This window comes from Thiomicrorhabdus cannonii (assembly GCF_013391695.1).
Taxonomy (GTDB): domain Bacteria; phylum Pseudomonadota; class Gammaproteobacteria; order Thiomicrospirales; family Thiomicrospiraceae; genus Thiomicrorhabdus; species Thiomicrorhabdus cannonii.
Genome location: NZ_JACBGH010000001.1, coordinates 288,159 through 345,829 on the forward strand (window position 1 = coordinate 288,159; position 57,671 = coordinate 345,829).

The window sequence follows — 57,671 nt, forward strand, 5'->3', positions numbered from 1 at the left end:
GTGAAGTTCGGTCGCGATATTAAGTGCTCGCTTAAGCGCCTGGTGGCGGATGGGCGCATAGTGGACACTTAAATAGGCTTGCAACGCCGTTTCTTGTGCACCCTGCAGATCATTTTTCAGTGCCAGCACAAACTCGTTCAGATCCGTCGCTCCCTCCTGCTCATCCAGAGACTTGAGATGATCGATGGTATGCTCGATTTCAACCAGATCTTTGTTCTCATAGGCTTCAAGCGCGCGATTGAAAAGACCGGGAAGATCGCGGCTTTTTTGTTGTAAATTGGCCAGCTGAGTAGTCTGGGAAGTATTAACCAACTCGTCAAACAAAGCAGTTTGGGCTTCCAGAAGCGAATTTTGCGCTTCAGAAACAGGCGAGTGCCAGGCCTTCCAAAGATAGGCACGACCGGGCTGCTCCATGCGCTGCCATTGTTCGATGCACGCCGCCAGGTTCTCGCCCTTAAGCTCATTGATGCGCAGCTCGACCATCGACTGGGTGGTCATCAGCTCTTTATGAAACAGTTCGGCCGCCTGCATCACCGCGTTGAAAAAACCGTTCAACTGCTCTTGTATTTCATTTTGTTGCATGGCCTGTTCATCCACCAGGCTCTTGAAGTTGGTACTAAAATGCTTATGCTCATAATGAAACAGCATATCCCCATCTTCATCAATCGCTTTGGTGATACGCTTTTTGAGTTTGAGGAACTTCTGCACTACCCTGGCCTGTTCATTCCCCTGAGGGTCAAACATGTTACCCACCAGCGCAACCGCCTCCTTGGCATCACGCGCAATTTCATGAAAGCGCTTCGACTGTTTTTTCAACTCCGCCAACACCGTTTTGACTTTTTTGAGGCGCTGAACTGGCGATAAGCGCAACGCATCGATCATAGCGCCAATTTCAAACTGAATTGAACGTCCTTCCAGCGTTAAATCGGCCGGTGCGACATATTCCACTCCCTCGATTTTAGCGGAATACAGACCCAGGGTTAAAAACTGCAATCCCGGCTTTGCCTGCCGATAACGCGCCACCTGTGCTTCCAGCATCTCCCGCCCCAACGCATACATAGGCTGTGTCTGCGCCATTTCGCCGGCATTGTTTTCAACTTTCTGAATCTCATTGAAAACGAATTTACCGCCCGATTTAGCCTCATCCGATCCGGATTCAAATGCCTGCGTTCCTACAAAACACATATCCACACCGCTGAGAATAAAGGTGGAACACCCCAGTTCAAACGCCAGGTGCATAGCCGTATTGATAACGTTCGGCCCCGGAGAAGCAAAGTTTTCGGCCTCGTCATTATGCCATGGGGTTCTCTCGCCCAAATAAGCACTCACCCCAGGCCACTGGCCAAGAATTTTGGGATTGATGTGGTGACTGTGAGCCAGTAAGGCCGTATCGCTGAAATTAAAAATCCCCTTGGAGTTATCAAAACTCACATCATGAGGATCCACGGAAACAAAAATATCCGGACGAATCCCCTCTTTAACCAGACGGCGTGCAATGCGCGCCGCCGAAAAAATAAGAACACGCTGCTGATTGGCTTTAATCCACTCAATGGCACCATCCAATGTCGGGCCGCCGCCCAAAATTAGCGCCGTGGCACCTTCAAGACGGTTGCGCATGGTCACCATCGGCATGAGATTGTCAGCCAGATTATGCAATTGCGCATCAATGAATGGTTTGGCATTCAGCGAAATCAGCTCTTGCTTAATCAAGCGCGAATAAAGTGCTTCAACGTGCCTCCAAAGCGTATCGTAAGCAGTGCCATTCTTGGCTTCTTGTACGGCAAACGAGCGCATCAGGTGAATATTGCGGCGCACCAGATAAGGCATATACTCCACAGCAATCTGATTCAGATCAAACGTATCACTCACCACCACAATCTGCGATTCATCGTTCTGTGCAAGCTGGGTAAGCTTGTCTTGGATCGGTTCCAATGCCGCCGGATAATCAATCAACAGATAACGACTGTGCAACGGCAACTGAGGTTGTGCGAGCAGATATTCCAAAAACAGCCCAGAATCCGTGCCAACCACAATAAACAGGTGATCTTCTTCGCTCAGCAATTCCGGAAAAAACTGCCGATAAAGCACTTCAGACGAATGCCTGGCAAACGAGGTAGGCGTTATTTGAGGATAATAAACCTCTCCAAACTGATTGCGTTGCAACTCGCCAAATTGATTTTCCATGAGTATCCCTGTGTATTTTTTCATTTCTCCTTGAGCAGTTTGTGCAGCACTGCGGTACAAGGAGTACGTCTTTTATATTCTGCTTTTAAGATTTAGCCGCCATTTTCAAATAGGCTTCAACCTGAAAAATATCCGTCAAATCATCAACATCCACCCCGGCCACCGAGGTCATTTCAAACAAGTGTGTCTTACCCTCCACCACAAAATTGCCCTGCTGGCGCAACCAAGCGGGGGTCACAATATATAAAGCCCCGTTGATGGCAAAATAGTTGTTGCGGTAATCCTGGCGGCGGGACACATATTTCTCCGGCTTGGCCAGGAACTGCCAACTGCCGTCTGCGTCGACCTGCATACATTTAAACGGATGCTCAATCATCGGATGCACCCCCACCAATGATTCGCATCCCTCGCGCAGAAAAACCCCCACCGCCTGATCGATATCGTGCTCGGTACGCAACGGCGACGTGGGCTGCAGCAACACCAGCACATCCGGCAACTCGCCGCGCTCCTCCAGCCAATCAAGCGCATGCAACACCACATCAATAGTGGTGGCCTCGTCAGTGGCGAGTTCATGCGGACGCAGGTAACGCGTATCCACACCGTAACGCTCCGCAAATGCACGGATTTCGACATCTTCGGTGGACATCATCACCTGATTGATAAACCGGCTCTTCTGTGCCGCATCAAAGGTATATTGCAGCAACGGCTTGCCCATAATCGGATAAAGATTCTTCTTGGGTATGCCCTTGGAACCGCCCCTGGCCGGAATCAACCCCAGAACACGCCTCGCATTTGCTTCACTCATGCGCCCGCCCCCAATTTGGTGAAATGGACATCATAATCCACCTGAGCCTGCTCAAAATCCGGCATCTGGCCGATGTCCATCCAGTATTCCGTCAGCGGAAAACCGCCGACACCGCGCTGTTCCGCAAGCAAGTCTTCCATCAACGTCGGCATATCGTAAAACGCCTGCTGCGGCACCTTATCCAACGCACTGGGTGACAACGCATAAATGCCGGCATTGACAAAATAACGGTACACCGGTTTTTCCACAATCTGGGAAACCTTGGCACCATCCAGTTCAATCACGCCATACGGCACCTGCTGCGAATACTCGCGCACGCAGGCCGTCGCCTCGTTGCCATGTTCGGCATGAAAATCCAGCAAAGCACGCAAATCAATCTTAGTCAGCAGATCGCCATTCATCACAATGAAAGGTTCACGGAGCTCTTCGCGCATCAGACTCAATGCACCCGCTGTGCCCAGGCGTTCATTCTCCTCGACATAGTTGATCTGAATACCCCAGCGCTCGCCATTGCCGAAATAGGCTCGAATCTGCTCGCCCAGATAGTTGATGCAGAAATAAAATTCGGTAAACCCCTGCTCGGCGATGTGACTGACAATCGTATCCAGAATCGGACGGTTCCCGACTTTGAGCATCGGCTTGGGCACGGTTTCCGTCAATGGTCGCAAGCGCGTTCCCAATCCGCCGAGCATCAGCACCACCGCATTGCGGCACTTCTTTAACGCCTGCTTGCCGTAATACAGACCCACCATTTTTCCGGACGCATCCAGAATGGGCAGATGGCGCAGCGCTTTTTCCAGCAGAATCTTGCGCCAGGCGGTTTCGCTGTCACGTTTATGGCCAATCACCGGCGTGCGGTTCATGGCCAGCGCCACCGCACTATCCAAGGTTTCGCCGCGCAACAGGGCGCGGCGCACGTCACCGTCTGTCAGAGTGCCAAGCAAGGTGGCATCTTCCGCCACCACCAGCACAATCTGCAAGGAAGCCCGATCCAGTACCCCCAAGGCGGTACGGATATCATCATTCTGGTTTACGGCGACATCCCGCCAATCAAATAGCTGCATGCAAGTCTTCCACTAAAGTGTCTATGATTTTCTGTACGGCCAAACTCGGGTCAGGAAGATGTACTTTGGCCTGACGCCATAACACCTGCTGTATTTCGGGCTTAAGGCCCGCCTCGAATACCGGCAATATCTCTTCTTCTTTATCGACCGACAGCAACAAACCTTCACTCAACAAAGGCATTTGTGTCAGACCGCTGTAATCCTGCCACCAGGCGATCATATCGGCATCGAACCACAAATAGACGCTACTGTTAAACGGCTGCTCGGCCATCTCATTCAAATAGAGATTATCAAATCCGCAGGTGGAGAACACACTCACCACCAGATCCGCCACGCACAGACTCTGCACGATATCTGTTGCACTATCCCACTGCAGGCGGTCGCCGACGGCCTGCTCAAACAACTGCCAGGTCTTCGTACGCAGCTCTTCCGATTCTTTGGGATGCGGGCGGTAGATCAGTTTGAACTCCCGCCGCCATTCACGCAATTGGCGTGCCAACGCCTCCAAAGTGGCAAAATAGCCCTGCACCTCCAGAATCGGCTGGCCGTAAAATCCAACAATCACCGTCTCCCCAGAACTCAACAGGCCGGGGCGGTGCAATGCCCGCAAAGCCCCTGCATCATAGGCTTTGAAGTCGGCATGCTTGATCGAACCGATCGGCACCGAACGGATTTGCGGATAACGCTGTTCGGTAATGCGCACCGCCTCGTCATCCAATACAAACGCATGTTTAGGCACGACCCCTGACAATTGATTGACATCTCCCCAGAAACTCTGCAACGCATAGCTTTCGATGCCCAGCTGCTGTGCCACCGCCAAGGTCGCCTCATCCACCCCCAAATCCGGGCCGGAAATACCGCACAACACGGCATCGGCATCAAAAACCTCTAAAAACGTCCGTACTTTCGACTGTTTGTCGGCAAATGTCGCCTCTGGCAGAAATTCATGCAAATCGGGAAAAACGCCTCTCAGAATCTCACAGGCAGGCGCCTGGGCGAGTACGGCTATATCGAAACGGGGATGGGATTGCAGCTGGGGAATCAGGATTTGGAATGAGAGCGCGGTGGCGGGATCGCGGGCGGTAATGAGGAGTTTAATGCGCTTTCGGCAGCCTGACATAAGATACTTTGTAATAATGGACGCTGTTGGTCAGCTAGCTTATACAAAAACACAAACTTTTTCCACTCTGCAGATAAGGGTTTATGCGCAACTTGCGCCGCTTCGATCAATAGCAGCAGCGCGCGCACCGCCAAAGCCTGCAACAGTTCGGTCAGATGCTCGGGGTGATTGAAACGGCGGTGATGCGCCTCATAATAGGCCTGCAAAAAAGCCAACCCCAAGTCCAGATGCGCATCCTGCTCCAAATCGTGTGTGAACACAAAACGCTCCAAAACAAATGCCAGATCCTTCATCGGGTTAAACCAGGCGCTGAGGCTATCCTCCCAATCAAGGAAAACGCACTGTATCCTGTCACCCTCTGCGGCCATCCAGACATTGCCCAGATTCAGGTCGCCATGCACCATCTGCGCCTCCTCCACCAATACCTGCAAGGCGTCGGCCGGGTAAGTACGCAACACCGCCATAACCTCGTCGGGCAGTTCTATTGCCAAACCGCCTTTCTGCCACGCCAGCAACCGCGCCTGCAGATGCGCAAAACGCGCCATGCCTCTGGCTTTCACATCGCCGGCCTGCGGAAACGCCTGCAGCGCCAGATGCAGCCGCCCCAACGACCGGCCAAGACACTGCATCTCCTGACGATTTTGAGCACAAAACCGCCCCGGCAGATAATCCTGCACCAGCAGCGTTGCCGTGTCATCCAGCACAATCGATTCCTGCACAGGGCTGGTGGCGATACCGTGAACGTTGAGCCACTGCGCCACCTTGTCGGCGGCGAGGTGGCGCTCGGCCTGTGCCGGCGTGACCACCTTGAGAAACAGTTCGCCTTCGGCTTGCTTTAGGCGATAGTAACCAAACGGTAAAGGATGGGAGGTACGCAAGCGTGCCAGTCCGGCATAAGCGCCGAATCGGCGAGAAAGCGTCTTTAAAAAAACTGAACAGGCCGGGTCCTTGGCAAACGATTCTTCCACCGGCTGCCATAGCAAATCGGGCGGATGAACCCCCTCAAACGCTGGGGAACCGGGCAGCCAAAGCGCACTCATCGTCGTTTCGCCTACTCGTTGAACTGCACATAGGCCCAGTGAATGACCTCGCCGGCCTTGAGCGGACGGTTCAGACGGTGCCCCACCACCTCCGACCAGTATTCGGTTTTAATGCCTTTGGCCGGAAACGCAAAACTGACCGTATCGGTAGATAACACCTCGCCCGCCTGCAAATCGCGGCCGGCAATCAACCCCATGCGCGACACATACTTCTCGCGCCGGCGCGGCAGATGACGCAGGCCATCACCCAACGCATCGGCAATCATATGAATTTGGCGCAACACTGCACCCACCTGCGAAATCGGCATGGCATGGCCGCCGTCCTGCTCGTTGCCCATCGTATCCGGACAAACCCCTTTTTCCAGCACGCTCGCCCCCAATGCCGTCGCGGCCAACAACATCTCGTTACCGCCGTGATGGTCCGACAAACCGTAGGCCACTCCCAGGCTCTGCCCGAGCGTCTGCATAAACCGCAAATTCTGCTGATCCACCGGATTCGGCGGCCCTTTGGGGCTGTGCTCCACCAGAATCTCCCACGCACCCTGATCCTGCGCCCAATTGACAGCGCGCGCCGCTTCTTCCAGTGTGCTGTGGCCGGTATCGAAAATCATCGGCAAGCCGAGCGTGGCCACATGCTCAATCAACGGTTGATGGGTGATATTGGAGGAGGCAATCTTGATCGCCTTGCAGCCGATCTCCCTGGCGAAATCCGCCCCCTCAAAATCATAGACGGAAACAATCACATCCATGCCCTTGCGCTGCGCGTAACGGAACAGGGTTTCATAGGACGACAGCGGCACCACCTTGCGCTCAATCAGAGCACGGTAATTTTCCGCCACCACCTGCCCGTCGCGATGCCCCCAATATCGCTCTTCGCCGGAATGCTCGGCAGGCAGGCAGATGTCGGCGGTTTGCAGAATCTCGCCCTTGATGGTGGTGACCCCCGCCTCGGCCAACGCATCCACCAGCCTTTCCGCCTGCGCCATATCCTGGTTGAAATAAGTACCGATATCAGGCAAAAACAGCGGGCGTCCGGAAGCCTGAATCGATTGCCAATAGCCAAGTTGTTCACGCATTATCCACGCCCCCGGCCACCCGGCCTGTTGAGTTTTATTGAAGTTTAAATCTGCAAAAATGCTTCGATCAAGCGTAGACCGCCCGCACCCGATTTTTCCGGGTGAAACTGGCAGCCCACCAGATTATCGCGCTGCACCGCGGCAGTAATGGCATGGCCGCCAAAATCAAACACCGCCAGTTGATCCTGCGGTTCCGTCGTCTCGGCATAATAGGAATGCACGAAATAAAAGGCGTTTTCCTCTGCCACACCGGCCAGCAGCGTGTTTTGCCACGACACGCCCTGCGGGCGGATTTTAGCCCAGCCCATATGCGGTATCGTCATCTCCTCGCCGGTCATTGAAAAGTGCGGCAAAGGTTTAACCTGACCGGGTAGCAGCCCGAGTCCGGGCGTGAGCACAAACTCCTCACTCTGCTCAAACATCATCTGCATGCCCAGGCAAATCCCCATAAACGGCTTTTGCGGTGCGGCCTCCCGAATCGCTTCAACCAGATTTCTGGCCTGCAACTCCGCCATCGCTTGCGGAAACGCACCGACCCCCGGAAACACCAGACGATCGGCCGCCAGCACCTGCTCCGGCGTGGTGGCGATTTCAACCTGTGCGCCGAGATGCTCGAAAGCACGCTGCACATTCAGCAGGTTGCCGGCACCGTAATCAATCAGCGTGACCTTGCTCATGCAATCGCCTCCTGTGAGCGTACCGCCAGACCGCTCTGCCGGCAAACCTCTCGAATGCCCGCTACCGTATCGCGGCCGTAATGCAGAATATCGGCCATGGCGATGGCATCTGCACCGGCCTCAACCGCCTCGACGCCATGCAGCGCCTCGCCCATGCCGCCGGAAGCGATCACCGGTACATTCACCACGTCACTGACTGCTCGGATCAGCTCCAGATCGTAGCCTTTGCGACCGCCTTCGCGATCCACCGAGGTCAGCAGGATTTCACCCGCTCCCAAGGCCACGGCCTCTGCAACCCATTCGACCACATCGCGGCCGGTATGTTCGCGGCCGTTGTCGGTAAAGGCCAGCCATCTGCCGTCGGCCTGCTTGATCGCCTCGACCGACAGCACCACGCATTGCGAGCCGAAGGTATTGGCCATTTCGGTAATCAGCTGCGGGCGCGCCACCGCCGCCGTATTGATGGCCACCTTGTCGGCACCGGAACGCAGAATCTCGCGCGCATCCGCCACCGAGCGGATACCGCCGCCGACGGTGATCGGAATAAAAACCGACTTGACCGTTTCCTTGACGATCTCGGTCAAACTGTTGCGTCCGTAAAGCGAGGCCACCGCATCCATATACAACAACTCATCGGCGCCCTGCTCGTAATACTTGCGGGCATATTCGTTGGGATTGCCGATCTTGCGCAAGCCTTCCAGCTTGACGCCTTTAATCAGATTGGGGCCTTTAATATCAAGACGGGGAATGAGTCGAATCATCAATGCCCGTCCTGCCAAACCGTATGGCGCTGCACCCAGATGCCGTTCTCTTTTTTCCACAGGTGCGGCGAGCGGAAGGTATCGGTCAACGTATCGAAGTATTCACGGTCCATAATCGGCTGTTCGAACATTTTCGAGGCGATCGGGAACTCTTTCTCTGGGATGCTCAGGTATTGGAAAATCTCATCGGCAAAGCGTTCCGGAAACTCCATATCAAAACGTTTGACCAGCGCCACGCCCTCTTCGCGTTCGATATCGCCGGAACGGATTTCCTGCGCCGCATCGTAGGTGGCGCGGCCGATGCCGAACTTCACACCGGTGGTGTAGTAGTGGAAATCGTCGATTTTATCGTCAATCGAATTGTATTTGCTGTACGTGCCCGGGGTGCGTTCCGGCGAGGCTTCAAACCCGCCGTGTTCGTGCGCGTAGTAGTAGCAGCTCTGCGGATGCCATTTGAGGTAGTAGCCCAGATAATGCACTTCCACACCGGTGTCTTTCAATTTTTCCGGATCAGCCGGCATATAAGGATCCAAATCGGCTTTGGTCAGGCCGAAATCCTCTTTCAACGATTTGATGGAAACACCGCCGATATTGATCTCCGCCTCGTCGGTCATGGTGAAATACTGCCAGTCGCGCTGCGCCTTGTCAGTATCGCTTTTGGGGTTGCCGTATTCGGCTTCGTTCTCACCAAAGAACACCAGCGGAATATTCATCATGGCCGCCATTTTCGGCGCCAGCGCTTTCTGGCCGATCATAAACGCCTGGAACGGATGGAACAGTTTTTCCACCGACAGACGCGTCAGCAGACGGTGCACACGGCCATTCGGTGTCATCAACTGGTTGTCGAAACCGGCATGAATCCAGCGCTGGAAATTGCGCCAACCCCATTCGGTATAGATATGCGGCGCCCAGGTAACAGTAAACGGGTGCATGCCGTATTTCTCTTTGAGGATATGCGACGCATAGAAACTGTCCTTGCCGCCGGAACCCGGCAGCAGACAGTCGTAGGAGCCGTCTTTGGAGCGGTGTTTGTCGCACAACGCCTGCAACTCTTCCTCGCGCATGCCCCAGTCGATGGTGTGTTCTTTCTCTTCGGCGACACGGCAGGCGTCGCACACCCCCTCTTCATCAAAATGGATGGTGGCTTTTTTGGAGTCCTTGGTGTGCTTGTACTCCACCGCCGAGTTGGGGCGCTGATTGGAGATGGTGCATTTTTTGCAGAACTTGACCTCACGCGGCAGCCCGTATTTCACGTCCAGCTGATCTTCGGGCAATTCAAACAGACTTAAATCGACAGGTTTCGGCTTGGGAATTAGAAAGCTCATGGGTATCCTTTGTGTTCCAAATGGGGTGTTTATTGTTATTTTTTAATGTCCATGCGGTTTGCCGTTCATTCCATACTGAACAGGCCGGGTCTTTTGTTATAACGGCGGACAAACTTAATTCTTAAGACCCGCCGCAGCCTGAATTCACAGGCCAATCGTAAAACGGTTTATTGTGCAGCGCGGCAAAGTCGGTTTGCGCCAGAATCCGCACAATCGCCTGGGCGGTATCCCCCTGGCCGTAAACACTCGGTCGTGTCCGGCAAAGGGCGCGGTGTTTGGCACTCAACGCGGTTTCAAGTGCTTTGGAAATCGAATCAACGTCTTCTGCGCAATCGATAATCGAGGGCGCGCGCAAGCGCCCCTGCTGGCGCGGCCCGATATTGACCGTAGCCACGCCGAGCGCCGGCGCTTCGATAATGCCGCTGGAGGAATTGCCCACCACCGCGTCGCACACCGCCATCAAGCTCAGATAACGCAACGAGCCGAGAGAGGTAACAAATTTTACCTTGAGCGGCGTTCGCGCTGTCCACTCGGCAACCGCGGCGTTAATCCGCCCGCCCTCGGCATCGGCATTGGCACCGGTCCAGATGACTGTCGCCTCTTTAACCCCTTCCAAAGCCGCAAAAAGTGCTTCGACAGATTCCTTGCCTGAAGCATCTCCCCAAGTGACAGGATGATAGGTCACCAGAAACAGAGGTGAAGTCAACGCTATTTGGAGATCACGTTGTAATGCACCCAGGTCCAGTAAATCCAGTCGCTTAATCACATCCAACCCCGGCGCGCCGACCGTAAAAACGCGCTCCGGCAACTCCCCCATGTGAATCAAGCGCTGACGGTAAGGTTCTGCGGCGGCAAAATGCAACGCCGCCATTTTGGAAATCGCGTGGCGGATCGCCTCGTCCATCGCCCCTTCGGTGACCTCGCCGCCGTGGATGTGCGCCAGCGGAATATGCAACAGCAAGGCCGCCTGCGCGGCGGCCAGAATCTCGTAACGGTCGCCCAACACCAGCACCACATCGGGTTTTAAATCTGCGTAGGCCTCGGCAAATCCGGCCACACCGCGACTCACGGCGCGCGCCACAGCAAGATCATCGTCGCCATCGTCATTGTCGTCCAACAAGGGCACCTCGGCAGCAATCGCAAAGCCGTCCTGTTTAATCTGATGGATGGTCATGCCATGCTTGGCAGACAGATGCGCCGCACTGACGATCAGCTGCAGCCGCAAATCGGGATGCGCGTCAATCTCCTGCAACACGCCCCACAAGAGGCCGTATTCGGCACGCGTGCCGGTGACCACCGCAATCTTCTTAGGCATTCCCATCAATGCCCTCACCCATCGCATAATCGCGGCCTGCCGTTTGACCGAGCACGCTGTCCCACTGCTCGGCAAAACGCCCGCGGTCGCTGCGCTTCAATGTCAGATTATCTTCCGAAAAGCGCTCTCCGGCCGCAATGGCTCGTTTGGCGACGATGCGTTTGCGCGCCACCGTTTTATTCTGCACTTCCGAACTGGATGCAACTTTCTCACCACTGCCAAGCGCCAGTTCGATATGACGGATCGCCGTCACCATCGCCTTCAGCTCGGGTGGTTCCAAACTCGCCTTGTGGTCGGGACCGGGCAGGGTTTTGTCGAGCGTGAAATGCTTTTCGATCACGCTCGCCCCCAATGCCACGGCGGCAACCGGCACTTCAATGCCAAGAGAATGGTCCGACAGACCGACTGCGACTTCAAACGTTTGCGCCAGCGTCTGCATGGCGCGCAGATTAACATCTTCATAAGGGGTCGGATAAGCCGTATTGGCATGCAAAACCGTCAGATGACTTTTCGACAGACCGGCTTGCAACAGCGTTTTAATGGCCAGTTCCACCTCGTGCAGATTGCCCATGCCGGTGGAGAGAATCGTCGGCTGGTTGAAAGCGGCGATTTTGCGCAGGTACGGAATCGACAACAGTTCGCCGGAAGGGATTTTCCAACGCTGCATACCGAGTTGATGCAAGAGTTCAATACTGTCGTCGTCAAACGGCGTGGACATGAATTCGATATTGTTTTGACGGCAATAGGCAAAAAGCGCCTGATGATCGGCTTCGCTCAACTCCAAACGCTTGAGCATGGCAAACTGGCTCTCTTTAATGCCGGTGTTTTCGGTCTGGTAAGCCGCCTGCTCGGCGCTTTCGGTAACCAGGTTCTCGGTTTTGAAGGTCTGGAATTTGACCGCATCCGCGCCCGCTTCGACGGCAGCATCCACCAGCCGTTTGGCGCTATCCAGCGAACCGTTATGATTCACCCCCGCTTCGGCAATAATAAACACACTCACTTGACCACTCCCGTGTAGACCCCGGCCTGCTGAATATTTTTTAAGACCGTTGCATTCGCGCCCACAACAACCCTGTCTGCCAGGCTGATGGTCTGCTTCAAGACGGCGCCGCTGCCGATAAAACAGCCCTCGCCAATCTCCACCCCGCCGTTGACTCTGGCGCCGGTGGAAATATGACAGTGATTAGCAATCACCGCATCATGTTCAATCAATGCCTGAGAATTGACAATGCCGTTGTCACCGATCTGCGCATAGGCATTGACCAGCGCCTGATGCATCACAATCGTGCCTTCACCGAGTTTTGCGCTCGGCGATACATAGGCCAGCGGCGAAACAATCACAGGCAAACTGGCACCCAAGCGTTTCAATTCGGTGAACAGACGCTGCCGTACCGCGGCGCTCTTGAGCTGACCGACGGTAATCAAACAGTGCGGCGTGTCGGCCAGAAGTTTCGGCAAATCCTTGTCGTAACCGATGACCGGATAAGCGGAAAACGGCTCGATTTGCGCACCTTCCGCCTCGACAATACCGACAATCTCATACTCGCCCGTCATCTCGATCACGTCGATGCAGGCGCGGCAGTGACCGCCGCCGCCAATCAGCAATAATGGGGTTTTGCCCGCTTCAGCCATGACACACCACCCCGCTGGGTAGATTGACGACACGGTCCGCCAACCACTCGGTATGGGGCATCTCGGTGCGCAGACAGTCTGCATAAATCGGTAAGCGGTGCAGCGGCGTCCACAAGGGGCGGGTCTGGATACCGGCGTCGTTGCTCTGCTGCAAAAAGGCGTCGCGTGCTGGCAAATCGGGCAGAATCGCGCCATTCAACCAATAATTCGCCTGGCTGTTTTTGGGCTCCCGCAAACTCAACAGGCCGGGTATGGTTTCAATCCACCCTCGATACTTTTCGGCCAAAGCGCGCTTCTCACGCAAAAAATCGGGAAGCTGCTGCATCTGCGCCACCCCCAAGGCCGCATTCAAATTAGGCATACGCAGGTTAAAGGCGATTTCATCATGCTCAAACAGCCAGGCATGCGAAATTTTGGCGGTGGTACTCAAATGCTTGGCGTGCGCCGCCAGCGCATCGTCGTTGGTCACCAACATCCCGCCGCCGCCGGTGGTGACGATTTTATTGCCGTTAAAACTGAACACGCCGCTCTGTCCGAAGGTACCGCTGTGCCGGCCTTGCAACGTGCTGCCGAGACTTTCGGCGGCATCTTCAATCACAGGAATGGAGAAGGCGCTGCAGACGTCAATCAGACGGTCGATTTCTGCACAGAAACCGAGCGTATGCATGGGCACGCAGGCACTGATGCGCCGGCCGCTGGCTCTATGCATACAGACACCATCCTTAAGGGTGGCCTGTTCATTTAAAAAAGCCTGCAAAACATCGGCAGACAAACCGTAAGTATCGGCATCCACATCGATAAAGACCGGTTCCGCACCGAGCATCTTGATCGCATTGGCGGTCGCCACAAAGGTCAGGGATTGGGTCAGCACCAGATCGCCCGCCCGCACCCCGGCCACCTTCAGCGCCAGATACAACCCCATGGTACCGTTGACTACCGCAACGGCATGCTTGGCGCCGGTAAACGCCGCAACCTCCTCTTCAAGGCGGGTTACATACTGCCCGACCGAGGAGACAAACGTGGTATCGATACAGTCATTCACCAACGCTTTGGCCTGTTCGTTAAAACAGGGCGCGTGCAAAGGTATGAAATCAGCATTGCGATAATGGCCGCGAATGGCGTCTATTAAACTGGCAAACGCGGGATTAGACATTATAGATATCCGCTTTATAACGCTTCAGATTGTCGCTCTGGGTAAACCACTCGATGGTTTTGGACAGGCCGGCACGGATGTCATATTGCGGCTCAAAACCCGTCATTTCGCGGATTTGGGTGTTGTCGCACCACAGGCGAAACACTTCCGAATCTTTGGGACGCAGACGCTGCGAATCGGTAATGAACTCCACATCGCTGCCCATAATCTCCTTAATCAGCTCCAAGGTATCCTGCACCGAAATCTCATAGTTGGAACCGATATTCACGGTCTGGCCAATCGTGTTGTCCGACGCGGCGATCGCCATCATGCCGGCACAGGTATCGGCCACGTAATTGAAATCGCGCGTAGGCGACGTATCTCCCAGTTTAATCTCTTTGGCGCCCTGCGCAATCTGCGTGATGATGGTCGGAATCACCGCCCGCGCGGACTGACGCGGGCCATAGGTGTTGAACGGACGGGCAATACATACCGGCATTTCAAAGGCGTTGTAATACGACATCGCCATCGCATCCGCGCCGATCTTGCTGGCGCTGTAAGGCGATTGCGGCTGCAGCGGGTGTTTTTCGTCAATCGGCACATATTGCGCCGTGCCGTACACTTCGGAGGTCGAGGTATGCATAAAACGCTGTACGCCGTTTTCCAGACAGGCTTGCGCCATATTCAAGGTGCCGTTCACATTGGTTTCCACATAGGAGTTAGGCGCAACATAAGAATAGGGAATCGCAATCAGGGCTGCCAAGTGAAACACGGTGTGGCAATTCTGGGTGATTTTCTTGCAGAGGAACGGATCGCGGACATCGCCGCTGACGATTTCGATCTCGGACAACACCGGACTTTGCTCCAGCCACCCCCAGTCGTTAAAGGAGTTGTACAGGCACAACGCCCGTACCTTGGCGCCTTGCGCCACCAGTACCTCCGCCAGATGCGAACCGATAAACCCATCAGCTCCGGTTACTAAAACCTGCTTTCCTTGCCAGTCATTCATGTTGTCAATCCGTGTGTTGTAGCCGTTTTTCGTTCAGGCCGACAAAAGATGTTGATAACGGCTTTTAGCCTTCAGCACCTTGTCCAGGTAATCGCGCGTTTCCCTGGATGCGTGCTCAAACCGTAACTTACGATAAACCTGCTTGGGGTGCAACTGGTTGATGCGTTTTATCGCCGCTTCGGGCGAATCGCCAAACAGTTTCAGCACGGTTGACAAGCCGCCATTATAAGAAGCGATCGACAGCATCTCTTTGTTCTGAAGATTATGCACCTCGGCAAGATACTCATGCTTGAGCAACCCCAGATAGGCGGTTCCCATTCGGATATTATTGCGTTCATCGAACAGTTCTGCAGCGTTCGGCATACCCGGTTTCTGGTCAATACGCTGGTAGATATCGCGCCCTGCGGCATCGGCCTTAAGCTGCATCAACCCCAAGGCGTTAGAACGGCTGACCGCATCGGGTTTAAAGCGGCTCTCGGTTTCCATCACCGCAAACACCAGTGCGGGTTCCACTTTGAAATCCCGGGCATACTGCGCCACCCAATCCTTGTATTTTTGCACCGGTTTCGGATAGTCGGCCTTCACCAACGGAATGGAAACAACCGTAAACGCGCCTTCTTCATCGACTATTTTTTCCATCTGCTTAGAGGAAAACAGATAATCGGCATAATCAAATGCGTTGGCGGGATAACGAATCGGCTGACGGTGCTGATCCAACACCTGACGGTAAAAGTAAGGCGTTTTTTGATAATCGAGACTCTTGCGGCTTAACAAATCATCGTTGAAAGGCTGGGCACTGAGCAACACCCTGGCGATAACCCGCTTCATCAACATCGCATCCGCGATTTCGGCCGGGAACTCAATTATCAGTTCATTTTCAAGCACAACCAACGAAGGTTTGGCATAAACCTCACTGAATTCGGTCGGCGCGGGTGCTGGGGAAAACGCGACCTTTCGGCCTTCTGTTGAGACTTCTGCTTCCTGAGCCCCATCCATGGGCTGCACCACCGTTTCAGGCGCCGGATTATTGACACTGCCAGGCTCGGCTCCCAAACGCTGCTTTGCAGGTTCGCCTTTATTAAAGCCAAACTCTCCGCTGGAGCTGATCAACCGAATACCGGAGGGTTCAAACACCTGTGATACCGGGGCCTTAGCGGCAACAGCTCCCTGCAAGCGCACCCAGTTCTGGAAACTAGAAAAAGCCTCGCCCGCCACGAGAACCAGCAGCCCTGACGCAACCAAAATTGAAACCAACGACGGATGTATTTTCACAAAAAAGCCTCCATATAGGAGGCTTTTAGCAAAACAAAGGCCAAAATGCGTTGGCGCAACTATCGCAGGTAATTAAACAGACTCATGCCCTGCACTTTGGTAAAGACCTGCTGTGCCATTTGCAGCGCATTCTGGCTTTTGGTCAGTTCAGTGACCCCCGCAACCAGATCCATGTCTTCCAGTGTCATGCGGCGCTCTTCCAATGCAACTTTGAAACTCTCACCTGCCTCGTACTGAGACTGGATACGGTTCTGACGACCGCCGATCTCGGCTCGAATCTGCGACAGATTGGTCAGCGCACTGTCCATATCGCCGATCACTTCATCGGAGGGCGTATTGCCCGCCAATAAGGTATTTTTGAATTCCACCAGCACATTCAACACATTCGCTTCCGGTGTGCCGCCGCCCGTGTTGTTGGTATAGGGCAAGGTGGCGCCGGGAATGCTGAATACGCGGTTGCCATTATCGGTAATACGCACACGGCTAGGATCCCCGGCATCATCCGGCGCCAGCAGATTATCGTCATCAAATCCAATCTGCACAAAACGCGAACCGTAATTCGCCAACGGATCCTGAGGCGTGGTCTCAGCACCCGAAGCATCGGAATTCACCCCGCCAATGTAGGCGTAGTATCCCGGATTGTTGACATCCTCAACAAATGCCTGCGTGGCATTGACGCTACTACCGGCAAAAATCAATTCTCCTTCGGAATTGCGATAGTTCATCATGCTTTTTACTTGCTGGATAATCTGATCCACTTCCGCCGCAGTCGCTTCGCGATCTGCCGCCGTATAGGTGCCGTTGCTCATCTGAATCGCCAACTCGCGCGCGCGCTGCAATGACCCGATGGTATCTGCAATCGCGGTTTCTTCCAGTACCAGCTGTGACTTGGCGTATTCGCCGTTTTTGGCGTACTGTTCAATCGTGTTCATGGTGCGGTTAAGCGCATGAATCTGACTGGTCGCGACCGGATCGTCACCCGGCGCGTTGACGCGCTTGCCGGTACTCAACTGTAGCTGGGTATCCATCACGCTCTTTTGGTGATTTTGGATAGAACTAATACCCTGACTGTGGAACATATTCGTCGAGATTCTCATGCGCTTATCCTCTTATTACGCCGATCAGCGTCTGAAAAATGCTTTGCGAGGTGGCAATGATTTGCGCCGCCGCTTCGTATGCCTGCTGGAATTTCATTAAATTGGCCGCTTCTTCGTCGAGACTGACCCCCGAGAGCGACTCACGCTGCGTCATAATCTGATTGTGTACATTCTGCTGCGCAGTCAGCTGAATTTCCGTACCGCGCACATACATCCCCACATTGGTGGCCATTTTGGAATAACCGCCCAGCAAGGTTTCGGTGCCGCTACCGGTGCCATCGGCATACATCAGATTACGCGACTGCAAACTGGCCATATTCGCCATATTGACGTTATCGCCGTATGCTGCGGCAGCCGGCGCTGTCACGCTCGGATCAGGCGACTGACCGCGAGCCGCGATTTTATCGGTATCGCTCAATTCCGCCGAAAACTGCTTGAGAATTTCCTGATGCGGTTTGACCAAAAAGGCATCGCGGTCCCCCGGCACGGTGGTCACGTTGCTAAAATCGAAATTCAATCCTTCAACCTGTGCGGAGGCCCCGCGTGCCACACTGATGGGCGTACCGCCGGCATCACTCAAGCGCTGACCGGTACTGTAGTCATAAAAGTCGAACGCATCCGCCGAAGCGTTGTAACGAATCTCGTACTCACGCGGCTGCATCAGGCCGATCTGTTTGAAAGCCTCCTGCAGGTAACTCTCTTTGTCGGAATACAGCGCCGGCTGTGCCTGTGTGCCGGTTGGCGCATAAGGCGGTTCGGACACCCCGGCATTAGGATTGAAGCTCACAAGAATATTGCTGCCGTCTTCGGTGCCGCTGTTTTTAACGCTGTGGCTGGCCGTCATATTCAAAGGTGCAAACAGATCGCCGCCCGGCTCGCCGTTTAAATCATACCCTTGGTAGTGCTGCCAGTTCATGGATGCCACCAGACTGTTCAACGTCACGCCCAGGTCATTCTGCGCCTGATCCAGCATATTCTGTCTGAAATCCAGCACACCGCCCAACTGGCCACCGCTGATCTCTTCACTGACAATCCGTTTGCTGCCGCCGGTCGTCATATAGACCTCGATCCGGTTCTCGTCCTTGTAGGGCCCCAACTCGGCGGTAAGGTTGGCTTTATAGTTATCGGCCAACAGCGGCATATTGCCGCCAGAGGTAAAAATATCCAACCGCCCATCTGGCTGCTCAAAGGTCTTGATATCGATATAACCACTGAGTTCCAAAACCGCCTGATTGCGCTGATCCAATAGATCGTTTGGCGGCTGGGTACCGACCGACATGGCACGCTCCACTTCCTGGTTCAGTCTTTGCACGATAGACAAACGGTCATTGATTTCGGTCACCAGACCTTTAATCTGGGTATTGACTTGCGTTTGGGTTTCGTCCAGCACCGTGGACAGGTTGCTGATATGGCTTTCAAGATTGCCGGCTTCGTCCAGCACCATCTGACGATTCGTACTCGAGGTCGGGTTGTCCGCCAGATTCTGCAAACTGTCAAAGAAACGCTGCATAAACTGCTGGATACCTTCATCGTTACTGGCCACGATCCCTTCCAATTGTTTGGAGAGCTGCAGCTGCTGATCGTAACGCTCTACCGATGCATTGCTGTTATTGAGTTGTGACTGGATATAATCGGCCTGAATACGCAAAACGGAATCGACACGCGAACCGCCACCCAAGAAGACACCGCCTACCGATGCGGGCGTATTATTCCCGATTTCGGCACGCTGGCGCGAATAGCCTTCGGTCCCCACATTGGCGACGTTGTGACTGGTGACATCCAGTGCCGTTTTGTAGGTATTGGCCGCATTGGTGCCAATAATCAACATATTCGCCATAATTCAGTTTCCTTTTCCGGTCAAACTCAACAGGCCGGGTATCCTCGGCACTATCGTTCAAAAAGCGTTTTTTGCTATTTTTTTATTCTACTACTTTGAGACCTTTGCACGAGTGGGGCGCGAAAGAAAAATGAGGAAAAATTTGCTTGATTGAGGCGAAAAACGAAGTGAATAGCGAGCTATTCGCAAGTTTTTCAACAAAAATCAGGTGATTTTTAACCATTTTTATTCGTGCATTCACTCATGCAAAGGTCCCTTTAGGTTACGCAAAGCCAAAGCGTGCTCGGTTGTGGCATTTTTTTGCTTTAACGCATTCAGCGCCTGCACCTCTTTTGGATCACGCGGAGCGAGTTGTTCTACGATGTTATCGGCAAATCCGAGCGTACCTTTAGAAGATAAATCCTGCGCCAACTGTTTGTCATACCAGTCTTTATAGAAATCTCCGCCCTCACCGTCGAGCCAGCCCTCGTCAAAATTGACTTTGCGGGCCTCTTTCAGAATCTGCTCCACAAACAGCGCTTCAAACTGTTCCGCGACGGGCTTAAGCGCCGCTTTCTGATCCTGACGCGCTTCGCGCTTCAAATCATTCAAGGCGCCCACATCCGCATAATTGTTGTAGTTCTTGGGGGCATTGCTTTGATGCGCCGCCAATCCCATTGCATTATTCACCGCCATGCTACTCTCCCTGCCCAGCGATTAGATAATCATCAGCTCGGCTTTTAGCGAACCGGCCTGTTTCAGGGCTTCCAGAATCGCCACCAGATCGCCCGGTGCCGCGCCCACCTTGTTGACCGCCTGCACGATATCATTCAACGAAGTGCCGTTTGGAAACTCAAACATACGACCGTCACCTGATTGCTGAACATCCACACTGCTTTGTGCCGTGGCGGCGGTCTGACCGCCCGAAAACGGATTGGGCTGAGAAATCCCGGTGTTTTCACCGATTTTCACCGTCAAACCACCGTGCGTGACCGCTGCCGGGCTGACACGGACATGCTGCCCGATCACCACGGTGCCGGTTCTTGAATTCACAATCACCTTGGCCGCTTCCTGGCCCGGAATCACCTCGATATTCTCCAGCACCGACAAAAACGCCACACGCTGATTCGGCAAACGCGGCGCCATGACATCGATCGACTCGGCATCACGCGCGCTGGCGGTTCCCTCGCCCAACTGCGCGTTGATTGAATTCACCATATTGGTAGCCGTGGTAAAGTCGGCATCCTTGAGGTTCAAGGTGATCGTATTCCCCAAATCGAAACCGGTATTCACCGTGCGCTCGACCGTCGCCCCGTCCGGAATGCGACCTACGCTTGGAATATTGATGGTAATACGCGAACCGTCGCCGCCACTGGCGTCCAAACCGCCCACAACCAGGTTGCCTTGCGCCAGCGCGTAGACATTACCATCCACCCCTTTTAACGGCGTCAGCAACAGGGAGCCGCCGCGCAAACTTTTGGCATTGCCCAAAGACGACACCGTAATGTCAATCTTCTGACCCTGCTTGGCAAACGCCGGCAGATCGGCATGCACCGCAACCGCCGCAATGTTTTTGGAGTTGGTTTTAACCCCGGCTGGAACATGGATACCGAACTTATTGAGCATGCTCAACAGGCTCTGCTCCGCAAACGGCGTTTTATCGCCGCTGCCGTTCAAACCCACCACCAAGCCGTAACCCACCAACTGGTTGGTTCTCACCCCGCCGACATTCGCCAAATCCTTAATCCGTTCGGCATAGGCCTCAGCCTGCCAAAAAAGACAAAGTGTCAAAATCACGGCTATTTTTCTGGTCAACATTTTTATTCTCCTAAGATTTTGAATTCGTTTATGTTTTAAACAAGAAAACACAACGATTCATCCTGGTATTCATTCTTGCCTAGACAGGATTTAGCAGAGGTTATGCCAAAGATTACAAAAACTAAAAAAAAGATTAAAGAAAGCGGCTTTTAGGCCGTTAAAATCAGGTTTGAAAAAACGATCGGAAAACTCAACAGGCCGGGTAGAAGCCATAAGTGAAAAAGAAAAAACCGGCCTGCAAAAAGGAGATTTAGAAAAACAGGCCGGTATAAACAGGTCACCGGCTTACATACGTCATGCAAGCCTGGTTAAGGTGGAGCTACGTCACCCTAATAAAATGAATAAAGAGCAATAAGGTGTAATTATACGCATAATTAAAGGGTTATGCGAGCCCCGCTGAAATCCAGATTAAATCGGCCAGTATTTGTTCATCCACTGCGTCAACGCACCTGGACGGTTAGTGTCACCCGAGTAGCCGACATCTTTGTAAACCAGACGTACATCCGCCACCTTGGTCGAATCGATAGTGTTATCCGGGCGGATATCCTGCGGACGGATAATACCGGCAAATTGAATCAACTCGTCCCCTTCATGGATTGCCAGGCGCTTCTCGCCGCGAACCACCAGATTACCGTTGGGAATCACCTCCACCACCGTCACCGCAATGGAACCCGACAAGCTGGAATTCTGCTTCACGTCACTCTTACCGGCAAACGCACCTTTAGAGCCGTAGCCCAACGACAAATTCCCCAGGCGCGAACCGATTTCACCAATCACCCCCGGCCCGGTCATGGTCAAAGGAGTCGTGACGCCGTAATCCTGCGAATTGGATTTGTCGTATTTCGCCTCGTCTTTTTTCTTGGCATCAAACTTCTCGGTCAACGAGATGGTAATGATGTCGCCCACACGGTGAGCGCGCGAATCGTCAAACAGGGTCATGGCGCCGGACTGATATAAAGAACCGTTATTAGGCTGCACCTGCTGCGGAATGTTCACCGGATAATTGGGCTCGAAACTCATCTCCTGCACGCGCTCCGGCGTTGAACTACAGCCGGTTAGCAACGCAACGCCCAAGACCACCAGGCCTGTTGAAATTTTGACAGGTAATTTAACCAATTTCATCTCTCTATCCTCTTACGCTATTACGTTCTTAGGTTACTGCAACCGCTTAGGTATTGTTATTCAAATACTGCATCATGCCGTCTGCGGCTGAGATGGCTTTCGAGTTCATTTCATAGGTGCGCTGCGCTTCGATCATGCCGATCAGCTCTTCTACCGTATTGACGTTAGAGGCTTCCAACGCGCCCTGCAAAACACTGCCGGCTTCGGCCGTTTGCGGATTATTGATATTCGGCGTGCCGCTGGCGGTGGTTTCCTTGTAGAAGTTCGAGCCAATCGACTCCAAACCGGCCGGATTGATAAATGTGGCCAGTTCAATCTGCCCCACCTGGTTCTGCTGCACGTTGCCCGGCTGCTTCACAAAAACCGCACCGTCCTGGGTAATCGAGATTTCCGTGGCATCCTGCGGAATATTGATATTAGGCTCCAGCAGATAGCCCGAAGAGGTCACCACATCGCCGTTCTGGTTCACCTGAAACGAACCGTCTCGGGTATACATGAGTTCACCATTGGCATCCAGCACCTGAAAGAAACCCTTGCCTTCAATGGCGATATCCAGCTGGTTATCGGTAACCATCACGTTGCCCTGGGTGTGAATCTTCTGAACCCCCACCGCTTTGACCCCTGTACCCAACTGCAAGCCGGACGGCAACGTATTGGACTCGTCCTGCGTGGCCTGGGCACCCGGCTGGCGCACGTTTTGATACATCAGATCATGGAACTCTGCACGACCGCTTTTGAAACCATAGGTATTCGCGTTGGCCAGGTTATTGGAGATGGCGGCCAGACGGAACTGCTGGGCTTCCAAACCGGTTTTAGCAACATATAATGCTCTGTTCATCATCGACTCCTAAATTTATCTCAATGACAGCAATTGGTCGGACTTCTGTGCATGCGTTTTTGCAGTCGACATCATCTTCACCTGCATCTCATACTTACGCGACAGTTCAATCATATTCACCAACGCTTCGGCGGTATTGACGTTACTCGATTCCAACGCACCGCTGACCACCTTCACGTTCGCCTGCTGCGGCGGCGCTTCCCCCTGAGGCAGACGGATAAAACCATCCAACCCCTTTTGCAACTGTTTGATATCCGGTTCCACCAAACGCAACTGGTCCAACACCACCAACTGATTGCTCGGCGAACCTTCCGGCACAATCGAAATCGTACCGTCGTCACCGATGGTGATATTGCGTGAAGGCGGAATATTGATCGGCGCACCGCCCACATTCAGAATCGGATGACCATTCACATCCACCAGATCGCCGTCAGCCGTCAGCTGCATACTTGCGGTACGCGTGAAAGCTTCATCGCCCTCCGGTGTCTGGATCGCCAAAAATCCGTTTGGCTGCACCATCACATCCAATTCACGCCCTGTCACTTTCACCGCGCCGGGGGTAAAGTCGGTTGCCGGACGTTCGTCCAAGGCATAGGTGCGTGTATGCCAACCCGGACCTTGCATATGCTGGGCGCGAAATTCATTGAAATCCTGCTTAAATCCATCCGTTGTCGCGTTTGCCAGATTATTGGCGTTATTGGCCTGCGCCAACATCACCTCTTTGGCACCGCTCATTGATATATAGAGCATACGATCCATTTTCGACTCTCCCAGCTTGGCGGGTTAACAAAAAAACTAAAAATGGGTTAAGGCTTTTTGCCTGGTTTATATGCAAGCGACACTTAACCCGTGATTTGAAACCTGCTTATCTCGCAGTGCTGTTTCATTTCCCTTGTGTGTTTAGCGTGTTACTTTTTTGACACGTTTTTATTTTCGAAAAGTATTTAGCATTTGGCGTGCCAACTTTTTCAAAACAAAACATTAAAGAATTCAGAAAATGGCCGATATAACCATAAGGAGAGGTTTGCCGGGCGGCAAAAAAGCCGGCAATAAATGCCGGCAAGACCAGAAAAAAGTTTATTTTACAAAGTGTTATTACAGGTTCAGGATGGTTTGCGTCAAGGTTTGAGACGTTGAAATCACCTGCGCAGAAGCCTGGTAGGTACGTTGCGTCTGAATCATGTTCACCAGCTCCGCCGCCACATCCACGTTGGAATACTCCAAAGAACCGGCATTGATTGAACCCATACCGTTACTTTGTGGTCTGCCCAACTGAACCGGACCAGAACTGAAAGACTCCGCATACGTCTGACCACCCAGCTTCTCCATCGCATTCTTATCGGAGAAGTTGGCAATCGCCAATTGCGCAACCGGCACTGAACGGCCGTTTGAATAACGTGCTTCAATAACCCCGTCCAAACCGGTGGTCAAGCCAACCAAATCACCGATGGCATAACCGTTCTGCGTGGTACCGCGCTGGTTATAAGAACCGGCAAACTGGGTCATGCTAGTCAAATCCAAATCGATCTGGAACTGAGCCGGGGTTGTTCCGGGAACCGCGCCGCCCAGCGGATCGGTCGCACCCGTCATCGGATTATCCACGATAAAGTTCAATGTTGGGTTACCCGAAACCCGCGTCCAGCCAGTTTCACTCGGTGCGGTGACAACCGTTCCCGTCAGCGGATCAACATAGGAGTCAGGCGTTCCCGCTACCGCGGCCAAATCCCCGCCACCGGCCTGATAATCCACCGGCTGGTAGGCCCCGAGATAATTACCGTTGGTGTCAAAACGGATTTCATAAAGCTGTCCGGCCGCTTTGTTACCGCCACCGTCCAGCAATGCTCCTCCGGTTGTCGGGTCAGCCACATGGCCGGTATAGACGGTATTGCCCTGTGCATCGGCACCGGTAATATTGTACTGAACCAACCATGACGTATATTTAACCGCCGGATTGCCCGAAGTCGCGACCGGCACCCCGTCGGAGTCGATGCTAGAAGCCGTATCCGGTACGACATCACGCTTGAAGAAGTTGACGTTCAGCGTGTGCTCACCGCCCAAACTGTCATGAATCGTCATCGGATAGAAATAATCGTTGGAGCCTTGATACTCGCCATTTGATTCAGGGGCGATCAAACTCTGCAGATTGAGGGTTGAGCCCACGGAATCGTCGTCGGCGGCCAAACCGGTATTCGTACCGGCCGGATCGACATTATGCGTCTCTTCACCATCCAGATTGATGTCATAAACCATTTCCGAGGTAGCCTTGGGCTGTTTGTTTAATTCATCCAGATCGATTGAGCTCAAACCGGTACTGAATACCGGGTTGGTATCGGTAGACTGGTTTTGATCCAGCAAATAACCTTGTACGCGGTTACCTTCCTGCGTGGTCAGATAACCTTCTTTATCCAGCTTGAACGAACCGTTGCGGGTATAAACATTGTCATATTTACCGGTACGGTCTTCCAACACAAAGAACCCTTCGCCGTCGATCGCCATATCCAGTTCACGCCCGGTGCCGTTAATGGTTCCCTGACTGAAATCCTGCGTAATCGCGGCAACACGCGCACCGTTACCGGCAGAGTTCTGCGCGCCGGAAAACATATCGGCAAACTCGGCACGCGAGCCTTTAAAGCCGACTGACTGCGCGTTGGCCAGGTTATTGGAAATAACGCCCAAGCCGGTCGAGGCTGCGTTAATACCACTCAAAGCGTTTAAGTCAAATGATGCACCCATGATATTTCTCCTTATCTGATTCTCAATCAGAAACTGTCATGTGATTAAAACTAATTCGGTTGTTTTTAATACGTTACTGTTAATAAATTCTGTTCATAAATCGTTTAGCCGCTGATCTCTCTGACCGCGCTCATCGCCACCCTTTCTCCGGTGGCCAAGGTCAGGGTGATGGAGCCGTCGGTATTCACGCCGATGGTATTCACACGCGATCCCACCACGGTGTCAATCGATTGCAGCTCGCCGTTCTCGTCGGTGCCGTAAGCGGTCAGGTTATAAAGACCATTCGGCTTTTCAAGACCGAACTTGTCTAACCCGTCCCAATCGATCGTTTTGTCACCCTTCTGTAAAGTGCCTACATCGATCTCCTTAACCACTCCACTGGCATCCGACACGACAACCGTCACGTCAGTCAGCGGCTGCTCGGTGCTCAAACGGAACTGTGACGCCACGCCCTGGTTGTGCGAAAACTGCTCGCCCTCTACCTGCACGTTTTTCCCGATCAATGAGGCGCCCTGCAACGTCTGCATGTTCTGAAAGCCCAACGTCATCGCCGCCACCGACTCGGTCATGCGTGTGGTCGCTTCCAACTGGCTCATCTGCGTCAAATCGGAGACAAAGCTGGTTGGATCCATCGGTTTGGTCGGGTCTTGGTTTTGCATCTGCGTGGTCAACAGCATCAAAAACTCCGCCTGCCCCATGGCTTTGTTCGGCGCGAACGCCGAGGCATTACCGCCCTGTTGCATTGCTTCCATATAGCTGTTATTGCCACTGGTAACGCTTAGACTATCTGCCATGATTCACCTCCTATTTGCCCAGCTGAATCGTGCGTAACAAAAGTTGTTTGGAGGTGTTCATCACCTCGATATTGGTTTCGTAAGAGCGCGAAGCAGACAGCATGTTTGCCATCTCCTCCACCGGATTCACGTTCGGTCTGAAAATATAGCCTTCCGCATTCGCCATCGGATGGTTCGGGTTGTATTCCATCTTGGCCGGCGCTTCGCTTTCAACAATCTCTTTAATGCGCACCCCGCCCTTTGGCTCCATGGTGGTCTGATCCAGAATCGTCTGGAAAACCGGCTGCTTGGAACGGTAGGTCTCATCCTTGTTGGAACTGACGCTGTCGGCGTTAGCCAAGTTGGATGCAACCGTATTCAGGCGCACGGTTTGCGCATGCATTGCAGACGCGGAAATATCTAAAATATTAAACATCGACATAGCTCTTTCCCTCCGACATCACGCCTTATTCACCGCGCAAGGCGCCGCGAATCCCGCTGATTTTGCTATCAATAAACTCCAGGGTGGCCTGGTGCTGCATGGCGTTTTCCATAAACTTGGCCTTCTCAACATGCGCTTCCACCGTGTTGCCGTCCAAGGAAGGCTGGGTCGGCATGCGGTATTTCAGAAAACTCTCGGTGGTCGCCTCGGCGAAACCGCTGATATGACGCGCATTGGTCGTGACCATATCCGGTTTGCGGGTGGACAACTCCTCTTGCGCATTCGTCATGGCCGCTCTGAAATCGATATCACGCGCTTTGAAATTAGGCGTGTCTGCATTCGCCAAATTATTGGCCAGGACTTCACCACGCTGGGTGCGAATCTGTAAGGCTCTTTCATGTATACCGAAAATAGATTCCATTATTTCTCTCCCGCCTTCATCGTCTTGATCTTATTGATCGTCAATGAACCGCCGTTTTAGTTGGAAACTATTTAGCAACGCCAATGCCAAGTTTTAACTTTTTTGAATTTTTTTAATAAAAATAGCTAAAGTTTTACGAAAACGGCCGATGGACCCGGCCTGTTGAGAAAAATGGGAGGCGAAATCAACAAGACAAAAGGCAAAAACGGCCTTTTTAAAAGTGAACAGGCCGGGTAATCATGCTTGAAGGTAAATTTTTTGACAGACTGGAAGCGCTGCCAGAGATAAAAAAACCGGCGGAATTTGCCGGTTTTCTTTTAAAAACATAATATTGCAAAAATCACCAGGTTTTGACAATGTCACCAACCTGGATTGTCGATTTTTTGGCAACCGCCTCTGCAACCGCAAAACGCGGCAATATCCGTTTGATCTTAATGAAAGCCCCCGGGGTTTCGTCCATGCCCAAATTCATCCCCTGAAACTGAACAGGCCGGCCCTGCAAACTGTAGACGGCAAGCTGATCCCCCACTTTGGCACCCGAGTCCGCATTCAAATAAATCACATACTCATCATTGCGTACATCAATGATTTGCGTCTGCAGAGGTTCGCACTGCAATCCCGAAGCCACATCTTTTACCTGCTGATTCAACAAGGACACAAACCCCTTGCCGGTATCCGTGGCAAAAAAGGCATTGCTGCCAAAAGGGCGGTCCCGACCGACGCGCACATCCCCATACACCTCCACCTCGCCGCGCTGTTGCGCAAACAGGGTGTGATTCATTAAATCCACCAGATACCAATCGGCCTGCAAGTAACGGGTATCAGGCTTCACCTCCAGATTATAGAAACGCTTGACCGGATTCAGAATAGGATGGTTTTCGGCATGAGACGACAGCGAACGCAACACCGTCAACAACGCAAACTGCGCGCCGGTTTGGTCGCGGACAGGATCGAGCACTTGCGGCGAAAGGTTCGGCGCAATCACGCCGTTCTCATCAACCGTCATCACCGCATCCAATTGCGTTAGATTGCGATAGCCGCTTTCCGTTAAACGACGCTTCAGCTCGGTTTGAAACCCCGGCAGCAAATTGGCAATATCACGCGCCTCATAGCTCTTGGCCACCACAACGGGCGCCACCGCCAAACGCGGTTGATAACGGTTACCCGAAAAGTTCTCGCACACCGAAGGATTTTCGGTCAGACAGACCTTCAAGGTCACCTGATAATGCAGCGGGCGTTTTTTCTCTTCACCATATTGGTCAAAAGACTCCTCATAGCCCTCTTCGACCACCTGGTATCCCTGCACCTTGCTATGCGAAGTGAAACGGGTCGCATCCCGCGTTAATTGATAGGCTTCCAGAGTCTGCTCGGTATCGATGCTGACGTTACTGTTGAGACTGGCAAACGTCAATGCATTACGAATCGCCATCTGACGGGCAAACGCCTCATCGACACCCTCCGTCGAAGCACTGCCCGTCACCGTGACGCAATGCGGCATCGCCTCGTCGGCGGCCTCCTGCTGGACCGGGGCCGCAACGGATGCCCCCAACCAGAAAAGCAACCCCAAACCTAACAACCAACGACAACGCATCGCCTACTCCCCGCCATTCGAATGTTGTCGTTTGAACTCGTCCACCCTGTTGACAATAATGCGCCCCAGCTCTTCGCCGTGCCACTTCGATAGAAATACGTTGGCCCCCACCTTTTCCGTCAAGGTTTCATTGAAACCGCCGCTTAAGGAAGAGTTCAGCACCACAAACAGATCCTTGAGGCGCTCATCTTTACGAATGCTGGTGGTCAAGGTATAACCATCCATCTCCGGCATTTCAATATCGGAAATAACCATCAAAACACGATCGCCGACCGGTTCGGAAATACCGGTTTCGGCATCATCCGCCCATTTTTTCAGCAGATCCAACGCAAGACGGCCGTTATTCACAATCTTATTGCGAATCCCCAATTTATCGAGCATACCCTTCAACTGCGCTCTGGCAACGGCGGAGTCATCCGCCCCCAATACAAAGAAGTCGTGCCCGCCGGTTTCAAACTTATGGCTCGCCACAAACTCATCGGACATGCCCTCAGGGACCCCCGACACCTCTGCCAGCACCTTCTCCACATCCACAATTTCCACAATCTGATCGCGCGCCCGGGTGATGCCGGTTAGATAATTGACGCTTTGCAGGCTGTCCGGAGGCGGCAGAATATCTTCCCAGCGCAAATGCACAATGCGGTCAACATTCTGTACCAAAAAGCCCTGCACGGAACTATTAAACTCCGTCACAATGGTCAAGGTTTCCGAATACTTATCAGAGGGGACCGGCTCCAAGTCCAGGGCTTTGGCCAAATCAATCATCGGCATGGTCAAGCCGCGAATATCCGACACCCCCACCACCCGTCTGTCGGCCTTGGGAACCGGCGAAATTGCAGGCGTACGGATTACCTCGCGTACCTTGAACACATTGATGCCAAAAAGCTGTTCCCCTTTAATGGTAAACAGCAACAACTCCATGCGGTTCATCCCGGCCAATGAAGTTCTCTGATCAACCCCTTTAAGAAAGCTAGACATTGTTACGCCACCTTATCGATCAAATTTACTATTTCAGCTCGCTACTATATCGCAAGCTGATCTTAAAAGTCTTTTAAACACATGTTAGACTGCACGTATGATAAAAACATACTTTAACATTTTCATGTTAGCGGGCTGCTTAACCTGCCCAAAATGGGGCTTGGCGGACGACTCCAGCAGCCAATATGCTTCATTGGAAGCCATCTACGAACAAGCCGCCGTTTTCCTTAAGCAAAAAGTTGACCAAAAATTACAAGACCCTGTCATAGACATTAAAACTTTCACGACACCACTCAAACTGCCGGCCTGCGAAAACCCCGTAGAAATACAGGATCGCAACCCCACCAAATACGCGGGCAGAATGACGTTAGGTATAAAATGTTCGCAGCCGGCCTGGCAATTTTTTCTAAGCGCCACCGTCGATGGCAAATTACCGGCGGTTATTGCCACTCAAGGAATCTTAAAAGAAGCCGTTATAAGAAGTGACGATGTGCAACGGGTATACCTTCCTTATAAAAAGGTGCCGACCGATAGCCTGATCAACGTTGAAAACGTCATCGGCATGCGGGCAAAGAAGGCGATTGCCCCGAATGACATTATCATTATTCGCGATTTGCAACCGCCTTACTGGGTATTAAAAAAGCAGGCGGTCACCCTGATCAGCAAAATCGGGCACATTGAAGTCAAAACCAAAGGAATGGCGCTGGAGGATGGTGTTGAAAATCAACAGGTTGAAGTTGAAAACAATAACAGCAAAAAGAAATTAAAAGGCATAGTTATTGCTCCGAACACCGTATTGATTCCTTGAGTTTGTCATCCATGCAAAAAAATTCATAAAAATGATTAAAGCTTTGTGGGTTTTGCCGATAACCTTGTTAGAAGAATTAAAATATTACTGGTAGAATAGTACCAGCTTAGATGTGAGGCTAAGAAAATGGACATTAAAAACCTAAACCTGAACGTACCGTCCGGACGCACCGAAGCGCCCAAAGCGCAGGACAAAAGCGGCACGCCAAATAACGGCTCGACTGTCACCAACAGCCCGGCTGACGACAAAGTAACCTTGACCGGCATACTAGGGCAGGTACGCGAACTCGAACAGAAAGCGGAAAAGGTCAATGTGGACAACGGTGACCGTATCGCAGCGCTAAAAGCATCCATTCAGGATGGCAGCTACCGTATTAATGCCGAACGCATCGCCGAGAAACTGATTCAGTCTGAAGTTCTGTTTTCTAACGTTTAATCCTACTTTCTACGAAAACTGAATGAAACTTCTACCAGCTGACTTTGACGCCACCTCATTCGCCTCACAGCTTGAAGCGTTGGGTCAGTTGTTACAAAAATTTCTACAACTGCTTGAATCGGAAGCGGAACAACTCAAGCATGGCAATGCCGAATCACTGATAGACGTGATCGAGCCCAAAGCAAAACTGGGCGAACAAATCCAATCCTGCTTCGAAAAAATCAGCTCTTTTTTTGCCGATAGCACGCCAGACAATGCAAACGCCCAATTTTTCGCACTGGCGAAGCAACAGGCTTTTTCCGCTGTATCGACAGAACTGCAAGATAAAGTGAACAAAGTCATTCAGTTGACCGAACGTTGCCACGACCAGAATATCGCCAATGGCATGTCGATCCGCATCCTCAGCAACATCAACAAAACCTCTTTGCAAATCCTGAGCGGTCAATCCGCCGAAAGCGTCAATCTGTATAGCGCATCGGGCGACCGGACATCCAATAAACCGCACTCCACCACCCTCGGCAAAGCGTAGTCTCCTCAATATCCGTTGTTTGAAGCACTAAATCATTTGTGGCTTTAAATTACTTTTTAAGTTGGCTCATTTTCTGCTAACCTTTCGTTATCTAAAAACCGATGCAGAAACCGATCTGCAAAATCATATTGGTGGACATCCGGCCCGCCCAGCTAAGACGAGAAAGTGAGTTGCAATGAAAAACGATCAACGTTCATTTTTTAGAATCGATGTAATGCTGCCCTGCAGCTATCGAATAGTACCTCAGGATGCCGTTGAACAAACCCCGCTTCCCGGCAGCCCCGATTCTAAATATATTGAAGAATACTTCATGCAGAACTTGGCGGACCTGGACACGCAGATCAACGAGGTGATTGCCCAGATCAATGTCAAAAGCTCCTTGCTTGCGGCTGCCTTGACCGCGATGAACAGCAAAATCAACTTCATGATGCAGACCATCGATGCCAATCAGCTATCGCGTGCGATTCCGCAAAGGCTGGTGAATTTAAGCGGCGGCGGCATCTCCTTCACCATCAATGAAACGATTAATCCAACCGATAAAGTAGACCTGCTGTTCAAACCGCTGGAAGACGAATCACCAGTGCTGGTGCGTTGCGACCTCGTCAATATCACGCCGATTGTCGACGAAGAAAACACCTATAGAGTCTCACTCAGCTATACCAATCTTTCGGAAGAAGACCGCCGCAAGGTTCTGTTCTTTATTCAATCGAAAGAGATCGAATATGCCCAGATTGAACGCAAAAAAAGTCAGGATATCGACTAGATATTCGTGAGGATGCGGTGAAGCTGTTTTAAATCGACGCCTTTAAGCATCCCCCTTCTCCCTCTCCCATAAACAATAAAAAACCCCGCAATTGCGGGGTTAATTTTGAGTCTAATGCATTTTGTTATTGCACCAACCAATCGGAGACATTGGTTTGCTTCAACCGCAGGAAGACTTAAGGAAAACTGTAACGGTTATCCTGCTTGCCACCCTGTTTCTTGTCGTTCATTTCTTTAACGATGCTTTCAACTTGTTTTTGCAAGCTGTCCACCTCTTCGAGTTTTTTATCGACCTTGTTTTCATAGGCTTTGCGTGCCGCAGATTCCGCTTGAATCTGCTTATCGTATTTGCCAACCTTATTTTCCAAGATCCTTACCCGCGTACTGATACTGGCCGCCTGGGCGACTTCCACCCAAGCAAACAACACCACCATTACACCAAGCATCACCATTTTTGGTTTAGCCATGTTAATACTCCACTGCCACTCGCTTGCAGACGTTATTTATAGGTTTAATACGAGCTTACTTCAAGGCAGGTACCGCAGCTTTCCGAAGGCTCTTTGGCTACAACGGTATCGCCACTGTACACAAATGTCTGGTCGAAGAAGTTCTTATCCACATACACTTCCAAAACCGTTTCATAGTTATTATCCGCCATCGGTGTCACACTGACGACACGCGCACCACGCACCACGGCATTGACGCGCGCTCTGAAGCTGTCGTTCTTGGCCGTTAGCGTAGAAATAGCCGTGTTACTGTCAATTTTGATACCGTACAGCTGCTCTGCCAAAGCGCGATAGGCATCCAATTTTGAAGCACGGATCGCCATCAGACGACGCTGTCCCGGCGTATAGGCCGAGAACGTACTCTCCGCACCGTAGCCAATGGCCGAAATCTTCACTCTTTCAACCGGCTTTTTGACCACCGGAGCAGGAACTGGTGCTGCGGGTGCCGCAACCGGTGCAACCGGCATCACCGCCTGCAGAGGAATCATCGGCACTACAGGCGATTCGTTCTTCACTTCAGGGCTGTTTGAACAACCGCCCAGTACAGAGGTCGCGACCAATCCCGCGATCAATACGTTTACTTTTTTCATCTTTATCTCCATTATTCATAGACTCAAAATGGTTTTAATCAATGTTCAACATTTAGACTTTTTCGATATGCCAACCCAGCTTGCGGTTAGGGATAACTATCCGGATTGGCTTGGTCATACATCATCGGATCAGGGGCCGAGTACTGGTAAGACGGCTGTTTTGACTCCGGCTTTTCCTTGTCAGCCTCTTTTTTAGCCTGAGCCTGCACCTGCTGACCTACCAGCTGTTTTTCCACGGTTTTAACACCGTGCAATAACTTGCCGTATTGTTCTTGCAACTGTTTAACGCGTTTATTGACCTCATCGATACGCTTCTGCGCTTTGACCATGCCCATCTGCACGCTGTTGAGCTTATCCATCATAGCGGCATCAACTACCACTGCTGGGGCCATTGTCTGCGCAGCGGGCACAAGTACCGCTTGGGTTACCGGCGCAGCTTGATGGGTAGCGGCAGCATGCGCATCATGCGGTGCCACCGCATGCCCATTATTCACCGCCGGCGGCACAATAGGCTGGGCAACAGACTGCACAGGGCTTGAAGGAGCCTGCTGCGCCAGCGCGGTGATGTCGGCCGTCATCTGCTCCAGCTGATAACTTAACGCATCAATCTTTTTCTCAACAGCGTTCATGCCCTGAGCATTTTTTGACAACGCCACCGTGTTACTTTCAGTACCCAACTTGATCTCTTCGATTTTCGTTTGAGTCTCTTCATCCAAACCGGCTGATCCGGCCAGAGCCGCCCAAATACCGATCCCGATACCAATCAGCATCAACACCACAAGCGTTGAGCCAAAAATGACAATAAGCTTTTTAATTGAATCCATTTCTGCCGCCGATATTTCTTTAGATTGGTTTTGCGTTTTTCCCCTGCGCGGAATGTATTCTTCCTCTTGCGGGGGGGGAGCCACAGGCGCTTCCTCAGGCTTGGACTTGGCCTCAGGTTTTGGGTCAGCCGCTTCCTTTACCTGTGCAGCCGGTGGCGGGACATTGTCTGCCAACTCGGCAGCCGGCGCCGCCTGCTCTATATCCAGCAAATCGCTCAATTCATCATCGATCATGGACGTTTCCGCAGGCAACTCCTGGACAGCGGTTGCAGGCGCAACATCCTCTACCGTGTCCACGTCCTTGCCGGCCACAACATCCTGCTCCGCCTCATCCAAAAGCGCATCAATGCTGTCCAGATCATTAGGATCGAAAGTTTCGTCCGTTGAAGCCACAAACTTTTCCTTTAATCACAAAATCGTTTAAGCATCCAATTCGCTGCCAAGTGCTTATCTTATTCGAACTGGAAACGATACCCCGTTATCGGTTGAACGCTTTTGTCGTCCAACCAATACACCTTTGGCAAAAGCGCTAATTGTCCATCTGCCGTGGTAATCAAGTCGCCGATGGGGGATTCACCCAACCATTGAGCAGGCTTTAATGCTTCGGGCTGATTGACGAGCTTTGCCGCCAACTCACCTAAAGCATAAAGCAGGCCAGTTTTGTCATCTTGATTATGATCCGCTGGTGCAGACGGGGTGTTGTGAACGGAATTAGGCGGGAGAAAGGCATAGGTCTGCTGCCAGAACGGCAAAGACGCGAGGAGGTCCGAAGCGCTAGGAAAGCCGGGCGGATACCATAGATTCAACGCTTCGTTAAGGTGATAAAAAGCCAGCATGGGCTGAACCTGCATGGCCGCTTCCAGAGGCAGAAAACTGATGACGGCGTCAATATCCTGACGCGCACGCGGTTCAAATTCCAGTTCGGTTTGCAGTGTCGCTTGCAGCCAGTTTTTACGCCCTTCTGAAGAACGGACATTCAAGACACGGCGCACACTCTGATCCAACGACTGCTCCACCACTTCTGTTTCCAGCCAAACATCTGCACCAGAACCGAGGCTAGACCCGGCCTGTTGAATTTTTTGTTGCAGATTTTTGGCCGCCTGTGAATTCTCACTCAACAGCAAAATATGCTGCAACGCATAACTGTTCACAAAGCTGTGCAACTGGCGCAGACCGTCGCTTTTACTTGGCGACAATGCTTTTTCATACGCTTCATAAACATCCAACTGATTCAGGTAGAGCGTTGGAATGCCCGTTTTCAGCGCCTGCCAAGCCTGCGCCTGATCACGTGTCAGGGGCCCGATAATGAAATCCGGAGCGTACAGTTTGACCAGTTCCCACAGCTCGAATAGATTGTCGTAGAGCGCGCTGTCCAGCACCTCAAAAGGCTTGCTGAACGGCCATTGCGCCCTCAATCCTGCAAGCACGCGCTCACCGGCCACGGCAAAATCGCCGCTTAACGGCAACAGCACCACAACGGTACTGCTGGTATCAGGCAGTTTAAACACCGTTTCCGCGTTACTTGGCTGCAGTTCGATGCGCTCGGATTGCGCCAGAAAACGCTCGAGCCGCTGAACCCGTTCAGTGAACGCCGCAGGTAACGTCATGGCGCGCAACTGCCGAAGATAACGCTCTACCTCGGCACGCTCACCGTTCCCCTCTGCCAGTTCGGCGCGCAGCAAAACGATTTCCTGATCAATCTGCTCGATCTGCTCTTGCAAAGCCGATGGCGGCAACGGGACGGTATCGGCAAGGCTTGCCGCTGGCACATATAGAGCGATGACATTCAACGCCACACCAAAGCAGCGTTTCAGTGCCTGTTGTCTTAGCCTTTGCCGCATAACTCCTTCGTGTACCTCTCAAGCCAGTTTATGATTTCAACGACTTCGAGACGATCTCAAAGACATCCTTGGACAGCCCTTTGACCGCCATGATCTTTTGCAAGGCCTGCTGCATATACTGCTGACGCGCCGCATCGTAACGCTTCCAGTGGGTAAAGGGCGCGACCATACGCGCGGCGACCTGCGGATTGAGCTTATCCAGCTTGATCACCTGCTCGGCCAGGAAAGCGTAACCCGCGCCGTCGGCACGATGAAAGCCCAGCAGATTGAGGCGTCCGAAGACACCAAGCACACTTCGTACCCTGTTGGGGTTTTCGTAGTGGAAATCCGCATGCTCAACCAGCGCCTTGACATGCTCCAGCGCATGCAGATGATGCGAACCGGCCTGGATGGCAAACCACTTATCCAGCACCAATGGATCATATCGCCACTGCATATAGAACCGCTCCAGACAACGCAATCTGGCTTCATGCCCGGTATGGCTTAAACTTTCCAGCGCCGCCAATACATCGGTCATATTCTGTGCGGCGTTAAACTGCGCTTCCGCCAGCGCCGCATGCTGCTCCAGCAACAGCAAATAACCCAAGGCCACATTTTTCAATTTACGCGTGGCAATCGCCGTTTTTTCATAGCGGTAGTCACCGGCGCTCTCCGCCCTTAACTGCTCATAAAGCGCCAATAACGGCTCTTCAAAACGTTGCGCCAACTCGCGTTTCAGCCAACGCTGCACGGCATACACGGCCTCCACATTGATTTGTCTGTACTGCTCGCCGATATAGGTCAGATCGGGCATCGGCAAGGTCAATGCCACCAATCCCCGGTCTGCCTGCCGATCCAGCAAAACACCGGCAAAAGCGTTGATCATCGCCGCCGACAGCTCCAATGGCTGCTGCGCTTCAAAACGCGAAATATTGCCTTTAATCTCGTTCATCGCCAGCGTCTGAAACGCTTCCCAACGCGCAAACGCATCATCGTCGGCCCGGCTCAGCAAACTAAGCTGCGCGTCGCTGTAAGCAAACTGCAGATTGACCGGCGCACTGAAGCCGCGCAAAAAGGAAGGTGTCGGTTCCTCGGCAATCCCTTCAAACACAAAGGTCTGCTCGGCCTCGCGCATCACCAGCAGGACTTCCTGCGATGCCTCGCCAGCCCCGGCCTGTTGAGTTTTCGGCGACAGGGTTTGCGCGGCGGCATTTTGCACCTTCAATGGCATGGCTTTGCCATTTGCTGCCAGCAAGGCAGTCTTAATCGGCAATAACAACGGCTTGAAGGGTTCTTCCTGTGCCGGCAAATTCTGCCTGCAATGCAGACGATACGTCTGGTTGGCGGCGTCGTATTCCGCTGCAATTTGAAGTGTCGGCGTACCTGACTGCACATACCAGTTGTGCATTTGCGTTAGATCAATGCCGTTGGCATCGGCCATGGCATTGCGGAAGTCCTCGACCGTCACGGCATCGCCGTCATGACGCTCAAAATAGAGTTTCATGCCCTGCTGGAAACCGGCTTCGCCCAGCAATGTATGGTAAAGACGCACCACCTCGGCACCTTTCTCATACACGGTCATCGTGTAAAAGTTGTTCATCTCGATATACGACTGCGGCTGGATCGGATGCGCCATCGGGCCGGCATCTTCCGGAAACTGATGGTTGCGCAGACGCTTGACGTCTTCGATGCGTTTGACTGCGGGCGACAGCATGTCGGCGGTGAACTCCTGATCACGGAATACCGTCAAGCCCTCTTTCAAGGTCAGTTGGAACCAGTCGCGACAGGTGACGCGGTTGCCGGTCCAGTTATGGAAGTATTCGTGTGCAATCACCGCCTCGATGCCCTCGTAATCGACATCGGTCGCCGTTTCCGGTTTGGCCAGCACAAACTTGGAGTTGAACACGTTCAACCCTTTGTTTTCCATCGCTCCCATATTGAAATCGTCGACCGCTACGATCATGTAGATATCCAGATCGTAGACCAGCCCGAAACGCTGTTCGTCCCACTGCATCGACTTTTTCAACGAACTCATGGCGTGTTCGCATTTGTCGATATTGCGCGGCTCCACATAGATGCGCAAAGTCACATCACGCCCGTCGGCCGTGCGATATTGATCTTCAATGCACTCCAGATTGCCGGCCACCAAGGCAAACAGATAACAGGGTTTTCTGAACGGGTCTTCCCACACGGCATAATGACGCCCGGCATCCAGCTCGCCGCTTTCAATCAAGTTACCGTTGGAGAGCAATACCTTGCAATCCGCTTTCGGGGCAATGATTTTGGTGGTATACAGCGTCATCACATCGGGGCGGTCCAGGAAATAGGTGATTTTTCTGAATCCCTCGGCCTCGCACTGCGTGCAATAATTGCCGCTGCTGCGGTAAAGCCCTTCCAGTGACGTATTGCTTTCCGGCGCAATTTCGGTATCGATACTGAGCTCAAACTCGCTTAAATCCGTTTTAACCGTCAAATGTTCATCCGTCACATCGCACTGCGCAAGCACCGACTCACCATTTACGCGCACATCCAAAAGTTGCAACTTTTCACCGTTAAGTACCAATGGCTCACCGGGAGACAAGGCGCGGATCTGCATGGTATTGGTGACTCGCGTGGCTTGCGGCTGCAAATCAAACTCCAGATAGACCTTATCCAACTCAAACAATGGGGCTTGATAATCACGCAGGTAATGAACTTTTACAGTATCAGACATTCAAAGACTCTCACAAAAAAACGATAACCACGGGACAAAATGCTTTCCCTGAAACACAAAAGCCTTCCGGGCAGTTGCTCGGAAGGCTTTATGCAAAACGGATCTTATAGGCGATCAGTAAGAAAATTCTGCACGGCGGTTTTGCGACCAGGCAGACTCATTATGGGCTTCAGCCACCGGATTGTCTTCACCGAAACTGATGACTGTAATGCGGTCGGCAGCAATTCCCTCGGCCATCAACGCCGTTTTGACGGAGTTGGCACGACGCTCGCCCAACGCCAGGTTGTACTCGCGCGTACCGCGCTCGTCGCAGTGACCGCTCACCGTCACCTTGGCCGCTGCATTGGCTTGCATGTATTCGGCATGCGCTTTAATCACATCAAAAAATTCTGACTTGATTTCAGAACGGTCAAAATCAAAACGCACTACCATTCCCGCCAGTTTGGCCTGCATTTGATCCAAATTGGTCGCGGCTGCCGCACCCTGATCAACTACAGCGGTTTCCACAACCGTCTTGTCCATGACTTCCGCATTGGCCTGCGCATCGGTTTCCGCCGTTGGCGTAGCGCTACAACCCACCAAAGAAGCCGCCATAAAAGCGGCTGCAAACAAAGCTTTCAAATTCTGCAACTTCATTATGTCCATCCATTAAATTAATTTAAAAAAAACGCAACTAAAGTATAAAAAAGTGTCATTTATGACACGCGCATCACTGACCCGCAAATTTGGGCTAACTATACCACTTTTGCGCAGGAACTAGAATCACATTCCGTACAGCCGGCCAAGGTTCTTAGTGCCATTTCATCGTGAATCTGCACTTCCTTTTTCTTCCAGGTAACAACATTGTCCTGATGGAGTTTTGCCAGAATGCGCGAAACCGTTTCAGGGGTCAATCCGAGATAGATCGCCACGTCACGGTGCAGGATGCTTAGTCTAAATTCCAGATAGTGATAACCGCGATTCTTGAAGCGCTCGGCCATACCCCACAAGAACTGGGCAATACGCTGATCTGCATTTTTTTTCATCAGTAATTCTGAGTGCAGACGTCCATCCACGACCTCTTTACTCAGAATGTTAAACACCTGGTGACTCAAGTGCGGTATTTTTTGCGACAGGTCGCTCAACTCTTTGAAAGGCAAGGTACAGACACTGGTGACATCCAACGCCATGGCATTGAAGAGATGGATTTTGGATGCCAGCGCATCCACACCGACCACATCGCCCGGCAGATAGAAACCGTGCACAACCTCTTCACCGCCATCAGAGAAAGAATAGACCTTGATTACGCCCGCCCGCACCGCGTAAAGCGACGTGAACTTGTCGCCGCTGGAAAACAGCATCTGCCCCTTTTGCAAAGGCGCCTTGCGCTGCACTATGTGATCCAGGCTATCCATCTCCTGCTTAGACAGCCCCGTCGGAAAACAGATTTTCTGTAATCCACAGTTTAAACAACTGGCATTAAATGCTGTCTTTACATGCGCCATAATCGATCACTTTTCTTCCAACGTCGTCAATAACATTTGATTTTATAGCTTTTATTTTTTTTTGCACCCCTGTACGCAAAAAAAACAGGTCAGCTTTTTTTATCGTTGTATAAAAACAACAAATCCTACGTAAATTTAGGACTGTATAAAAATTAGGCAATTTAATATTTATCGGCTAATTTAAAGCACTTAAGTCTCTTTTATTAAGATTACTCACAAAGTTATCCACAGCTTTTGTGGATAATACACATTGCCATTAAAAGGTTTTAACAAACCACAAACGATGACTTATATCCATTATTAATCAATAACTTACAATAATTAATTAAATCATCTTGAACGAATAAATCCATAAATAAAAAAGCCCCTTGTCAAGTTTTTTAATTTTTTTATTCACTTTTATTCACTTGACAAGGCAAAACCTGTCGAATAAGTAAAGCTATGCTAAAATGCCCGCACTTTAATCCTAACCATTTCTAATGCACCAGAAGGTAAACCATGGCTAAAATTTTGGGTATCGGCAATGCCGTACTGGATATTGTTCTTAAAGTCCCGCATGCCGTTCATGATGATGAAGAAATCCGCGCCTCACATCGCCACACACAAATCGGCGGCAATGTCAGCAACTCCCTGTACGTCTTGGCGCAACTGGGCCACCAAACCGCCATCTGCACCACCACCGGCGGTGACAGCGAAGCCAAGCAACTGATCAACGGCCTGAAAGAGCGCCAGATTGACGTCGAGCACATCCAACGTTTTATCAAAGGGCGCACCCCGACCTCTTATGTCACACTCAATGCCAGCAACGGCCACCGTGCAATCGTGCACTACCGCGATTTACCGGAACTGAGTTTCGAGCATTTCGCCAAAATCGAAATCGAAGAGTACGACTGGCTGCATTTCGAGGGTCGCAATATCGACAACCTCAAGGGCATGCTCAATATCGCCAAGACCTTTTTGACGCACCAGCCGATCTCGTTGGAAGTGGAAAAACCGCGTGACGGCATAGAAACTCTGTTGCCGCAGGCCAATCTGATTTTCTTTTCGCACCACTATGCCAAAGCAAAAGGCCATGACAGCGCCGAAAGCCTCTTGAAAGCCATGCAACCCCAGCTGCCCAACAGTCATCTAATCTGCACCTGGGGCGACCAGGGCGCCTGGTTCTGCACTGCTGGCCATGCGGGCATTCAGCACCAACCGGCAAAAAGCGTGTCGCCCGTGGTGGACACCTTGGGCGCCGGTGACACCTTCAATGCGGCGGTCATCCATCATCTGCTCGCCGGCGACACGCTCGATAAGGCAGTCAAAGAGGCGACCGAATTGGCGGCATTAAAGTGCCAGCAACACGGTCTGGACAAACTGCTCGAAGCCAAGCAGACACGCAAACCGATCGCTCACCTCAATAAAGTGACCAATGCCAAAACGCTGGTGGTCGAGGCGCCCAGCATCGGCAAGTCGGTGGTATTGATCAAATATGAAGATCAGGTCAAAGCCTACATCAACAACTGTCCGCATCAGGACGTACCGTTGAACGAGGCGTATAAGATCGATGTCAATCCATTCGAGAAGACCATGAAGTGTTCGGTACACGACGCCTTCTTTCGCATCGAGGATGGCGTCTGTGTCGAAGGCCCGTGCTGGGATGAAGCGCTGGAAGCGGTCGACATCCAAATCAATGAGCAAGGCGAGATTTTCATTGTTTGACGCTTTTTGAAAACTCAACAGGCCGGGTATGGTTGAGTTTTTGAACCTTAAAAAGCAAAAAGCCCTGCACTGCAGGGCTTTTTGCTTTGATTAATAAAACGTTTCAATCAGCTTTGACGCTGGCGGAAAGCCTCGTAGAGCGCCACGCCGGTGGCAACCGACACATTCAGACTCTCCACCGTACCCACCATCGGAATTGCTGCCAGATGGTCGCACGCCTCACGCGTCAGACGACGCAGGCCCGAGCCTTCGGCGCCCATCACCAGCCCGACCGAACCGTTAAAATTCTGGGTGTAAATCGTCTGGTCGGTTTCCCCCGCCAGACCGATCATCCACATACCGGCCTGCTGCAACTCCTTCATGGTACGCACCAGATTGGAAACGACAATCAGATTGACGGATTCGGCCGCGCCACAAGCCACTTTACGCACCGTGGCGTTAATGCCGACCGAGTTATGCTTGGGAATAATCACCGCATCCACGCCTACCGCATCGGCGGTACGCAGAATCGCGCCGAGGTTGTGCGGGTCCTGCACTTCGTCCAAAAACAGAAACAGCGGTTTGTCGAGGCGCTGCATTAGCGCCTCAAGGTCTTTTTCGTTCATTTCCGGACGCGCCGCCACCAAGGCCATTACGCCTTGATGATTACCATCCACGCTTTTGAATGCCGATTTAGCGACCAGCTGCGGTGACAGCCCTAAAGACTTGGCCTGATCGAACAACGCCTGCTGGCGTTTATTGAAAGGCCCTTTTTCAAACGAAAGCTGATACACCAAATGCGGCGATTGCTTAATAAACTTCTCAACCGCATGCAGCCCGAAAATAACTTCCTGTTTCACACTCACACCTTATAGGTCAACAAAACGGGTCAAAAGCGCTGATCGGAATCAGCGCAGCTTAGGCTTTAGTGCCTTTGCCGCCGCGCTTTTTCTTACGGTAGTAACGTTTTTTACCGCGTTTTTTAGGCTGCTGATCGTCACCCTCGTCCTGCCCTTCTTCCTCAGAAGAAGGCAACTCTTCCGCACCAGCGGCCGCGGCAAAATCACCGATAAAGCGCAAATCGACCTTGCGCTCATCCAGATTGACCTGCGCCACCTGCACACGAATGCGATCACCCAGACGGTACACCTTGCCGGTGCGCTCGCCTTTCAGGCAGTGACGCGCGTTATCGTAGTGGAAATAGTCATCGCCCAGCTCGGTGATATGCACCAAACCTTCCACATACAACGAATCCAACTCCACAAACAGACCGAAGTTGGTGGCCGCAGTAATGACCGCCTCGTACTCCTCGCCCAAACGGTGCGACAGGAATTCACACTTCAGGAAGGTCACCGCATCGCGGGTCGCCTCGTCAGCGCGGCGCTCGGTATCAGAGCAGTGCGCACCAAACTCCGCCATCTTGGCATCGTCGTAATAGAACTCGGCCGGCCCCTGCTTGGTCCACACGTGGCAGATCGCACGGTGAATCAACAAATCCGGATAACGGCGGATAGGCGACGTGAAATGCGTGTAATGCTCGTAGTTCAGGCCAAAGTGACCTTTGTTTTCCGGCTGATAAACCGCCTGATTCATGCTGCGCAACAACACCGTCTGCACCAGATGCTCGTAAGGCTTGCCTTTGACCTGCGCGGCCACGGCGGCATAATCATGCGCCGTCGGCTCATCGCCGCCGCCCAACTGCAGACTGAAATCGGCCAGGAAAGTGCGCAGATTTTTCAAACGCTCTTCCAGCGGCGATTCATGCACACGATACACCATCGGCATCTTATGCCACTTGAGATAACGCGCCGTGGCCACGTTGGCCATCAACATACACTCTTCGATCAGCTTATGCGCATCGTTGCGCACCACCGGCACAATCGATTCGATCTTGCGCGACTCATCGAAAATAATGCGGGTTTCGACCGTATCGAACTCCAAAGCGCCGCGCTCTTCACGCGCCTTCAACAGCACTTCGTACAGACCGTTCAACTCTTCCAGATGTGGCACCAGCTCGGCATAGGTTTCGCGATGCGGGCTTTGCGGATTGGTCAGAATGTCGTTAACCTGGTTGTAGGTCAGACGCGCTTTGGAGTTCATGACCGCCTGATAGAACTGACTGCGCTCCAGAGAACCGTCGTCGTTGATGGACATGTCCGCCACCATACACAAACGATCAACCTGCGGGTTCAATGAACAGATGCCGTTGGAAAGCTTCTCGGGCAGCATCGGAATCACGCGCTGCGGGAAATAAACCGAGTTGCCGCGTTTGTAGGCTTCCTTATCCAGTTCGCTGCCCGGCTTGACGTAGTGCGACACATCCGCAATCGCCACCACCAAGCGCCAGCCGTTTTTGCGACGCTTGGCAAATACCGCATCGTCGAAGTCTTTGGAGTCTTCGCCGTCGATGGTCACCAACTGCAACGCACGCAAATCTTTACGTCCTTCAAAATCGGCTTCGGTCACCTCATCCGGAATATATTCCACTTCGGCCAAGAGCGCATCCGACCAGGTATTCGGAATATTGAAGTCATGAATAGCAGAATCGATCTCCATACCCGGCGCCATATAGTCGCCCAGCACTTCGATGATTTTACCGATCGGACCGGAACGCATCGATGGCTGGTGAATGACCTCGACCAGCACAATCTGCTCTTCCTTGGCATCCATCAAACCGTCTTGCGGCACGAAGACATCCTGCGTAATGCGTGTATTGTTAGGACGCACCCACGCCAAACCGTCTTCAAAATTCAGACGCCCCAGAATCGTTTGATTGGCGCGTTCGCTGACTTCAACAATCATCCCCTCACGGCGGCCGCGGCGATCTTCACCGGCAATCGAGGCGATGACGATATCGCCGTGCAGCACCTTGTGCATCTCTTTGTCGGAAATAAACAGGTCTTTGCTGCCGTCCTCCGGCACCACAAAACCGAAACCGTCCGGATGCCCCAGAACGCGGCCTTTGATCAGATCCATCTTCGTCAAAGGACCGAAAGCGCCGCGGCGGTTGCGCATCAGCTGGCCGTCACGCACCATCGCCTTCAAGCGACGTGACAGAGCCTCAAAACGCTCTTCATCATTTTCGTCGACATCGACCAGACGGGCAATTTCAAAAAGACGCAGAGGATTGGACTCTTTTTCGAGCGCCTCGATAATGAACTCGCGGCTAGGGATAGGATTTTCGTATTTTTCGGCTTCGCGGTCTGCGAAGGGGTCGCGCTGGTCTGCAGCACTGTCTGTGTGTTGATTAGTCACTCGATACCATCTAAGTTAAAGCCCCGTCAAACGGGCCGTGAAACAACTTCCACTCACGGCGCCAACGGGGCTATGGTTAATAAAACTGCCGGCATTATACCAAAAAACAGTTTGATTTTATTGCATTACTGTTAATTCTGTTATTGCAATACGGTTAATTCCGGCGCACGCGGACGTTCTTCGACCGCATAGAGCTGTTTGTACAACTCCGTGATGGCCGACTGAATCGCCTCTTCGAGCACCGGATGGTAGAACGGCATGCGCATCAAATCGGCCACAGTGAGGCGCTGCTCCACCGCCCAGGCCAGCAGATGAACAAAATGCTCGGCATGCGGCATCACCATTTCCCCCCCCAGCAGACGCTTGCTGGATTTATCCGCAAACAGGCAGATCATGCCGTGATCCTGATGCATCACAATCGCCCGGCCGTTATTGCGCTCCAAATCAAATTGCGCCACTGCCGTCTGCGTTAAGTCCAAGTGGCGATAGGATTCGCCAAACACGCCGATATCCGGCTCGCTAAATGCAATTGCCAGCGACGTTTTGCGCGCATAGGCCTTCACCTCGGGATAATCCAGCGCATTCAGCGCCGCCATTTTGCCCTCAAAACCGGCTTCATGCAAAATCGGCCGGAAACCATTCACATCGCCGGCAATAAAAAGAGGCTTATCGCCGATTTGCAAAGTATGCAAGTCAAAATCCGGCAGGCCGGCTTCATTCAGCGCCACCCCCGCCTTCTGCAAGTCCAGCCCGTCCAGATTGGCACGCCGCCCGAGCGCCGCCAACACCACATCGACTTCCACATCGGTTTTTGAGGTATAGACACGCACGCCTTGCGCCGTCTCTTCCAATTGCGCGGCCTCACCCAAATACAGCGGAAAATCCTGCGAAATCAGCTCCACCGCCTTGGCACTGACTTCCGGCACCGCCAGACCGCCAATGTGATGGGCCATCTCAAAACCGTGCACTTCCACCCCCAAGCGCGCCAGCGCCTGCCCCAACTCCAATCCGATCACGCCCAGACCGATCACAGCGATGCGCTTGGGCAGGGTGGCCTGTTCAAAAATCTCGTCACTGGTCCACAACTTATTGCCAAGGGCTTTCCAGGGAGCCGGCACAATCGGGGTTGAACCGGTGGCGATAATAATGCGCTCGGCCTCGATTTCTTCGCCATCTACCTGCAAACGGTTCGGGCCGATAAAGCGTGCATAACCGCGCATCAATTGCGACTCCGGCAACTTGTCGGTGGTTGCCGCCCGCACCCCGCCGCTAAAACGGTCACGCAAACGGCGCACACGCTCCATCACTTTGGCGGAATCCACATCCACGTCACCCTGCAACCCAAACTCGGCAAAATCCTCGCGCCGCGCATAAACATTCGCCGACTGAATCAGCGCCTTGGAAGGCATACAGCCGACGCACGCGCAGGTCGTCCCCAAAGGCCCGCCATCAATCAACACAAAATCATCACTGTGTTTGCGAATCAAACTGGACGCCGTCAATCCCGCGCTCCCCGCACCCAAAATGGCATATTTCACCTTGCGCATCACGTTACTCCTCTGGTTTGCCTGCCATTATCACCGCCCCATTGTAACCCTGTAAACCACAGTTTCAAGCGCGGTCACAACGCAAAAACCCCTGCTCACAACTACGAATTCGTTTGGACAACGCCAAAGAGTTGACTAGAATAAAAAACTTCAACGACAACATGAGCGCAGCAACTTGTTAAAACATCACTTCAATCGAAGTTGGCAAGTCTGGATTTTTAGCTTACTGATCACCAGCCCGCTTTCGCTCGCCCAGCCGACCCTGCAAGCCACCCCCGGCAGTACCGGCAGCACCAATTTTACCAGCGACAGCCAGTCGATAATGGCGCGCATCAACCAACCGTTTATCGGCGACCTCGACCAGATCCGCGAGCGCCGCATTCTGCGGGTACTGGTCAGCCATAACCGCACCAATTTCTTTGAAACCAAACGCGGCAAGCGCGGCCTGGAATACGACCTGCTGCACGCCTACGAAAACTACCTGAACCGCGGACCGCGCAAAGAACGTTATAAAACCCATATCGTCTTTCTGATCCGCCCATTCAACAAGCTGTTTCCGGAACTACAGGCCGGCAAAGGCGACATGATCGCCTCCGGCCTGACCATCACCCCCGAACGGCGGGCGCGCTTTGATTTCACCGACCCCTATATCAGCAACATCCAGGAAATCCTCATTGCCAACAAAGACGCCGATCCGGTCACCCGTCTGGAGGATCTGGCCGGCAAACAGGTGCTGGTTGTCGCCAACAGCAGCTATATCATCCACTTGCAGATGTTCAACCAGTTTCTGGGGCTCAACGGATTGCAGCCGATTGAAATCCTCACCGCCGACCCGATTCTGGAGGCCGAAGACATCCTCGAAATGGTCAACGCCGGCCTCTACCCTTATACGGTGACCGACAGCCATATCGCCAAAATATACAGCCAGATCCTGCCAGACCTGAAAGTCTACGACGATATCATTTTCCATCACGGCGGTCGCATCGCCTGGGCCATCAACTACAACCTGCCCGAGCTCAAGGCGTCGCTCAACGACTTCATCCGGCACTTTGCCAAACAGGGCAACTTTCTGGGCAACAGCGTCTTCAAGAAATATTTTGAAAACACCTACTGGATCAAACAACCCCGCCAGCTTTCCGAACTCAACAAGATCGACTGCCTGACCTATTTCCTGCAGCTTTACGCGACTTTCTACGACTTTGACTGGTACCTGATCGCCGCCCTCGCTTATCAGGAGTCCAAATTCAACCAGGCCTTGACCAGCCCGGCCGGCGCTTACGGCATTATGCAGATCAAGCCGCAAACCGCCGAATCAAAAAATGTCGACATTACCGACATCCATAATCTGGAAGACAACATCCACGCCGGCGTCAAGTACCTCGCCTTTCTGCGCGACACCTATTTTTCAGGGGAGGAATATAGCCTGGAAGACCGCATCAACTTCGCCTTGGCGGCCTACAACGCCGGTCCCGGCAGAGTGCGTAAAATGCAGCGCCTCGCCGAGGCGCAAGGGCTGGACCCCTACAAATGGTTTTACAATGTGGAAGTGATTGCACGCAACACCATCGGCCATGAAACCGTGGATTACGTGACCAAGATTCAAAAGACCAAACTGGCGTTGCAAAGCTACAAGAATCTCTCGGACCGCAAAAACCTGCTTAAAGCGCAACATTTTGAAGAGTGGGAAAACACCACCGAGAACAGAGCCGCACCCGACAAGCTAGAAAGTGGCGGTGAAAAAACCGCCGAAAAAACTCAACAGGCCGGGTCTAGCCATTAAGCCTGCGGGCGATATACGCGCACATTTTCAAACCCTTTATCGCGCAGATACTGGGCGTGCAACTGACTCATCACCCCTTTTTCGCAATACAGCAAATACTGTTTGCTCTGGTCGAGTTTGGGGAACTGTTGATTCAATTCATGGAAAGGAATCGCCAGCGATTCAACCCCCGTCAGCGGCTTGGCGCGCTGCTCGGAAGAGGCACGGATATCAATCACTTGCTCGTCGTCACCCACCGCATGCACAATCTCCACCGCAGCCGCCTGATTGACATCCTCGACAATCTTATCGACCGGCAGCATAGTCGCCTGCGCCACGGCATTATCGAGCACACTGAAATCAAACTTGGCGGCTTCTCTGTGCATCCGCTCAAACGAGGCGTTAATGGTCGGGTTCTTAGAAATCACACCGCAGTATTCCGGCATATTTTCGGCAAAATGACGCGTACCGATGGCTTCCGCCATCGCCATAATATCCGGCTTATTCATGGTCGCCAGCGGACGCAGCACCAGCTTGCGTGTCGCCTCGTCAATCACCGCCAAATTGCGCAATGTCTGGCTGCTTACCTGCGCCACACTTTCGCCGGTCACCAGCGCATCGATGCCCATCTGGTCGGCGACCCTTTCCGCCGCCATCAGCATCAGACGCTTCAGAGTCACGCCCATATAACTCTCATGGGTGGAGCGAAAAATTTCCGCCACTACCGCGTCAAACTGCACGCTGACAAACTGCACGCGATGCGATGCGCCGAAGCGGCTCCACAAATACAGCGCCACCTGCTTTACGCCGATCTCATGCGCCGCGCCGCCCAGATTGAAGAAAATAAAATGGGTTTTGATACCGCGTTTCATCGTCAGATAACTGGCAATCGTCGAATCGAAACCGCCGGACATCAACGACAGCAACTCACCCTGCGAACCCATCGGAAAACCACCCAGACCGGGACGGCGCGCGGTGACGATATTAACCTCATCATTATGGATTTCGATTTCGATCTTGACCTCGGCGTGATCCAGGTCCACACGCAACGGTTTGCCGTGCGTACAAATCTCCCCGCCGATAAAACGCTCCGCTTCAAACGAGTTGAACGCATGCTGGCCGCTGCGGCGCGCGCGTACCACAAAGGTTTTGCCCTCGACCCACGGCAGCACCACCTCGACCACCTGATCGGCGATCGCCTGCAATTCCCTGCCCACGCTAAACTGCATGACCTCCAGCACCTGCTCGATCCCCGGCGTTTGCGTCAGCACGCGGCGCACCGCATCCGCCAAGGCATCCTCGCACTGCACCTCGATCTTGTCCCAAAAGCGCTTCTGTTGAATCTCCGGACTGATGCGCTGCAACAAGGTGCGCAGATTGTCGTTCAACTGGCTCACCATCTTCTTCTTGACGGTATCCCCCTTGATCATGATTTCCGGAAACAACTTCACAATAAACTTCATAACAACTCACTATGAGACAAGACCTTCTGGGCCTTCAACGTAAAAATTTTGCGGCCTATTTTAACAAGGCCGGCCGGGAGTTTTTGATGAAGTTGTACCTTTTTGGCCCGGCGTGGTAGAATTGGCGCAATTTTGTTTTCGTTAAATATCCACTTTAAAACACTTTAAGAAGAGAGCCTCTCGATGAAAAGACTAGACCAAGTATTGGCGGCAGACGGCATTCCAGCGGAACTGGAGCTGGTAATCGACCACATCATGATCGCGTGTAAAGATATCGCTTACAAATTGGGCCAAGGTGAACTAGCCGGTATTTTGGGCGCCACCGAAGACCAGAATGTTCAAGGTGAAACACAGAAGAAATTGGACGTTATCTCTAACGACCTGCTGAAAGACATTCTGGTTTCTAACCCTTACGTTCGCGGTATCGCTTCTGAAGAAGAAGATTACACGGTAGCCGGTAACGCTAACGGCAAATACCTGGTGACTTTCGACCCGCTGGACGGTTCTTCTAACATCGACGTTAACCTGTCTGTCGGTACCATCTTCTCTGTATTGGAAGCTAAAGACAACCGCCCTGGCGACGACCAGGAAGTGTTCCTGCAAAACGGCCGCAACCAGGTTGCAGCGGGTTACGTACTGTACGGCCCATCCGTAATTCTGGTCATGACAACCGGTAAAGGCGTTAACTTCTTTACGCTTGACACCAACATCGGTGAGTTCGTATTGACCAAGTCAAACGTACAAATCCCGGCCGACACGGCTGAGTTCGCAATCAACATGTCTAACCAGCGTTTCTGGGAACCAGAAATGAAACAGTACATCGACGACTGCTTGAAAGGTGAAGAAGGTCCATTGGCCAAGCGTTACAACATGCGCTGGGTAGCGTCAATGGTTGCCGAAGTTCACCGTATTCTGGTACGTGGCGGTATCTTCATGTACCCATACGACACGCGCGAGCCTTCAAAAGCCGGTAAATTGCGTCTGATGTACGAAGGTAACCCAATGTCTATGTTGGTTGAACAAGCCGGTGGTGCTTCTTCTACTGGCCGTATGGACATCATGGATGTTGCCCCTAAAGGCATCCACGACCGCGTACCGGTTGTACTGGGTTCTAAAAACGAAGTTGCAAAAGTCGTCGCTTACCACACTAAATAAGCTAAAGACCTTGCGCTTTCAAACACCCGCCTCATTGCGGGTGTTTTGCTTTAAACCGAATTCATTTGCGATTTGAAAACTCAGCAGGCCGGGTAGTTAAAACGCCTGCTCAACAGCATAAGGAAAACACTATGGGTTACGCAGCAGTTCCTGCCGGAAAAGACCTTCCAAACGACATCAACGTCATTATCGAAATCCCGGCATTCGCCTCTCCAATCAAATACGAAGTCGACAAAGACACCGACTTGGTTTGGGTTGACCGCATTCAGGGCGCGACCATGCAATATCCAGCCAACTACGGTTACATCAACCACACCCTGGCGAATGACGGCGATCCGGTTGACGTACTGGTTGTCACCCCTCATCCATTGATGATCGGTTCCGTTATCCGCTGCCGCCCGATCGGCATCCTGAAAATGACCGACGACGGCGGTGAAGACGCGAAAGTGGTTGCCGTTCCTGTCGACAAACTGACGCCAATCTACAAAAACATCAACGCTGTGGAAGACATCCCGCTGTTGAAAGAACAGATCGAACACTTCTTCAGCCACTACAAAGCACTTGAGCCAGGCAAATGGGTCAAGATCGACGGCTGGGGAGATGTTGAAGTCGCTCGCGCCGAAATTATGGCTGGTGCTAAACAGTATCAGGAAAAAGCGTAATTTTTCACGCGACCCTGACACCCAAAAGCCCCCGCAGCGGGGCTTTTTTATTGCCTGCACAGCCCCACTCTCCTAAAGACTTTCTTAACGAAACCCAATAATTCTGCTATAATCCAGATAATTTTGTTTATGGAAACCGAGAGTTAAACAATGGCTGCAGAAAAGCGAGATAAGCAACTTAGAGCACGCGTCAAATTACTGGGAAGTCTTCTAGGTGAAATCATTGAAACCCAGGTTGGCAAACCGGTTTTGGATGCCGTTGAAAAGCTGCGCACGGGTTATATTCAGCTTCATGAAAAAGAAGATCCCGCCTTGCGTGCCGAATTGACGGAATTTATCGCACAACAGACACCGGAAGATTTGATTCTCATTATCCGCGCTTTCAACATCTACTTCAGCCTGGTCAACCTCGCGGAAGAAGAGCACCAGTATTTCGAGCGCCAAAGCCAGTTGAAGTCCGACGGCCCATTGTGGGAAGGCTCTGTCTTAAAAACGGTTGAAGGCTTCAAAGAGCAAGGCTTCTCGGCTGACCAGGTTCAGTTGCTATTGAACAACCTGAACTATATTCCGGTTTTCACTGCCCACCCCACCGAATCGAAGCGCCGTGCCGTTATGGAAAACCTGCGTAAGATTTTCCTGACCTTCGGTGAATTGAACGAAGCCGAGGCCTACAACAATCCGTATGCGCAGGAAGAAGTCATCAAGAAGCTGCAGTACCAGATTCAGGTATTGTGGAAAACCGATGAAGTACGCCGTCAGAAGCCAACCGTCGAGGACGAAATCCGTAACGGTATCTACTACTTCCGTCAATCGCTTTTTACAGCCGTACCTCAGGTTTACCGTTATATGGAACGTGCTCTGGCGCGTTACTACCCTGAAGACAATATCCAGACACCAAACTTCCTGACCTTCGGCTCCTGGATCGGCGGCGACCGTGACGGCAACCCATTTGTCACGCATGATACGACCGTTCAGGCCCTGCTGCTGCAAACGCGTTCCGTGCTGTATGAATACCAGAACCGTGTGTTCGATTTGAGCCATAAATTGACGCATTCCAAATACATTACGCCTATCAATCAGGAAATCTTGAACAAAGCGACCATTGTTGACTCCGCTTTGTTGGAAAGCGTTTTCAAAAAACGCCCGGAGCGTTTCAAGGATGAGCCTTACCGCCGCTTCCTGTATCTGATTCGCGGACGCCTGCAGCACAACCTCAACTATGTGGAAGCGAAACTCAACGATACGCCGATCCCAAAGAGTCCGTTTGCCTATAATTCGGAAAACGAACTGCTGGCCGATCTGCAACTGATCCATCAATCCCTGTGCGAACACGGTGACGAAAACATCGCCAATGCCGATTTGCAGGATTTGATCCGCCTGGTACAGACCTTCGGTTTCTACCTGATGCGCCTCGACATCCGCCAGGAATCGACCGTGCACACCGATGCGGTGGCCGATTTGCTGTCTCACCTCAACATCGACTACAAGTCGCTGTCGGAAGCCGAAAAACTGGAACTGCTGGCAACCCATATCGGTTCTGCCACCATCATCGACACCCAGCACATCAAGCTCGAAAAGATGACCAAAGAAGTGCTGGACGTTTTCCATGTCATCCGCAAGATGCGCCGCGAAATCAGCCCGAAAGCCTTCAATAACTACGTTATTTCGATGACGCATGAAGCCAGCCACGTGATGGAAGTCATGTTCCTGGCGCACCAGGCCGGCTTGGCGGGATACAACGCAGGCAAACCGTACTGCAATATTCAGATCAGCCCGCTGTTCGAAACCATCGAAGACCTTAAACACATCGTTCCGGTCACCACGGCGCTGTTTGAAAACGAAACCTATCGCACCATGCTGCACGCCTCCGGCAACCAGCAAGAGATCATGCTGGGTTACTCCGACTCGGCTAAAGACGGCGGTAACCTGGCTTCTGCCTGGAACCTCTATCAGGCACAACAGTCGATTATGGCCTTGGCGGACAGCTACAGCATTCACTGCCGTCTGTTCCACGGCCGTGGGGGCACGGTCGGACGTGGAGGCGGACCGACTCACCACGCGATTCTGTCGCAACCGACCGGCACGGTGCGCGGTGCGATCAAGTTCACCGAACAGGGTGAAGTGCTCTCGTATAAATACAGCAATGCCGAAACGGCCATGTATGAACTCTCATTGGGCGTAACCGGCCTGATGAAAGCCAGCACCTGCCTGATCAAACCGGTGAAACAGGATAATCCGCATCATCTGGAAATCATGCAGAAGCTGGCGGAACAGGGTGAGCAGTGTTTCCGTGAACTGACCGACCACACCCCCGGTTTCTTCGAGTTCTTCTACGAAGCCACCCCGGTAACAGAGATCGGTCTGTTGAACATCGGGTCGCGTCCGTCGCACCGCAAAAAAGGCAATCTGTCGAAGTCGTCAATCCGCGCCATTCCATGGATTTTCGGCTGGGCACAGGCCCGCTTAACCTTCCCTGCCTGGCAGGGCACCGGTTTTGCGCTGGATAACTGGATCCAGGAACATGGCGATAATGACCTGAAAGACATGTACCAGCAATGGCCGTTCTTCAAAGGTCTGTTGAGCAATATCCAGATGGCGCTGTTCAAAACCGATCTGAAAATCGGCGGCGAATACAGCAAACTGGCGCAAGACCAGCAGATTGCGCAGAAGATTTACAGCATGATTGCGGACGAACACACGCGTGCCGTCAGCCGCATCCTGGAAATCAGCGGCAACGAATATTTGATGGCGGAAACCCCAGGTCTGGCGCTGTCGCTCAGCCGTCGTACGCCTTATTTGGAGCCATTGAACAATATTCAGGTCGTCGTCTTGAAACGTTATAAAAACGCGCAAAGCGAAGAAGATAAATCGGTTTGGCTACCGCCGTTGCTCAACAGCATCAATGCGATTGCAGCGGGTATGCGCAATACGGGTTAATCGCCTAACCACTTGTCAGTATTGCTGATTACGCAGTCACTGCCTTTGAACCCTGTCATCAGACGGGGTTTTTTGTTGGGTGTTTTTTTGATAAAAATGGGTATAATAATGCGCTAATTTAAGGTTAGCCTAATGTCGATGTTGAGTTCGATATTGGACTTAACTGTTAAACAGCGCAATCCGATTGCCTCGAATCCTATGAGAGCCGTATGCAAGTAACACTTTTAAAATGTAAATTACACCGCGTTACCGCGACTCACGTCGAACTGGACTATGAAGGTTCGTGCGCGATCGACGGCCACCTGATGGAAGTCGCCGGGATCCGCGAATACGAGCAAATCCAGATTTACAACATCAATAACGGTGAACGTTTCACCACCTATGCGATTCGTGCGGAAGATCACAGCGGCATCATTTCAGTCAACGGGGCGGCCGCCCATAAAGCCAATCCGAATGACCTGCTGATTATTGCCACCTACGCCACCATGAGCGAGGCGGAGGCTGACCAATTCAAACCCAAACTGGTTTATGTGGACAGAGAGAACAATATCACGCACACGCGCAATACCATTCCGGTACAGATGAAGAAAGCGGTTTAAGACCAGATTTCCCCATCCGCGTCAAAAGCCCATGTAACCAGTAGGTTCATGGGCTTTTTTATTATTGCGCCGAAAAGATCAACACATCCACCCGGCGGTTCTTGGCGTAGTCGGCTGGTGTGTCGCCATTTGCCAGCGGCTGGTTGTCCGCCATGCCGACAATTTCAGCCTGTTCGGGACGGATAATCCCCCGCTCGATCAAACTCGACACCACACTGGCTGCACGCGCGCTCGACAACTCCCAGTTGGACTTGAAACGCCCGCCCAACACCGGCGTCTTGTCGGTGTGACCGACCACTTTGACGGTCATATTCTCTTTTTGAAACCCCTTGAAGCGCGCCAGCATTTCGACGAAATCGGGCTTTAAATCGGCGCTGCCGGGCGCAAAGGCAATCTGCTCGGGAAAGGTCAATTTAATGCCGTTTTTCTTGGGATCAAAATCCATCTTCACATCCGCATCCTGCAGCTCCTTGGCAAAGGTCTGCAGCAAACTTTCATACAACGGATAGAGTTCCACCTGGCTTTTAGGCGTGTCGCCGGAGCTGTCCTGTTGAGTTTTTAACGAGTTGAAATAGGCTTCCTGCTGCGGACTGAGCGTAGACGAGTGGCTTAACGCCTCCCTCAGCGATTCGACCGTGGCGCGATATTTGGGAACCTCGAGTGTGGACATCGCAAACAACAGCACAAAGACCGCCATCAACAGCGACATCAGATCGGCAAAGGTCACCAGCCAGGAGGAGCCGCCGCCCTTCTTACTCGCCATCAAGCTCGACCTTCTGCTTTTTGCCGGACAGATACGGCTTAAGCAAATCGCGCATGACCGCCGGGTTAATGCCCTGCGAAACACAGGAAACCGCCTCGATAATCATCTGCTGGCGATAGGATTCCTCCTGCGCCCAGGATTCGATCTTATCGGCAATCGGCAATGCAAACAGATGCGCTATCATGGCGCCGTACAGCGTCGTCAGCATCGCCACCGCCATAGCAGGCCCAATGCTGTTGGGATCGCTCAAATTGGAGAGCATCTGAATCAAACCGACCAGCGTGCCCATCATGCCGAACGCCGGCGCCGCCTCACCAATCGCACGGAATACGCCGGCGCTGGTTTCGGCACGCTCAATCAGCACCCGGTTCTTTTCGCGCAGGGTCTGCTTGACCAACTCCGCATCATAACCGTCCACCAACATGCGTACTCCGTCGCGGAAGAAGTCATGATTGATCTCATAATTCTCCATGGCCAACACCCCTTTTTGACGGTTGAGGCGCAGCAGGTCCTCGGTAATCGCAATAAAGGTTGGCAGATCCCTGATTTGCTTATCCGACTTGAGCACACTAAACGACATGCCAATGGCAAAGAGGTTTTCTTTCATGGAAAAGCGGATCATAGTCGCGGCGATGGTACCGCCAAAAACAATCAACACCGAAGGCACATTGACAAACAGCGCCAGAGACGACCCCATGGCCATCGCCACCAAGACAATCGTAATGCCGGAAAAGAAACCTATAAGGGTCGAAAAGCTCATCTTATGTCCAGAGTGGATGACGCGGATTAAGCGGCAGTGATCAGAATATTGTCTAATAAACGCGTGGAACCCAAACGGGCCACGGCTAAAATGGCGAACTCGCGCTGATCAACGCTTGCGGGAGCCAGGGTTTGCGGATCAACCACACGGATATAATCGACCTGATTAAAACCTTCTCGCAACAACTGTTCAGTTGCCGCCTTTTCCAGGTCGCTAAAATTACGATTACCGGAAGACAAGGCTTGAGCGATATCATGCAAGGCCACATACAATTTCGGAGCAATCTGGCGTTGCTTTGCATCAAGGTACTGATTGCGCGAACTCAATGCCAGGCCATCCACATCACGCGCAATCGGCGCGCGGATCAGCGTAATCGGCATGGCCAAATCCTCCACCATGCGCTCAATCACGGCAAACTGCTGAAAATCTTTTTGACCGAAAATCGCGATATCCGGCTGCACGATATTAAACAACTTGCTCACTACTGTCGCCACACCGTCAAAATGCCCAGGACGGGTCGCCCCCTCAAATACAACGGTGATGTCATCGGCCACTACCACACGGGTCTGGGTTTGC

At 52.4% G+C, this 57,671-nt stretch carries 53 protein-coding genes (2 of these 53 cut by a window edge); 11 read left to right on the plus strand and 42 right to left on the minus strand.

Annotated features, from left to right (window positions below):
• From HZ297_RS01475 to HZ297_RS01565, 19 genes are all read right to left on the minus strand, one after another.
• Positions 1 to 2,184: the 5' portion of a 6-hydroxymethylpterin diphosphokinase MptE-like protein gene (locus HZ297_RS01475; RefSeq protein WP_178861202.1), read on the minus strand. Its footprint begins 285 nt before the window's first position; 2,184 of the gene's 2,469 nt are visible here — the first part of the coding sequence; its start codon is at positions 2,182 to 2,184; the stop codon falls past the left edge of the window.
• Between the two features lie 85 nt (positions 2,185 to 2,269).
• Positions 2,270 to 2,989, minus strand: coding sequence for an acylneuraminate cytidylyltransferase family protein (locus tag HZ297_RS01480; RefSeq protein WP_178861203.1), 720 nt, complete (start codon positions 2,987 to 2,989; stop codon positions 2,270 to 2,272).
• On the minus strand, positions 2,986 to 4,053 hold the full coding sequence (locus HZ297_RS01485; RefSeq protein WP_178861204.1) for a nucleotidyltransferase family protein: 1,068 nt from the start codon (positions 4,051 to 4,053) through the stop codon (positions 2,986 to 2,988). The genes HZ297_RS01480 and HZ297_RS01485 overlap by 4 nt, the downstream gene beginning before the upstream one ends.
• Entirely contained in the window at positions 4,040 to 5,173 is a 1,134-nt protein-coding gene (locus HZ297_RS01490) for a hypothetical protein (protein ID WP_178861205.1), read from the minus strand. The genes HZ297_RS01485 and HZ297_RS01490 overlap by 14 nt, the downstream gene beginning before the upstream one ends.
• Positions 5,095 to 6,213, minus strand: coding sequence for an aminoglycoside phosphotransferase family protein (locus HZ297_RS01495; RefSeq protein WP_178861206.1), 1,119 nt, complete (start codon positions 6,211 to 6,213; stop codon positions 5,095 to 5,097). The genes HZ297_RS01490 and HZ297_RS01495 overlap by 79 nt, the downstream gene beginning before the upstream one ends.
• Positions 6,214 to 6,224: 11 nt before the next feature.
• Entirely contained in the window at positions 6,225 to 7,289 is a 1,065-nt protein-coding gene (locus tag HZ297_RS01500) for an N-acetylneuraminate synthase family protein (RefSeq protein ID WP_178861207.1), read from the minus strand.
• A 44-nt stretch (positions 7,290 to 7,333) separates the two neighbouring features.
• Positions 7,334 to 7,966: an imidazole glycerol phosphate synthase subunit HisH gene (gene hisH, locus HZ297_RS01505; protein WP_178861208.1), complete on the minus strand. Its 633-nt coding sequence runs from the start codon at positions 7,964 to 7,966 to the stop codon at positions 7,334 to 7,336.
• On the minus strand, positions 7,963 to 8,727 hold the full coding sequence (hisF, locus tag HZ297_RS01510; RefSeq protein WP_178861209.1) for an imidazole glycerol phosphate synthase subunit HisF: 765 nt from the start codon (positions 8,725 to 8,727) through the stop codon (positions 7,963 to 7,965). Before hisF ends, hisH begins: the two co-directional genes overlap by 4 nt.
• Positions 8,727 to 10,052: an N-acetyl sugar amidotransferase gene (locus HZ297_RS01515; RefSeq protein ID WP_178861210.1), complete on the minus strand. Its 1,326-nt coding sequence runs from the start codon at positions 10,050 to 10,052 to the stop codon at positions 8,727 to 8,729. The genes hisF and HZ297_RS01515 overlap by 1 nt, the downstream gene beginning before the upstream one ends.
• Positions 10,053 to 10,173: 121 nt before the next feature.
• Positions 10,174 to 11,367 carry a UDP-N-acetylglucosamine 2-epimerase gene (neuC, locus tag HZ297_RS01520; protein ID WP_178861211.1) on the minus strand — a complete coding sequence of 398 codons (1,194 nt, stop codon included), beginning with the start codon at positions 11,365 to 11,367 and terminating at the stop codon, positions 10,174 to 10,176.
• Complete coding sequence (gene neuB / locus HZ297_RS01525) at positions 11,360 to 12,367, minus strand: N-acetylneuraminate synthase (protein ID WP_178861212.1); 1,008 nt, start codon at positions 12,365 to 12,367, stop codon at positions 11,360 to 11,362. The genes neuC and neuB overlap by 8 nt, the downstream gene beginning before the upstream one ends.
• Complete coding sequence (locus HZ297_RS01530) at positions 12,364 to 12,999, minus strand: acetyltransferase (protein WP_178861213.1); 636 nt, start codon at positions 12,997 to 12,999, stop codon at positions 12,364 to 12,366. Before HZ297_RS01530 ends, neuB begins: the two co-directional genes overlap by 4 nt.
• Positions 12,992 to 14,152 (minus strand): LegC family aminotransferase, encoded by a 1,161-nt coding sequence (locus HZ297_RS01535; RefSeq protein ID WP_178861214.1) that lies wholly within the window; start codon positions 14,150 to 14,152, stop codon positions 12,992 to 12,994. Before HZ297_RS01535 ends, HZ297_RS01530 begins: the two co-directional genes overlap by 8 nt.
• Positions 14,145 to 15,140 carry an NAD-dependent 4,6-dehydratase LegB gene (locus tag HZ297_RS01540; protein ID WP_178861215.1) on the minus strand — a complete coding sequence of 332 codons (996 nt, stop codon included), beginning with the start codon at positions 15,138 to 15,140 and terminating at the stop codon, positions 14,145 to 14,147. Before HZ297_RS01540 ends, HZ297_RS01535 begins: the two co-directional genes overlap by 8 nt.
• Positions 15,141 to 15,173: 33 nt before the next feature.
• Positions 15,174 to 16,412 (minus strand): murein transglycosylase domain-containing protein, encoded by a 1,239-nt coding sequence (locus tag HZ297_RS12155; RefSeq protein ID WP_178861216.1) that lies wholly within the window; start codon positions 16,410 to 16,412, stop codon positions 15,174 to 15,176.
• 59 nt (positions 16,413 to 16,471) lie between these two features.
• Positions 16,472 to 17,509, minus strand: coding sequence for a flagellar hook-associated protein FlgL (flgL, locus tag HZ297_RS01550; RefSeq protein WP_178861217.1), 1,038 nt, complete (start codon positions 17,507 to 17,509; stop codon positions 16,472 to 16,474).
• A gap of 4 nt (positions 17,510 to 17,513) precedes the next feature.
• Positions 17,514 to 19,346 carry a flagellar hook-associated protein FlgK gene (flgK, locus tag HZ297_RS01555; RefSeq protein WP_178861218.1) on the minus strand — a complete coding sequence of 611 codons (1,833 nt, stop codon included), beginning with the start codon at positions 19,344 to 19,346 and terminating at the stop codon, positions 17,514 to 17,516.
• A 237-nt stretch (positions 19,347 to 19,583) separates the two neighbouring features.
• Positions 19,584 to 20,021, minus strand: a complete 438-nt coding sequence (locus HZ297_RS01560) for a rod-binding protein (protein ID WP_246261564.1) — start codon at positions 20,019 to 20,021, stop codon at positions 19,584 to 19,586.
• Positions 20,022 to 20,042: 21 nt separating this feature from the next.
• A complete protein-coding gene (locus tag HZ297_RS01565; protein WP_178861219.1) occupies positions 20,043 to 21,143 on the minus strand; it encodes a flagellar basal body P-ring protein FlgI in 1,101 nt (366 codons plus the stop codon).
• A gap of 169 nt (positions 21,144 to 21,312) precedes the next feature.
• Between HZ297_RS01565 and HZ297_RS01570 the strand changes: the two genes are divergently transcribed.
• On the plus strand, positions 21,313 to 21,498 hold the full coding sequence (locus HZ297_RS01570) for a hypothetical protein (protein WP_178861220.1): 186 nt from the start codon (positions 21,313 to 21,315) through the stop codon (positions 21,496 to 21,498).
• A 53-nt stretch (positions 21,499 to 21,551) separates the two neighbouring features.
• On the opposite strand, the gene HZ297_RS01575 is transcribed toward HZ297_RS01570, so the two are convergent.
• The 9 genes from HZ297_RS01575 to HZ297_RS01615 form a co-directional block, all read right to left on the minus strand.
• Positions 21,552 to 22,265: a flagellar basal body L-ring protein FlgH gene (locus tag HZ297_RS01575; RefSeq protein WP_178861221.1), complete on the minus strand. Its 714-nt coding sequence runs from the start codon at positions 22,263 to 22,265 to the stop codon at positions 21,552 to 21,554.
• Positions 22,266 to 22,311: 46 nt separating this feature from the next.
• Positions 22,312 to 23,103, minus strand: coding sequence for a flagellar basal-body rod protein FlgG (gene flgG, locus HZ297_RS01580; protein ID WP_178861222.1), 792 nt, complete (start codon positions 23,101 to 23,103; stop codon positions 22,312 to 22,314).
• A 15-nt stretch (positions 23,104 to 23,118) separates the two neighbouring features.
• Positions 23,119 to 23,862 (minus strand): flagellar basal body rod protein FlgF, encoded by a 744-nt coding sequence (locus HZ297_RS01585; RefSeq protein WP_178861223.1) that lies wholly within the window; start codon positions 23,860 to 23,862, stop codon positions 23,119 to 23,121.
• 336 nt (positions 23,863 to 24,198) lie between these two features.
• Positions 24,199 to 25,836: a flagellar hook protein FlgE gene (locus tag HZ297_RS01590; protein ID WP_178861224.1), complete on the minus strand. Its 1,638-nt coding sequence runs from the start codon at positions 25,834 to 25,836 to the stop codon at positions 24,199 to 24,201.
• A gap of 104 nt (positions 25,837 to 25,940) precedes the next feature.
• Complete coding sequence (locus HZ297_RS01595) at positions 25,941 to 26,630, minus strand: flagellar hook assembly protein FlgD (RefSeq protein ID WP_178861225.1); 690 nt, start codon at positions 26,628 to 26,630, stop codon at positions 25,941 to 25,943.
• 10 nt (positions 26,631 to 26,640) lie between these two features.
• The gene (gene flgC, locus HZ297_RS01600; protein WP_178861226.1) at positions 26,641 to 27,051 is read right to left on the minus strand and encodes a flagellar basal body rod protein FlgC; all 411 of its coding nucleotides are present in this window, start codon (positions 27,049 to 27,051) and stop codon (positions 26,641 to 26,643) included.
• 25 nt (positions 27,052 to 27,076) lie between these two features.
• Positions 27,077 to 27,472 (minus strand): flagellar basal body rod protein FlgB, encoded by a 396-nt coding sequence (flgB, locus tag HZ297_RS01605; protein ID WP_178861227.1) that lies wholly within the window; start codon positions 27,470 to 27,472, stop codon positions 27,077 to 27,079.
• A 340-nt stretch (positions 27,473 to 27,812) separates the two neighbouring features.
• On the minus strand, positions 27,813 to 29,063 hold the full coding sequence (locus HZ297_RS01610) for a flagellar assembly protein T N-terminal domain-containing protein (protein ID WP_178861228.1): 1,251 nt from the start codon (positions 29,061 to 29,063) through the stop codon (positions 27,813 to 27,815).
• A gap of 3 nt (positions 29,064 to 29,066) precedes the next feature.
• Positions 29,067 to 30,041 carry a chemotaxis protein gene (locus tag HZ297_RS01615; protein WP_178861229.1) on the minus strand — a complete coding sequence of 325 codons (975 nt, stop codon included), beginning with the start codon at positions 30,039 to 30,041 and terminating at the stop codon, positions 29,067 to 29,069.
• A gap of 97 nt (positions 30,042 to 30,138) precedes the next feature.
• On the opposite strand from HZ297_RS01615, the gene flgA reads away from it, so the two are divergent.
• The 4 genes from flgA to HZ297_RS01635 all read left to right on the plus strand — a co-directional run bounded on the left by flgA (position 30,139) and on the right by HZ297_RS01635 (position 32,576).
• On the plus strand, positions 30,139 to 30,849 hold the full coding sequence (flgA, locus tag HZ297_RS01620) for a flagellar basal body P-ring formation chaperone FlgA (protein ID WP_246261565.1): 711 nt from the start codon (positions 30,139 to 30,141) through the stop codon (positions 30,847 to 30,849).
• A 126-nt stretch (positions 30,850 to 30,975) separates the two neighbouring features.
• A complete protein-coding gene (flgM, locus tag HZ297_RS01625; protein ID WP_178861230.1) occupies positions 30,976 to 31,284 on the plus strand; it encodes a flagellar biosynthesis anti-sigma factor FlgM in 309 nt (102 codons plus the stop codon).
• Between the two features lie 22 nt (positions 31,285 to 31,306).
• A complete protein-coding gene (flgN, locus tag HZ297_RS01630; protein ID WP_178861231.1) occupies positions 31,307 to 31,813 on the plus strand; it encodes a flagellar export chaperone FlgN in 507 nt (168 codons plus the stop codon).
• Between the two features lie 175 nt (positions 31,814 to 31,988).
• Positions 31,989 to 32,576, plus strand: a complete 588-nt coding sequence (locus tag HZ297_RS01635) for a PilZ domain-containing protein (protein ID WP_178861232.1) — start codon at positions 31,989 to 31,991, stop codon at positions 32,574 to 32,576.
• Between the two features lie 175 nt (positions 32,577 to 32,751).
• On the opposite strand, the gene HZ297_RS01640 is transcribed toward HZ297_RS01635, so the two are convergent.
• The 7 genes from HZ297_RS01640 to fnr all read right to left on the minus strand — a co-directional run bounded on the left by HZ297_RS01640 (position 32,752) and on the right by fnr (position 40,512).
• Positions 32,752 to 33,042 carry a hypothetical protein gene (locus tag HZ297_RS01640; RefSeq protein ID WP_178861233.1) on the minus strand — a complete coding sequence of 97 codons (291 nt, stop codon included), beginning with the start codon at positions 33,040 to 33,042 and terminating at the stop codon, positions 32,752 to 32,754.
• Positions 33,043 to 33,086: 44 nt separating this feature from the next.
• Positions 33,087 to 33,671, minus strand: a complete 585-nt coding sequence (locus HZ297_RS01645) for an LPP20 family lipoprotein (RefSeq protein ID WP_178861234.1) — start codon at positions 33,669 to 33,671, stop codon at positions 33,087 to 33,089.
• 86 nt (positions 33,672 to 33,757) lie between these two features.
• The gene (locus HZ297_RS01650; RefSeq protein ID WP_178861235.1) at positions 33,758 to 34,888 is read right to left on the minus strand and encodes a hypothetical protein; all 1,131 of its coding nucleotides are present in this window, start codon (positions 34,886 to 34,888) and stop codon (positions 33,758 to 33,760) included.
• Positions 34,889 to 34,947: 59 nt separating this feature from the next.
• Entirely contained in the window at positions 34,948 to 36,336 is a 1,389-nt protein-coding gene (locus HZ297_RS01655) for a penicillin-binding protein activator (protein ID WP_178861236.1), read from the minus strand.
• A 28-nt stretch (positions 36,337 to 36,364) separates the two neighbouring features.
• Complete coding sequence (gene pepN / locus HZ297_RS01660; RefSeq protein ID WP_178861237.1) at positions 36,365 to 39,028, minus strand: aminopeptidase N; 2,664 nt, start codon at positions 39,026 to 39,028, stop codon at positions 36,365 to 36,367.
• A gap of 114 nt (positions 39,029 to 39,142) precedes the next feature.
• Complete coding sequence (pal, locus tag HZ297_RS01665; RefSeq protein ID WP_178861238.1) at positions 39,143 to 39,664, minus strand: peptidoglycan-associated lipoprotein Pal; 522 nt, start codon at positions 39,662 to 39,664, stop codon at positions 39,143 to 39,145.
• A gap of 98 nt (positions 39,665 to 39,762) precedes the next feature.
• Positions 39,763 to 40,512 carry a fumarate/nitrate reduction transcriptional regulator Fnr gene (gene fnr / locus HZ297_RS01670; RefSeq protein ID WP_178861239.1) on the minus strand — a complete coding sequence of 250 codons (750 nt, stop codon included), beginning with the start codon at positions 40,510 to 40,512 and terminating at the stop codon, positions 39,763 to 39,765.
• Positions 40,513 to 41,010: 498 nt separating this feature from the next.
• On the opposite strand from fnr, the gene HZ297_RS01675 reads away from it, so the two are divergent.
• Positions 41,011 to 42,216 carry a PfkB family carbohydrate kinase gene (locus HZ297_RS01675; RefSeq protein WP_178861240.1) on the plus strand — a complete coding sequence of 402 codons (1,206 nt, stop codon included), beginning with the start codon at positions 41,011 to 41,013 and terminating at the stop codon, positions 42,214 to 42,216.
• A 107-nt stretch (positions 42,217 to 42,323) separates the two neighbouring features.
• Here the strand turns inward: HZ297_RS01675 and rlmB are convergent, their stop codons facing one another.
• The 3 genes from rlmB to HZ297_RS01690 form a co-directional block, all read right to left on the minus strand.
• Positions 42,324 to 43,055: a 23S rRNA (guanosine(2251)-2'-O)-methyltransferase RlmB gene (gene rlmB, locus HZ297_RS01680; RefSeq protein ID WP_178861241.1), complete on the minus strand. Its 732-nt coding sequence runs from the start codon at positions 43,053 to 43,055 to the stop codon at positions 42,324 to 42,326.
• A 58-nt stretch (positions 43,056 to 43,113) separates the two neighbouring features.
• Positions 43,114 to 45,450 (minus strand): ribonuclease R, encoded by a 2,337-nt coding sequence (rnr, locus tag HZ297_RS01685; protein ID WP_178861242.1) that lies wholly within the window; start codon positions 45,448 to 45,450, stop codon positions 43,114 to 43,116.
• 140 nt (positions 45,451 to 45,590) lie between these two features.
• Positions 45,591 to 46,997 (minus strand): dihydrolipoyl dehydrogenase, encoded by a 1,407-nt coding sequence (locus HZ297_RS01690; RefSeq protein WP_178861243.1) that lies wholly within the window; start codon positions 46,995 to 46,997, stop codon positions 45,591 to 45,593.
• A 175-nt stretch (positions 46,998 to 47,172) separates the two neighbouring features.
• Between HZ297_RS01690 and HZ297_RS01695 the strand changes: the two genes are divergently transcribed.
• Positions 47,173 to 48,777 (plus strand): MltF family protein, encoded by a 1,605-nt coding sequence (locus HZ297_RS01695; RefSeq protein ID WP_246261566.1) that lies wholly within the window; start codon positions 47,173 to 47,175, stop codon positions 48,775 to 48,777.
• Here HZ297_RS01695 and thiI read toward each other — a convergent pair.
• Complete coding sequence (gene thiI, locus HZ297_RS01700; protein WP_178861244.1) at positions 48,774 to 50,219, minus strand: tRNA uracil 4-sulfurtransferase ThiI; 1,446 nt, start codon at positions 50,217 to 50,219, stop codon at positions 48,774 to 48,776. The two genes, HZ297_RS01695 and thiI, sit on opposite strands and share 4 nt — an antisense overlap.
• 183 nt (positions 50,220 to 50,402) lie before the next feature.
• Between thiI and HZ297_RS01705 the strand changes: the two genes are divergently transcribed.
• From HZ297_RS01705 to panD, 4 genes are all read left to right on the plus strand, one after another.
• Complete coding sequence (locus HZ297_RS01705; protein WP_178861245.1) at positions 50,403 to 51,374, plus strand: class 1 fructose-bisphosphatase; 972 nt, start codon at positions 50,403 to 50,405, stop codon at positions 51,372 to 51,374.
• Between the two features lie 131 nt (positions 51,375 to 51,505).
• Positions 51,506 to 52,036: an inorganic diphosphatase gene (ppa, locus tag HZ297_RS01710; protein WP_178861246.1), complete on the plus strand. Its 531-nt coding sequence runs from the start codon at positions 51,506 to 51,508 to the stop codon at positions 52,034 to 52,036.
• Between the two features lie 150 nt (positions 52,037 to 52,186).
• Positions 52,187 to 54,973 carry a phosphoenolpyruvate carboxylase gene (ppc, locus tag HZ297_RS01715; RefSeq protein ID WP_178861247.1) on the plus strand — a complete coding sequence of 929 codons (2,787 nt, stop codon included), beginning with the start codon at positions 52,187 to 52,189 and terminating at the stop codon, positions 54,971 to 54,973.
• 209 nt (positions 54,974 to 55,182) lie between these two features.
• A complete protein-coding gene (gene panD / locus HZ297_RS01720) occupies positions 55,183 to 55,572 on the plus strand; it encodes an aspartate 1-decarboxylase (protein ID WP_178861248.1) in 390 nt (129 codons plus the stop codon).
• A 61-nt stretch (positions 55,573 to 55,633) separates the two neighbouring features.
• Here the strand turns inward: panD and HZ297_RS01725 are convergent, their stop codons facing one another.
• The 3 genes in view from HZ297_RS01725 to panC are tightly spaced (at most 26 nt apart) and all read right to left on the minus strand, a layout consistent with a single transcriptional unit that may run on beyond the window.
• Positions 55,634 to 56,335 (minus strand): OmpA/MotB family protein, encoded by a 702-nt coding sequence (locus tag HZ297_RS01725; RefSeq protein ID WP_178861249.1) that lies wholly within the window; start codon positions 56,333 to 56,335, stop codon positions 55,634 to 55,636.
• A complete protein-coding gene (locus HZ297_RS01730; protein WP_178861250.1) occupies positions 56,325 to 57,095 on the minus strand; it encodes a motility protein A in 771 nt (256 codons plus the stop codon). Before HZ297_RS01730 ends, HZ297_RS01725 begins: the two co-directional genes overlap by 11 nt.
• Positions 57,096 to 57,121: 26 nt before the next feature.
• Positions 57,122 to 57,671 carry the 3' portion of a pantoate--beta-alanine ligase gene (panC, locus tag HZ297_RS01735; RefSeq protein ID WP_178861251.1) on the minus strand. 305 nt of this gene lie beyond the right edge of the window, so the window shows 550 of its 855 coding nt (coding positions 306-855); its start codon lies off the right edge, out of view; it ends in the stop codon at positions 57,122 to 57,124.

What these genes read in the sequence shown, in the direction of transcription:
- HZ297_RS01495 (WP_178861206.1), bottom strand. Translation starts at nt 6,213, where the DNA reads ATGAGTGCGCTTTGGCTGCCCGGTTCCCCAGCGTTTGAGGGGGTTCAT.
- HZ297_RS01500 (WP_178861207.1), bottom strand. Translation starts at nt 7,289, where the DNA reads ATGCGTGAACAACTTGGCTATTGGCAATCGATTCAGGCTTCCGGACGC.
- flgK (WP_178861218.1), bottom strand. Translation starts at nt 19,346, where the DNA reads ATGGCGAATATGTTGATTATTGGCACCAATGCGGCCAATACCTACAAA.
- HZ297_RS01675 (WP_178861240.1), top strand. Translation starts at nt 41,011, where the DNA reads ATGGCTAAAATTTTGGGTATCGGCAATGCCGTACTGGATATTGTTCTT.
- HZ297_RS01515 (WP_178861210.1), bottom strand. Translation starts at nt 10,052, where the DNA reads ATGAGCTTTCTAATTCCCAAGCCGAAACCTGTCGATTTAAGTCTGTTT.
- flgM (WP_178861230.1), top strand. Translation starts at nt 30,976, where the DNA reads ATGGACATTAAAAACCTAAACCTGAACGTACCGTCCGGACGCACCGAA.
- HZ297_RS01640 (WP_178861233.1), bottom strand. Translation starts at nt 33,042, where the DNA reads ATGGCTAAACCAAAAATGGTGATGCTTGGTGTAATGGTGGTGTTGTTT.
- thiI (WP_178861244.1), bottom strand. Translation starts at nt 50,219, where the DNA reads ATGAAGTTTATTGTGAAGTTGTTTCCGGAAATCATGATCAAGGGGGAT.
- ppc (WP_178861247.1), top strand. Translation starts at nt 52,187, where the DNA reads ATGGCTGCAGAAAAGCGAGATAAGCAACTTAGAGCACGCGTCAAATTA.
- HZ297_RS01480 (WP_178861203.1), bottom strand. Translation starts at nt 2,989, where the DNA reads ATGAGTGAAGCAAATGCGAGGCGTGTTCTGGGGTTGATTCCGGCCAGG.
- neuC (WP_178861211.1), bottom strand. Translation starts at nt 11,367, where the DNA reads ATGCCTAAGAAGATTGCGGTGGTCACCGGCACGCGTGCCGAATACGGC.
- HZ297_RS01565 (WP_178861219.1), bottom strand. Translation starts at nt 21,143, where the DNA reads ATGTTGACCAGAAAAATAGCCGTGATTTTGACACTTTGTCTTTTTTGG.
- flgA (WP_246261565.1), top strand. Translation starts at nt 30,139, where the DNA reads ATGATAAAAACATACTTTAACATTTTCATGTTAGCGGGCTGCTTAACC.
- fnr (WP_178861239.1), bottom strand. Translation starts at nt 40,512, where the DNA reads ATGGCGCATGTAAAGACAGCATTTAATGCCAGTTGTTTAAACTGTGGA.
- flgC (WP_178861226.1), bottom strand. Translation starts at nt 27,051, where the DNA reads ATGTCGATGTTTAATATTTTAGATATTTCCGCGTCTGCAATGCATGCG.
- HZ297_RS01575 (WP_178861221.1), bottom strand. Translation starts at nt 22,265, where the DNA reads ATGAAATTGGTTAAATTACCTGTCAAAATTTCAACAGGCCTGGTGGTC.
- HZ297_RS01540 (WP_178861215.1), bottom strand. Translation starts at nt 15,140, where the DNA reads ATGAATGACTGGCAAGGAAAGCAGGTTTTAGTAACCGGAGCTGATGGG.
- HZ297_RS01595 (WP_178861225.1), bottom strand. Translation starts at nt 26,630, where the DNA reads ATGGCAGATAGTCTAAGCGTTACCAGTGGCAATAACAGCTATATGGAA.
- HZ297_RS01655 (WP_178861236.1), bottom strand. Translation starts at nt 36,336, where the DNA reads ATGCGGCAAAGGCTAAGACAACAGGCACTGAAACGCTGCTTTGGTGTG.
- HZ297_RS01485 (WP_178861204.1), bottom strand. Translation starts at nt 4,053, where the DNA reads ATGCAGCTATTTGATTGGCGGGATGTCGCCGTAAACCAGAATGATGAT.
- hisH (WP_178861208.1), bottom strand. Translation starts at nt 7,966, where the DNA reads ATGAGCAAGGTCACGCTGATTGATTACGGTGCCGGCAACCTGCTGAAT.
- HZ297_RS01530 (WP_178861213.1), bottom strand. Translation starts at nt 12,999, where the DNA reads ATGGCTGAAGCGGGCAAAACCCCATTATTGCTGATTGGCGGCGGCGGT.
- panD (WP_178861248.1), top strand. Translation starts at nt 55,183, where the DNA reads ATGCAAGTAACACTTTTAAAATGTAAATTACACCGCGTTACCGCGACT.
- HZ297_RS01705 (WP_178861245.1), top strand. Translation starts at nt 50,403, where the DNA reads ATGAAAAGACTAGACCAAGTATTGGCGGCAGACGGCATTCCAGCGGAA.
- ppa (WP_178861246.1), top strand. Translation starts at nt 51,506, where the DNA reads ATGGGTTACGCAGCAGTTCCTGCCGGAAAAGACCTTCCAAACGACATC.
- hisF (WP_178861209.1), bottom strand. Translation starts at nt 8,727, where the DNA reads ATGATTCGACTCATTCCCCGTCTTGATATTAAAGGCCCCAATCTGATT.
- HZ297_RS01615 (WP_178861229.1), bottom strand. Translation starts at nt 30,041, where the DNA reads ATGTCTAGCTTTCTTAAAGGGGTTGATCAGAGAACTTCATTGGCCGGG.
- flgB (WP_178861227.1), bottom strand. Translation starts at nt 27,472, where the DNA reads ATGGAATCTATTTTCGGTATACATGAAAGAGCCTTACAGATTCGCACC.
- flgG (WP_178861222.1), bottom strand. Translation starts at nt 23,103, where the DNA reads ATGAACAGAGCATTATATGTTGCTAAAACCGGTTTGGAAGCCCAGCAG.
- HZ297_RS01560 (WP_246261564.1), bottom strand. Translation starts at nt 20,021, where the DNA reads ATGGCGGTGAATAATGCAATGGGATTGGCGGCGCATCAAAGCAATGCC.
- HZ297_RS01535 (WP_178861214.1), bottom strand. Translation starts at nt 14,152, where the DNA reads ATGTCTAATCCCGCGTTTGCCAGTTTAATAGACGCCATTCGCGGCCAT.
- HZ297_RS01730 (WP_178861250.1), bottom strand. Translation starts at nt 57,095, where the DNA reads ATGAGCTTTTCGACCCTTATAGGTTTCTTTTCCGGCATTACGATTGTC.
- HZ297_RS01490 (WP_178861205.1), bottom strand. Translation starts at nt 5,173, where the DNA reads ATGTCAGGCTGCCGAAAGCGCATTAAACTCCTCATTACCGCCCGCGAT.
- HZ297_RS01645 (WP_178861234.1), bottom strand. Translation starts at nt 33,671, where the DNA reads ATGAAAAAAGTAAACGTATTGATCGCGGGATTGGTCGCGACCTCTGTA.
- HZ297_RS01610 (WP_178861228.1), bottom strand. Translation starts at nt 29,063, where the DNA reads ATGCGTTGTCGTTGGTTGTTAGGTTTGGGGTTGCTTTTCTGGTTGGGG.
- HZ297_RS01725 (WP_178861249.1), bottom strand. Translation starts at nt 56,335, where the DNA reads ATGGCGAGTAAGAAGGGCGGCGGCTCCTCCTGGCTGGTGACCTTTGCC.
- pal (WP_178861238.1), bottom strand. Translation starts at nt 39,664, where the DNA reads ATGAAGTTGCAGAATTTGAAAGCTTTGTTTGCAGCCGCTTTTATGGCG.
- pepN (WP_178861237.1), bottom strand. Translation starts at nt 39,028, where the DNA reads ATGTCTGATACTGTAAAAGTTCATTACCTGCGTGATTATCAAGCCCCA.
- HZ297_RS01635 (WP_178861232.1), top strand. Translation starts at nt 31,989, where the DNA reads ATGAAAAACGATCAACGTTCATTTTTTAGAATCGATGTAATGCTGCCC.
- HZ297_RS01590 (WP_178861224.1), bottom strand. Translation starts at nt 25,836, where the DNA reads ATGGGTGCATCATTTGACTTAAACGCTTTGAGTGGTATTAACGCAGCC.
- flgL (WP_178861217.1), bottom strand. Translation starts at nt 17,509, where the DNA reads ATGAGAATCTCGACGAATATGTTCCACAGTCAGGGTATTAGTTCTATC.
- flgN (WP_178861231.1), top strand. Translation starts at nt 31,307, where the DNA reads ATGAAACTTCTACCAGCTGACTTTGACGCCACCTCATTCGCCTCACAG.
- HZ297_RS01585 (WP_178861223.1), bottom strand. Translation starts at nt 23,862, where the DNA reads ATGGATCGTATGCTCTATATATCAATGAGCGGTGCCAAAGAGGTGATG.
- HZ297_RS01690 (WP_178861243.1), bottom strand. Translation starts at nt 46,997, where the DNA reads ATGCGCAAGGTGAAATATGCCATTTTGGGTGCGGGGAGCGCGGGATTG.